Below are 57,671 nucleotides of genomic sequence, written 5' to 3' on the forward strand. Positions count from 1 at the left end.
GTCGGTACGGCCGGCGACGGCGGTGCCGAGCGGGATGTCCTCACCGGCGCCGTGCCGCGAGAGGAGCACCGACAGGGCCGCCTGGAGGACCATGAAGAGGCTGCACCCGCGGGCACGGGCGAGTTCGGCCAGGGCCCGGTGGGTGTCCGCGTCGACGGGGAAGGTGAACGCCTCGCCCCGGTGGGCGGTGACGGCGGGGCGCGGCCGGTCGTAGGGCAGGTCGAGCAGGTCGGGAGCGCCGGCGAGCGCGGCGCGCCAGAACTCCAGCTGGCGGGCGGCCTGGCTCGACGGGTCGTCCTCGTCGCCCAGCAGCGAACGCTGCCACAGCGTGTAGTCGGCGTACTGGACGCCGAGTTCCGTCCAGGACGGCTCCACGCCCTCGGTACGTGCCCGGTACGCCTCCCCCAGGTCGCGCGCGAGCGGGGCGAGCGACCAGCCGTCGCCGGCTATGTGGTGGACGACGAGCACGAGGACGTGGTCCTCGGCGGTCGACCGCACCAGCCGGGCCCGTACGGGGATGTCCGTGCTGACATCGAAAACGTGCGCCACTTCGGTGCCCAGGACCTCGTCGAGGCGGTCGGGGGCGGTGTCGCGGGGCGTCAGGTCGAGGTCGGCGCCGACGGCGTCCAGGATGACCTGGCGCGCCACGCCGTCGCTGTCGGGGAAGACGGTGCGCAGGCTCTCGTGGCGCTCGACCACATCCGACAGGGCGCTCTCCAGGGCTTCCACGTCGAGAGGGCCGCGCAGACGGAGCACGAGCGGCACGTTGTACGTGGGGCTGGGCCCCTCGAAACGGTTGAGGAACCACAGGCGTTGCTGTGCGTAGGACAGCGGCAGCGGATCGGGGCGGCTCGTGGCGCGCTCCAGAGGGCTCCTGGCCGCCTCGGCATCGTCCAGCGCGGCGGCGAGCGCCGCCGGCGTGGGGTGCTCGAAGAGGGCCTTGACCTGGAACTCCACACCGAGTGCGGGGCGTATGCGCGCGGTGAGGCGGGTGGCGAGCAGCGAGTGGCCGCCGAGGGCGAAGAAGTCGTCGTCGGCCCCCACCCCGTCGAGGCCGAGCAGGTCGGCGAAGAGTCCGCACAGGATCTCCTCGACGGCGGTGCGAGCGGCGCGCCCGCGGGCCGGAGCGTGGTGCTCGGGGGCGGGCAGCGCGTGCCGGTCCACCTTGCCGTTGAGGGTCAGCGGCAGCGCGTCGAGCAGGACGAAGACGGTGGGCACCATGTAGGCGGGCAGCGACCGGCCGACGGCGCGGGCGAGGTCGCCGGGGTCGGGGCGCGCACCGACGGCGGGCACCACGTAGGCGACCAGCCGCCGGTCGCCGGGGGTGTCCTCGCGCACGACGACGAAGGAGTCGGCGACGCCGTCGCAGCAGGCGAGCGCACCCTCGATCTCACCGGGTTCGATCCGGTAGCCGCGCAGTTTCACCTGCCCGTCGGCGCGGTTGACGTAGGCGATCTGGCCGTCGTGCGTCCACCGGACGAGGTCGCCGGTACGGTACATGCGTCCGCCCGCCGGATCGAACGGGTCGGCCACGAAGCGCGTGGCGGTGAGGCCCGGAAGGCCGGTGTACCCGCGTGCCACGCCTCGGCCCGCGAGGTACAGCTCGCCCACCACCCCAGGCGGTACCGGGCCCAGGGAACCGTCGAGGACGTACAGGCGCATGCCGTCCAGGGCTCGGCCGATGGGCGGCGGGCCGGACGGCAGGTCCGCCGACACGTCGTAGCGGGTGGCGAAGGTGGTGGTCTCCGTGGGTCCGTACACGTGGAGTACGCGCACACCGGGTGCGGTCCCGGCGACCCGCTGCATCGCGTCCGGTGAGGCCAGTTCCCCACCGGCGCACACGAGCCGGAGGCCGGCGAAGGCGCCGGGATCGGTCTCGGCGATCACGTTGAACAGCGCCGTCGTCAGGAACACCGCGGTCACGTGGTGCTCATGGACGGCGTCGCCGAGGACGCCGGCGTCCAGAACGCCGTCCGGTGCCACGACGATGCGGCCGCCGCGCAGGAGCGGGGCCCAGATCTCGAACGTGGAGGCGTCGAAGACGTACGCCGAGTGCATCAGGACCGCGTCGGCCGCGCCGCCGGCCCAGGCGGAGTCGGCTGCGAGCGCGACCACGTCGGCGTGCGTGACGCCGACGCCCTTGGGCAGGCCGGTCGAGCCGGAGGTGGACATCACGTAGGCGAGCGCGCCCGGGCCGGGCACCGCGGCCGGGTGGCCCGGCCGTGCGGGCGCGCCCCGCAGGACCCGGCCGAGCCGGTCCACGACCACGACCGGCAGCCGGCTGAGCGTCGCGGTGACCCAGGGGGTGGCGAAGGCGTCCTCGTCGACGACGAGGACCCGTACGGCCGCCACCCCGGCGACCTGGTCGAGCCGTTCCCCGGGCCAGCGCGCGTCCAGCGGGACGTAGGCGCCGGACGCGCGGACCGCTCCCAGGGACACCGACACCACGGCCGGCGACCGGGTGAGCAGCACGCCGACCCCGCATTCGGGGCCGGCGCCGAGGCCGGCCAGGGTGCGGGCGAGGTCGGCGGAGATCCCGTCGAGTTCGGCATACGTGAGGGTGGTGCCGCCGCCGGTCACGGCGACGGCGCCGGGTGTGCGGTGCACCTGGGCCGCGAAGAGGGCGGGCAGGGTGGCGTCCGCGGTGTCGGCGGGCAGGCCCGGGCCGGCCCCCCAGTGGGTGACGCGGGCGTGCTCCTCCGGGGCCATCAGGCCGTAGCCGGCCAGGGGCAGAGTGGGGTCGGCGGCCACCTGCTCCAGGAGGCGGACCAGGCGGACGGCGAGGGTGTCGACGGTGGTCCTGTCGAAGAGGGCGGTGGCGTACTCGATCCCTGCGGCGAGGCCGCCCCCGGCCCGCTCCTCGGTGAAGGCGAAGGTGAGGTCGAACTTGCTCAGGCCGTTGTGCACGAGCCGGTCCTGGACGGTGAGCCCCGGCAGGTCGGGGCTCACCGCTTCCTGGTTCTGCAGGACCAGCATGGTCTGGAACAGCGGGTGGTGGTTGCGCGCCCTGACGGGGTTGACGCTTTCGACGAGACGCTCGAAGGGCACGTCCTGGTGCGCGTACGCGGCCAGGTCGAACTCCCGCACGCGTACGAGCAGTTCCCGGAAGGTCGGGTTGCCTGACAGATCCGTGCGCAGGACGAGCGTGTTGACGAAGAACCCGACCAGGTCCTCGAGCGCCTCGTCCGGGCGGCCGGCGACGGGCGAGCCGAGCGGGATGTCGTCACCCGCGCCGTGCCGGTGCAGCAGGGTGGCCACCGCGGCCTGGAGCACCATGAACAGGCTGCTGCCCGACTCCGCGGCGAGACGCAGAAGACGGTGGTGGAGCCCGGCCGGCACGTCGAAGGTGTGGACGGCCCCCCTCGGGTCGGTCGTGACCGGGCGAGCGCGGTCCAGCGGCAGGTCGATCAGACCCGGCAGGCCCTGCAGAGCGGTGTGCCAGTGGTCGAGTTGCCGGCGCAGGAGGCTCTGCGGCGCGACGCCGTCCCCGAGGACCGCGTGCTGCCAGAGGGCGTAGTCGGCGTACTGGAGCGGGGTGCCGGCCGCCTGATGGGGTTCGTGGCCCGCCAGCCGGGCCCGGTAGGCGTCGCCGAGGTGACGGGCGAGCGGGGCGAGCGACCAGCCGTCGGCCGCGATGTGGTGCAGGACGAGCACCAGGACGTGGTGGCCGGGCGCGGCACGCAACAGCAGGGCGCGCAGCGGCGGGTCCGTGACGACGTCGAACGGCTCGCGCACGGCGGCCAGGACGGCGTCCTCCAGCTCGGCCGGCGCCGAGGTGACGACGGCCGGGCGGGGTGTGGCGACGCGCGCGGGAAGCACCATCTGGTGGGGGACGCCGTCCCGTTCGGGGAAGACGGTGCGCAGCGCCTCGTGGCGCTCCACGACGTCGAGCAGGGCGGTGCACAGGGCGTCGGTGTCCAGGGCGCCGTCGAGTTCGAGGACGAGCGGGATGTTGTAGGTCGAGCTGGGGCCTTCGAGCCGGTTCAGGAACCACAGGCGCTGCTGCGCGAAGGACAGGGGCAGCGGGTCGGGCCGTCGCTCCACGGGCACCACCGGTGGCCGGGTCCGGCCCGATGTGTCGAGGACGCGCGCCAGGCCGGCGACGGTCGGGTGCTCGAACAGGGTGCGTACGGCGATCTCGACGCCCAGGACGGTACGGACACGGCTGATGACGCGCATCGCGAGGAGCGAGTGCCCGCCGAGGTCGAAGAAGCTGTCGTGCGGGCCCACGAGGGACCGGTCCAGGACGTCGGCGAAGATACCGGCGAGCACGTCTTCCCGGAGGTCGCTCCCGCCGGGTCCGGCGGTGGTGTCGCCGTTGTCCTCGGGCGCGGGCAGGGCGCGCCGGTCCACCTTGCCGTTGGGCAGCAACGGCAGGCTGTCCAGGACGACGACGGCCCCTGGCACCATGTAGTGCGGCAGGCTCTCGGCGAGGCCGTCGCGCAGGACGGAGGGGCGCAGGGCCGGATCTCCCGTGACCGCGTAGGCGACGAGTGCGCGCCGGCCGGGTATGTCCTCGCGGATCACGGCGCAGGCGGCGGTGACGCCGGGCCCGGCCAGGAGGGCGGCCTCGATCTCGCCCAGCTCGATCCGGAAGCCGCGCAGTTTGACCTGGTCGTCGGCGCGGGTCACGTAGTCGAGCAGACCGCGCCCGTTCCACCGTACGAGGTCGCCCGTCCGGTACATACGGGCGCCGGTGGCGTCGAACGGGTCGGCCACGAATCGTGCGGCGGTCAGGCCCGGGCGGTCGAGGTAACCACGCGCGAGGTTGGGGCCCGACAGGTACAGCTCCCCGGTGACGCCGGGCGGAACGGGCCGCAGCCGGCCGTCTAGGACGTAGGCGCGCATCGAGTCGACGGGAAGGCCGATCGGCACGGTCTCGGACGGTGTGCGGGCGTCCGCGGGCGCCAGGGCCTCCGGACCGCCGGCGCGGTGGGCGGTCGCGTCGATGGTCGCCTCGGTCGGCCCGTAGAGGTTGTGGACCTCGGCCCGCCACTGTTCCGCGACGTCGTCGGCGAGGGTGCGCGGAAGTGGTTCGCCGCCGCACAGGACGGCGCGCAAGCCGGCGAGTGGCGCGGCTTGAGCCGCCTCGGCGAGGACGAGGGTCAGGTGCGAGGGCACGAACTGGGCGACGGTGACGCCGAATCGGCTCATCCAGGAGACGAGGGTCCGGGGTTCCCGGTTGGCGTCGTGCGGGAGCACACAGACTTCGGCGCCGTGCATCAGCGGGAGCCACAACTCCCACACGGAGGCGTCGAAGCTGGTGGAGGTGCGGGCGAGGACCCGGTCGCCCGGGGTGATGGCCAGGTGCCGCGCCATCCAGGCCATGTGGTTCGCCAGAGCCGCGTGCGGTACGACCACGCCCTTGGGGCGGCCGGTGGAGCCGGAGGTGTGGATGACGTAGGCGGGGTCGGCGGGGTGGGGTGCGTCCGGGAGGGGCCCGGTGAGCCGTGAGGGCCGGGCCGCCGGGCCGTCGAGGGCGAGCCAGGGGATGTCGCCGGCGGGCAGGCCCGCGTGGACGTCCGCGGTGGTGAGCAGAAGGACGGGTCTCGCGTCGTCGAGCATGTACCGGATGCGGGCGGGTGGATACTGCGGGTCCACCGGCAGGTAGGCGGCGCCCGACCGGAGGACGGCCAGCATCGCCACGACGGTGTCCACGGACGGCGGCACGGCGAGGGCCACCCGGTCCTCGCAGCCGGCGCCACGCTCGCGCAGGACGTGGGCGAGCGCGTCGGCGCGGGCGTCCAGCTCGGCGTAGGTGAGACTCGTGTGCTCGTCGCGCACGGCGACGGCGTCCGGTGTGCGCGCGGCCCACTCCCGAACCGCTTCTGGGGCGGTGCGGGCGGGCGGCGGAGACTCCGCCCCCTGTCCCAGGCGCAGGAGGACGTCCCGCTCGCCCGGCGCGAGGGGGTCGAGCTCGCCGACCGTACGGTCGGGGTCGGTCACGGCCAGGGTGAGGACGCGGGCGAAGCGGGCGCAGAGAGAGCGGGCGGTGGCGGCGTCGAAGAGATCGGTGGCGTATTCCAGGTAACCGCCGATGCCGCCGGCGCCGGAAGGGGTGACCGCGGACGCGCGCTCGGCAACTGCACTGTGGGCGGCGACTCCGGTGGTGGCCGGGGCTTCGGCTGCTCCGGTGGTGGCCGGGGCTTCGGCTGCTCCGGTGGTGGCCGGGGCTTCGGCTGCTCCGGTGACCTCGTCGACTCCGGTGAGCTCGGTGAGCGAGAACGTCAGGTCGAATTTGCTGACGCCCGTGTGCCGGGACCGGTCGCGGACGGTGACGCCGGGAAGGACCAGCCCCGCCTGCTCCTGGTTCTGGAGGACCAGCATGGTCTGGAAGAGCGGGTGGTGGTCACCGGACCGCTCAGGGTTCACCGCCTCCACGATCCGCTCGAAGGGAATGTCACCATGGCCGAAGGCGGCGAAATCGAACTCCGCGACCCTCTCCAGCAGTTCGCGGAAGCTCGGGTCTCCGGACAGGTCGGCGCGCAGGACGACGGTGTTGACGAAGAACCCGACCAGGTCGTCGAGTGCCTCGTCGGTGCGGCCGGCCACCGCGGCGCCCAGCGGGATGTCGGTCCCGGCACCATGGGCGTGCAGGGTCACGGCAAGGGCCGCCTGAAGCACCATGAAGGGGGTGCAGCCGGTGGCGCGGGCGAGCCGGACGAGCGCGGCGTGCGCGGGAGCGGGCAGTGCGAAGGGGACCGCGTCGCCCCGGTGGCTGGACACGGCCGGGCGGGGCCTGTCGAGTGGCAGGTCGAGAAGGTCGGGGGCGCCGCGCAGTGCCTCCTGCCAGAAGGCGAGCTGGCGTGCGGCCAGGCTGTCCGGGTCGTCGTCGTCGCCGAGCAGCCGGCGTTGCCAGAGGGTGTAGTCCGCGTACTGCACGCGCAGCGCGGGCCAGTCGGGCGTGCCCGTACCCGCGGTCCTGGCGCGATAGGCGGCGCCGAGGTCACGGCTGAGCGGCGCGAGGGACCAGCCGTCGGCGACGACGTGGTGGAGGACGAGGACCAGGACATGGCGGGCGGTGCCCAGGCGAAGCAGATGGGCACGGACGCCGGCCTGGCCGTCGAGGTCGAAGGGCACCGCGGAAAGGCGCCGCACCGCCCCCTCGGCCCAGGCGTCGGCGCTCTCCCCGGCCGGGGGCTGCTCGACGACGAGGGGGACGAGCTCCGCGGCGGCGGATGTGCCGATGACTTCCTGGCGGGCCACGCCGTCGTGCTCGGCGAAGACGGTGCGCAGGCTCTCGTGCCGGACGACCACGTCGGTCAGGGCACCGCGCAGGGCATCGGTGTCCAGGGCACCTTCGAGTTCGAGGACGAGCGGGATGGTGTACGTGTCACCGGGGCCGTCGGCACGGTTGAGGAACCAGAGGCGCTGCTGAGCGAAGGAAAGCGGGACCACTTCGGGCCGTTCCTGCGGGGAGAGGGCCGGCCGGGCCGTCCCGCTGGTACCGAGGGCGGCTGCGAGCGAGGCGACCGTGGGGTGTTCGAAGAGGGTGCGTATGCCGAGTTCGGCGCCCAGCGCGGCCCGCACCCGGCCCGTGAGGCGGGTGGCGAGCAGGGAGTGCCCGCCGAGGGAGAAGAAGTTGTCGTCGATGCCGACGGAGGCCACACCCAGGACGTCGGCGAAGAGGCCGGCCAGGACCTCTTCGTGGGCCGTGCGCGGGGCGCGGCCGGTGGTGGCGACGCCACGGGGGGCGGGCAGGGCCCGGCGGTCGACCTTGCCGTTCGCGTTCAGCGGCAGCGCGTCGAGGAGGACGAACACGGAAGGGACCATGTACGAGGGCAGCGTGCGTCCAGCGCGGCGGGCCAGCGCGAGCTCGTCCGGGCGGGTGCCCGGTGCCCCCACGACGTACGCCACGAGGCGCCGGTCACCCGGTATGTCCTCGCGGACCTGGACGCAGGCGGCGCGCACCCCCGGATCGGCGAGCAGGGTGTTCTCGATCTCGGAGGGCTCGATGCGGAACCCGCGGAGCTTGACCTGCCCGTCGGCGCGGCCGACGTACTCGATGTCGCCGCGCGCGCTCCAGCGCACGAGGTCGCCGGTCCGGTACATGCGGCCACCGCGCGTGTCGTACGGGTCGGCGACGAACCGGGTGGCGGTCAGCGCCGGGCGGCCCTGGTAGCCCCGGGCGACGCCGTGCCCGCTCACGTACAGCTCCCCCACGACACCGGGCGGCACAGGTCCGAGGGTGCCGTCGAGCACGTACAGGCGCATACCGTCGAGGGCCCGGCCGATGGGCGGGACGCCCGGGGTCGCCGGAGCGACCTCGTGGCGGGTGGCGAAGGTCGTGGTCTCGGTGGGTCCGTAGACGTTCAGGACGCGCGTGCCGGGGACGGCCGCCGTCACCTGTTGCATCAGGTCCGGAGCGGCGGCCTCACCACCGACGGCGACGAGGCGCAACCCGGCGAACGCCGCGAGGTCGGCCTCGGCCACGACGTTGAACAGAGCTGTCGTCAGGAACAGCGCGGTCACCCCGTGCCGCTCCACCATGTCTCTGAGGGCAGGCGCCTCCAGGACGCCACCGGGCGCGACGACCACTGAGCCGCCGTTGAGGAGCGGCACCCAGATCTCGAACGTCGAGGCGTCGAAGACGTAGGCCGAGTGCAGCAGCACCGCCTGACACGCACCGTCCGTCCAGGCGGTGTCGGCGGCCAGCGCCATGACGTCGGCGTGGGTGACACCGACGCCCTTGGGCAGACCTGTGGAGCCGGAGGTGAACATCACGTACGCGAGCCGGTCGGCACGGGTCACATCCGGCAGCGGTCTCGGCCGTGGTGGGGCGCCGCGTACGACAACGCCGTGACCGTCGACGACGATCACCGGCAGGATGGCGGCCGTCTCCTCGACCCAGGGACGGGTGGCGGTGGCCTCGTCGACCACCAGGGCGCGGACGCGAGCCACTTCGGCGACCCGGCCGAGCCGCTCGGCCGGCCAGGCCGCGTCCATCGGTACGTACGCGGCCCCCGCGCCGACTGCGCCGAGCGTGGCGGACACCAGGGCCGCCGAGCGGCCCACGAGGACACCGACGCCGTCCTCGGGGCCGATGCCCCAGCCGGCCAGGGCGACGGAGAGCTCGTCCGCCACCTGCGCCAGCCGCCGGTAGGAGAGCGTGTCGGCACCGTCCACCACCGCCGGTGCGTCGGGGGTCAGGCGGGCCTGCGTACCGAATGCTTCCGGCAGAGTCGAGGCTGTCCGCGTGGGCGGCAGGCCGGTGCCTCGCCCCTGGGCGAGCAGCTTCTCGGCGACGGTGCCGTCGAGAAGCGGAAGGTCACGGAGAGGTGTGTCGGCGTCCGCGGTGGCCAGAGCCGACAGGAAGGACACGAGCGCCTGCTGGAGCAGCCGCACGTCCTCGGGGTGGTAGAGCTCCGGGTTGGCGTCGAAGCCGATCAACGGCCCTTTGCCCTCGGCCCTTTCGGAGACGAAGAGCGACACGTCGTCGACCGGTCCGATGGACAGGACGCGCGAGGGGGCGGGGCTGCCGGCGAAGTCCAGGTCGTAGTCGTAGCCCATGATGTTGACGACCACGTCCGTCAGGCGTTCGGCACCGTCGGTCATGTTCAGCTCGCGGGCCAGCTGTTCGCGGGAGAAGCGACGGTGGCGCAGGGCGCCGCCCATCTCGGCGGCGGCGGCACGTATGAGGCCGCCGACCGTCATGTCGGCGGTGACGTGCAGGCGCAGCGGCAGGATGTTGGAGGTCATCCCGACGATGTGCCGCAGCCCGCCGTGACGGCCGTTGGAGGCGAGGCCCACGGTGATGTCCTGCGCGCCGGTGACACGGCCGACGTAGGCGGCGACCGCGCTCACGAGCACGGCGGACCACTTGGTGCGGTTGCCGGCGGCGAGCCTGCGCAGGTCGTCGAGGACGGTGACGGGCAGGGTCTCGCCTGTGTGCATCCGGACGTCCGCCCCGGCGGACGCGCCGGATGCGGCCGGTGCCGTCGTGTCGGTGCGCCGCCGGAGCAGCGCCGCGCCGCCCTGCGCGCGCGTGTCGTCCCCGGCACCGGTCGCCCCCCGCGTCCCCGCGCCCGCCAGGTCGGCGAACTTGCTGGTCCAATAGGCGCGGTCGGCCTCGTAGCGGTGCGAGCGGCGGTAGGTCTCCTCGTCGGCGACGAGGTCGCGCAACGGTGCGGGGGCCGGCTCGGCCGCGGCGGGGTTCTCGCCTCGTACGGCGCGCCCGTAGAGGTCGGCCACGGTGCGGCCGAAGACCGCGCCGCCGAGGCCGTCGACGGCGATGTGGTGGAAGCGGACGTACCAGTAGTGCAGCCGGGCACCGAGACGCAGCAGTGCGAAATGGTGGCGCGGGGCGTCGAGCCGGTCGACGGCGGACATGTCGTGGGCCATGTAGTGCTCGGCGGCGGCGACGGGGTCGTCGGTGCCGGACAGGTCGACCATGTGGAGCCGGTCGGGGTCGGCCGTGGGGCGGCGGATGACGTGCTGCCGTACTGTCTCGCCCTCGGTGACGAACTCCAGGTTGAGGCTGTCGCACAGGGCGGCGGCGCGGCCGACAGCCGCAGCGAATAATTCCTCGTCGAGGTCACCCAGGATCTCGAAGCATTCCCCGACGTTGTATTTCGGACTGTCCGGGTCGACCAGCTGTCCGTACCAGACGCCCTGCTGAGCAACGGTCAGTCCGAGGAATTCCTCGGGAACCGTGTCCGTCGGAAGCAAACGGTTTTCCTGCATGCCGGTCCACACCTTTGGGGAGAGTTTTCGGGGACGGTGAAGGAAGGCCGGGTGAAACCGACCGCGCCGGTGCGCCGATCTTCGACACCGGGCGCCGGCGTAAGCGGATGGGGAACATCGCGCATCCACGGCGCATGCGCGGCCGGAATCGCATACAGGCCGTGGCCACCTGACCGGGGACCACGTCGCCTCGCGCGTCGAGGGTGGCCGCGAGGCAGCCGTGGGTGTCTTGTGGGCCATACGAAAGCCACATGAGCAGGTGTGAGCGAGGTGCGGCAATCACTCGCTCACACCTGATCGATTCCGCTCAGACACTAGCGGAATCGATCAGACTGCAGTGGCCTGGACATTGCTCGACCTGGGAAGGTACCTCGACGGCCCAGCCGTCGGCCTATCCGGCGTCCGCCTCCATCGCCCGCACCAGACCGGCGGGGCGCATGTCGGTCCAGGCGCCTTCGATCACGTCCAGACATTGCTGACGCGACCCTTCCGGTCCGTCTGCGCGCCAGCCGACCGGAACGTCGACATGCGCGGGCCACAGCGAATACTGGCCCTCGTCGTTCACCAGCACCAGGAACTGTCCCGACTCGTCATCGAAAGGATTGGTCACGGCTGTCCCCCCACCTGTTCTCACACTTTCCACGAGATGTTCATCCGTTATGCCTGGGCGTACCGCCGGTCGTTTCGCGACACGCGGCCGAGCCCCCCCGGCCCTGTAATCAATCCAGGGCTGACTCGACTTCACGCCCTCATCACATTAGAGGACCCGAGGCAGGGAAGGCGCATATTCGCCAGGTTACTCGCAAGTACTCGATCAGCCGCCACCGGACACACCCGTCCGGTGAATATGCCAGCCGGTCGTCTACGGAAATATTCAGCCACCCGATGTCCTTATAGTGCGGGTAGAACTTGGTATGCACCGCGCACTTTCGGAAAAACCTCAGGCGTGCGCCCGCGCACTCCGGTTACACCCAAAGATCACACCGAGCCCCCATGCGCCGGTTGCGCGCCCCCCTCGCCCGTCGACCCGGCAACCCCCCCGGATCCGCATATGGCCGAACCGAGCCGTGCAATCGCCGACCGGTCTGACATGGTGGGCCGCGACCGCTTCGCACACCGACGCGCCGGTTGCCGGCCCCGCAGTGACGTGTACGGCCGGAGGCCGACCACGTCGCGGCCGGAGTTCTGCCGGACGAGGAACCACGGCCCGTCCGGTGTCGGTACGGGAGCCCAGGCCTCGTCGGTCTCGGTGAGGCGGGACTCGTCGAGGACCAGGGAGGGCGGCCGTTCTCGTCCGTCACGCCGTTCTCGTCGTTCCTGGGTGGGAGGCTCGCTCGGCTTGTACGGCCGCCACACACGGGATGCCGCATGCTCCCTGGCGTCCCGGGTAGACGAGCGCCTGTTCACGGACGTGTGCACGGGAGGGGCGAGTGAGGGTGGGAAAGATGAGGCTTCTGCGGTTCAGATTCCGCCGCACGCTGTGCGGGATGACAGCTTTGAACGTGGCGTCGGTCCACCAGCGCCTGCCCCGGATGGGCCGCGCCCACAGCGCAGCCGGCGGCCGGGCAGCCGGGGCCGGGCACGGTCTGCACCCGACGCAACGAGGCGCGTGACCGGGCAGGGCAGGGGGGGCGTCGCGTATCCGGTGCCCCGGCCACCGACGACTTCCGGCAGAGTGCCGGACCCTCCCTGACCTTTCGTCCGGCGCTGCGCCCTGCGGGGAACCACTCACCACCGAGCACGAAGCGGCGAAGCCACCCTTCCTCGTCCACCCCCGGCTGTCAGCCGTCAGCCCCGACCATCGACACGGCACGCCGGCTCCGGACGACGGCCTGGTCTTCCGCGGCCCTCCGGCACCGTCGGGAGTTCGATCCGCACGGGCGACCAACCGCTGCCCGGGCCGGGGACCGCAACTCGGCCGTCTGCGACAGGCATTGACAGGGTGACTGCCCGTACCTAACGTGTCGGCCCGTCATTACATCGATGTAAAGCACGCACGTGTGGTCCCCGTCCCGCAACGGCCTCAGGCCCGGAAGGAACCCTCATGCCCGCGCAAGCGCCCCCTCGCGCCACAAGACACATCGGCATCCTCGTCACCGCACTCCTCGGGCTGGTCATGGGCCTGCTTCCCACCGTCACAGCCCCGGCCGCGGCGGCACCGGCAGCCTCGCCGTCACCGGTGGCAGCAGCCGCGGCGGGCACGTTCCGCAATCCGCTCAACTCCGGCCCCGACCCGTTCATGACCCACTGGAACGGCAACTACTACCTCACCACCACCCAGGGCGACAGCATCAGGATGTGGCGCTCGCCCTCCCTCGGCACCCTCGCCACCGCCGATCCCGTCACCGTGTGGACCGACTCCGACCCCTCCCGGAACCGCAACGTCTGGGCACCTGAGTTCTACCGCTTCGGCGACCGCTGGTACCTCTACTACACGGCGGACGACGGGGTCGACGACCACCACCGTCTGTACGTCCTGGAATCGGACCGCGACGACCCCACCGGCCCCTACCACTTCAAGGCGAAGCTCACCCCGCCGAACCACGCCGCCGACTTCGCCATCGACGCCGGCATCCTCCAGCTGGGCGGCCGCCTCTACCTCGCCTACAGCGGGATCAACCAGTACCAGCACAACGGCCTCAACATCGCCCCCATGTCCGACCCGTACACGGTGTCCGGGAACGCCGTCGCCATCGACGCCGCCGGCGGGTGCCCGGAAGTGCGCGAAGGCCCGGAGTTCCTCTACCGCAACGGCCGTGTGTGGATGACGTACTCCGCCTGCGACACGGGCAGACCCGACTACCAGGTCCGGATGATGTCGCTGCCGACCGGAGCCGACCCCCTCCTACCGGGCAACTGGTACCAGCACCCCGGTGCGGTGTTCTCACGGGCCGACGACCGAGGCGTCTTCGGGCCCGGCCACCATGCCTTCTTCCGTTCCCCCGACGGCACCGAGGACTGGATCGTCTACCACGCCAAGACCACGTCCGCCTACACCTACGGCAACCGCACCACCCGGGCGCAGAAGTTCACCTGGCGTGCCGACGGCACCCCCGACCTCGGCCGCCCGCTCGCCCTCGGCGCCACCCAGGACCTGCCCTCCGGCGACCCCGGCTCCGGCAACTACTGGATCAACGACGACGGCCGCTCCGGCGGACCGGGAGGCGTGACCTACAGCGGCGCCTGGAACTCCGGCACAGGTTGCGCGACCCAGTGCTTCTGGAGCGACGACCACTGGAGCGACCGTGCCGGAGCCACCGCCACGTTCTCCTTCACCGGCACCCGCATCACGCTGCTGTCCGTCAAGGACACGGGCAACGGCTATGCGGCCGTCAGTGTGGACGGCGGTCCGGAGCAGACGGTGGACCTCCACGGCTCCATCCGCGTCGGGGAGGCCGTGCAGTACAGCAGCCCGCGTCTCGGATACGGCAACCACACACTCCGCGTCCGCGTGACCGGTCAGCACAACTCCCAGGCCACGGGGTCCTTCGTGAGCGTCGACCGTGCCGAGGTCTACGTCGACTAGGACAGGACCCCGGGGCCTGCCGTACGGCAGGCCCCGGGCGGGCACGGAACTCCAGCCGCTCGGACCGGGTGTCCGGGCGTAGGCTTCGTTCGGCACGGACAGGGGGCGGGAGACATGACGGCCGAGGCAGTACCGAGGTGGGGTTCGACCCTCGATTCCGTAGTGGTGTACGAGCAGGGTGCGGTCTGCCGCCGCCTCGCCCGGGGCAGCGTGCCGCCGGACGGCAGGGTGCGGGTCGTGGGACTGCCCCGCTCCCTGGATCCCGGCTCGTTGCGGGCCCGCGTACTGGACGCCCCCGGAGTGCGCGTCAGCGAGGCGCGGGTGGAGGTGGAGGCGGATCCGCTCGGTGGTTCCACGCCCGACGGGTTGCGGCGCGAGGTCGAGCGGCTGCGCGACGGGCACGCGGCGGTGACGGCTCGCAGGGACCACCTGCTCAGCCTGATCGAGGAGGTCAGGGCTCTGCGCCCCGTCCCGCCGGCCCGCAGGCGTGAGGACGCGCACCGTCGCACCCCGGTCGACGCGTGGCTGGAGCTCGCCGGCTTCGTGGACGAGCGGCTGGCAGGGCTGCACACCCGCCTCGGCGGGGTGGAGGAGGAGTTGCGCCACGCCGGGCGCGCGCTCGACATCGCCGTGGACGAACTCGCCCGCGCCTCCACCGACGCGCCGTCGGCGCACGGGGGAACCACCGTCTCGGCCCTGGTGACCGTCGACGCCTCCGGCCCCGGCGCCCCGGCGGAGACGGGTGCGCCGCATGAGACGGAACTTGAACTGGAATACGGGGTGCCTGGCGCCGTGTGGGTGCCGGCCTATCGTCTCGCCTACCGCCAGGGGGAGAGCAGCGGCCGTCTGGTGCTGCGCGCCTCGGTCGCCCAGCGTAGCGGCGAGGACTGGACCGGCGTGTCCATCGCCCTGGCCACGGCCGACCTGCGCCGCGGCACCGGCCTGCCGAAGCTGCGCTCGCTGCGGATCGGGCGCCGTCAGCCCGCCTCCGTGCCCACCGGCTGGCGTGAGCCCCCGGCGGGTCTCGCCGACCTGTTCGCCGGGTACGACGCGGCGGGCCCTCGCCCCGCCACGGCCTCCGCGCCGGCAGTTGCCGGACCCGGGCCCCTTCCACCCCCGCCGCCCGCACCGCAGGGGTACGGCGGGCCCCCCGCCGCGCTCCCCGCGCCGGGCGGGGCCTCCCCGGAGCCCTACACCGGCCACACGCCTGCCGCCGCCCAGCCGGCCCGCGCACGTACGGGGGGCGGGCGGCCTCTCGGTGACGGGCCGTTCGCGGCCCCCGCCCCCTCGGCACCTGCGGCTCCGGGCCGAGCCGCACCGGAGGCGGTGGCCGGCCCACCGGAGCCGGCGGCCGGTCCGCCGCAGCCGAGCAACTCCGAACTCGACTACTCCTCACTCGTCCTGTGCGGTCCCGACGAGCAGGGCGGTCGCAGAGGCCGACTGTTCCCCGGCTCCGCCTTCGACCCGGTCGCCGCCGAACACCGGCGCCGCGCCGAGTCGGTGGCCGCGCTGCCGCTGCCCGGGCACGCCGTACGCCCCCGTGAGTCGGCGGGCTCCTTCGACCACCGTTTCGATGCCGCTGCCCGCACCGACGTCCCCTCGGACGGCACCTGGCACACCGTCACCGTCGGCGAGATCCTGGTCGGCACGCACACCGAGTACCTGTGCACACCGTCCGTGGAACAGACCGTGTACGCGACGTCGGTACTCTCCAACGCCACCGGCCAGGCCCTCCTCGCCGGGCCGGTGGAGGTCACCGTCGACGGCGACTTCCTGCTGACCACCGCACTGCCCACACTCGCCCCGGGCGGTGTCTGCCGGGTCGGGCTCGGACCTGCCGAAGGCGTCCGGGTCACCCGCCGTACGCACCTGCGCGAGTCCACCTCGGGTCTCCGCAACAACACCGCCGTGCTCGACCACCGCGTCCACGTGGAGCTGGCCAACCGGCTGGCCGGACCTGTCACCCTCGAGGTCCGCGAACGGGTGCCCGTCACCTCCGATCCGGACGTCCGGATCGAGGAGCGGGCCGACTGGACGGCACCCGAGGACGGTCCCGGGCCCGATCGCCATGTCCCGGGCACCCGCGTCTGGCGGGTTTCCCTGCCCTCCGGTGGCACCACCGTGCTCGACGGCGGCTACGAGATCCGCATGCCGGCCGGCAAGGCCCTCGTCGGCGGCAACCGCAGGAGCTGACTCCCACCATGACCACGGCCCCGAACCCGATCCCCCTCCCCGTCACCGCCGTCACCTGCCTCGAGGACCGCGCCCACGTCGAGCGTGCCGCCGTACTCGACCTGGAGGCGGGGGTCCAGCGTCTGCGTCTCGGCCCGGTCAGTGCGCTGGCCGTCGACCGGACACTGCACGCCGAACTGACCGCCGAACACCCGGCGGCCGTACTCGACGTGCGGATCGTCCGGAGCTGGACGCCACGCGGCCCGCTCCCGCACACCGACGACTCGGCCCTGCGCCGGCGGATACACACCCTCGAAGGGGAGCGACTCACCCTCGAGCAGCGGCGGGACCGGCTGCACACCCGGCGCGACCTCCTCGGCCGCCTCGCCGCCGATTTCCTGAGGGACATCGGCGACGGTGCCGGTCACGGAGAGACCGACAGGGCGCGCTGGGCCCGTGAACTGGACCGGATCGACGACGAGCGCGCCTCGTGCGGCGATCAACTACGCACTGTGGAGACCCGGTTGGCTGCCCTCGTCGAGGAACTGCGGGAGGCCGGGCAGGTCCTGCAGGCATCGGAGGAGGAGCCCGCCGAGCTCGTCGGCCATGTCGAACTGACCGTGGAGACCGCGGTCGCCGGGCGAGTCGGCCTGCATCTGAGCCACCTCACCTCGTGTGCGCTGTGGCGGCCCGCCTACCGTGCCGTGCTCGACGGGGACCTCCTGACGCTGGAGACCGACGCGATGGTCTGGCAGCGCACCGGAGAGGACTGGCCGGACGTACGGCTGACGCTGTCGACGGCGCGCTCGGCGCTCGCCACCGACCCGCCGCACCTGAGCGAGGACCGGCTGACGCTCACGGACCGCTCCGCCGCGGAACGCCGTACGGTCGACGTCGAGTTGCGAGAGGAGGAGGTCGGGAGCCTCGGCCCGGCCCCCGTCCTCGGTCTGCCGGGCGTGGACGACGGCGGAGAGGCGCGGGTACTGCGGTCCCCTGCGCGGGTCTCCGTACCCGGTGACGGCCGCGCGCACCGCGTCCCGCTGTCCACGTTCACCACGGTCGCGCGCAGTGAGTACGCCTGCTCGCCCGAACTGTCTCCCCTGGTCACCAGGGTGGTGCGGGGCGACAATCTGGCCGGCCACGCATTGCTCGCCGGGCCCGTGGACCTGATCCGCGACAGTGGCTTCGGCGGCCGTGGCACGCTGGACTTCACTGCCCCCGGCGCCTGCGTCGAGCTCGCTTTCGGCAGCTGTGACGACCACAGGGTGGTACGTCGTGCCGAGGAGTCCCGCGACTCCTCCGGGCTCACGCAGCGGACCCTCGTCACCCGCACGATCCACCTGCACCTGTCCCGGTTCAGTGCGCCCGCGGAGCAGGACGACCGGGTGGTCGTCCTGCGGGAACGGCTCCCGGTCTCCGAAGTCTCCTCGGTGGAGGTACGTCTGCGGCGGGAGTCCTGCCTGCCCGCTCCCGATGCGGTCGACGAGGAAGGCATCGTCCGCTGGGACGTCACGCTTCCGCCCGACGGCCACCGCACGGTCACCCTCGTCTACGAGCTGTCGGCGAGCGCCAAAGTGACCGGCCTCTGAATTCCACGGTCCGCCGTGACGAACCGCGGGGGCCGGTCCGACCTGTGCGGCTCAACGACCGCATACGGGACCGAGGTGCGGGCCGAGGGCGGGAGAGCGCTCTACCGGTTCGCTGGGGACCCGATAGGGTGCGGAGCATGACCAGACAACCGCCGACCCTGGAGGACGTCGCACGGGAGGCGGGTGTCTCGCGCGCCACCGTCTCCCGCGTCATCAATGGCATCCGGAACGTCGACCCCGCCATCCAGGAGGTGGTGCGCAACGCGATCGAGCGAACGGGCTACACCCCCAACAGCGCCGCACGCTCGCTGGTGACCCGACGGGCCGAGACCATCGCCCTGGTCGTCTCCGGCGCGGGCGACAACGACTCCGAGAGCGAACGGACCGCCTTCGCGACCCGCGTGTTCGCGGACCCCTTCTTCGGACGGGTGGTCGACGGTGTCATCACGTTCCTGCGCCCGCGATCGATGCATCCCGTCCTCATGTTCGCGGAGTCGGAGGCGGCCCGGCGGGAGGTGCTGGCCTATCTGCGGCAGGGCCGGGCGGACGGTGCGCTGATCTTCTCCACACACGCCGAGGATCCGCTGCCGGCGCTCCTGGCGGCGGAGAGCCTGCACTGCGTGTTGTTCGCACGACCCGCCACGGCCGCCCCGGTCAGTTATGTCGACCTCGCCCACCAGGACGGTGGGCGACTGGCCGCCGAGCACCTGCTGGCCCGCGGCTGCCGGCGCATCGCCACCGTCACCGGACCGCTGGATCTGCCCGCCGCCCAGGACCGGCTCACCGGCTTCCGCGACGCCATGGCGCGGCACGGTCACCCGTACGTCCCTATCGCCGAGGGCGGCTTCACGCTCGACAGCGGGGCGGCAGCCACGGCCCGCCTGCTGACCGAACACCCCCGCATCGACGGGGTGTTCGCAGCCAATGACCTGATGGCGCAGGGCGCATGCCAGGTACTGCGGGAACAGGGCAGGCGGATACCGCAGGACGTGGCGGTCGTCGGTTTCGACGACTCCGTCACCGCAAGCGCATGCCGGCCGCGGCTGACCACGATCCGCCAGCCGATGGAGGACATGGCGGCCACGATGGCGCGCATCCTCCAGGAACACATCGAGGGGGCCCGCACCGAGCCCACCTCGGTGATCTTCGAGCCGCAGCTGGTGGTGCGCGAGTCGGCGTAGGCGCCGCCCCGTGGAAGTGGCTCGCCGCGAGTCCGGCGGCAGAGCCGACGGGGCCCGCACCGCGCGCCGTCGGGGCGCGCGGAACGGGCCGATGAGCGGATGGCAGGCAGGGCAGGTCAGGGCAGCCGGTAGTCGGCGCCCAGAGCCGCGCCCTCCCCGGGGTGGTTCTGGTCGTACCCACGGGCGTCGCACTGCAGGCCCCCGACGATGCAGTGGCCGACGAGTGCCTGGAGCGTCGGCTCGTTCCAGGCGTTGAAGAAGTCGTAGTGGAACGAGTACCCGCGTCCGCTGGCCAGCCTGACCTGCGACATGTCACCGTCCACGGGCCACGCCATCTTGAACTCGATCATGGGAAGCGCCACAGGGTGACTCGTCGGGCAGACGTTGTTGTTGGTGCCCGGCTTCACGAGGGGGTAGGCCATGTGACTCTGGTGGGTCGGCGTGTCGAGGTACCGTCCGTCCCAGCAACTCGGCGCCTGCATGCGCAGGTTGAGCTGGGATCCGGTCGGGCAGTTCTGCGGGAAGTCGACGTTCTTGAAGCTCTCCCCGCACTCCCAGCCCTCCACCCAGCCCGGATGGTTACGGAAGTCCTGGGCGCTCTGCATGGGGTTGGCGACGACGAAGCGCAGGCCCTTGGGGAAGGGCCGCACGCTGGTGTAGTCGGTGACACCGGCCTTGTAGTAGATGACCTGCGGACCGCTCGGCAGGATCTTCTTGTCACCCTTGTAGAGGGAGGGCATCCAGTACGCCGAGGAGTCACCGGGCGCCTTGCACGTGGTGTTGCCGCCGTACAGCGAGGAACTGGTGCTGCTCGCGTTCGTCGCCGTGTTGCCCATGAACGTGTGGTCGTGGGACATGCCGGACTGCGCCGGGTAGACGATCGGGTCGTCGGGCGCGGTGTGGGTCACCGCACAGTTCGCCTGGAACTCGTGGAAGTAGCGGGGCGCCGGCTCCCGGTCGGACGGCTGCACGCCCGTGACGGGCGGGTTCGCCGGAATGTAGCCGTCACCGTCCACGTCGTCGCCGGAGGGCATCAGTGACGCGGCCATGGTGTGCCCGGCGTGCGCGACGCTCGCCGTGACGGTGGCCGAGCCCGGGTCGGCGGCAGCGGTGATCGTGCCGACGCCGAAGACCGTGGTGACGAACGCCGTACAGATGAGTAAGGCGGAGAAGCTTTCTGGAGCGCTGTTTCATGTGAGACCTCGTCGAAGGAGTGGGGGCCTGCCCCGCCGCCGGGTGATACGGCGGGGACATATGGGAGAGCGCTCTCCCGCTGCGCGTGCGGAGCCCCCACGGCGAAGGGCTCCGCACTCCGATCAGTTCCGGCCATCACCCCGGAGGGGTGAGTGGCACCGAGGCACCGAGGCACCGACCGGAGTGCTGCACTGCGGGCGGCCCTCCCAGCCGCACGTAGCGGCACGACAGACGGGAGAGCGCTCTCCAGTGAGAGTGGCGCGTAGTCGTGAGCCTGTCAATGCTTCCGGAGACGCCTGCGGGCATCTCCTCCCACGGACGGCGGCGTCGCCGGGGTCCCCACGCGGTCACGGTGCCCGACGACACGGCACCCGACGACCACAGCCCCTGTCACAGGCAGCGCGGCCTGTGACAGGGGCTGGGCTCCACGGGCTGCTGTCAGGCGTGGACCTGACGGTGCGCACGGATGATGTCGGCGTACCGGTGACCGCTGCTCTTGATGGTGCGTGTCTGCGTCGGGTAGTCGACGTGGACGAGGCCGAAACGCTTGTCGTAGCCGTAGGCCCACTCGAAGTTGTCCAGCAACGACCATGCGTAGTAGCCCGCCAGGGGCACCCCCTTGCGCACGGCGCGGGCACACGCTGCCAGGTGCTGCTCCAGGTAGCGGGTCCGCTCGGGGTCGTCCACGGCGCCGTCGGGGCCTACGGTGTCGGGGAAGGCGGAGCCGTTCTCGGTGACGTAGAGGCGGCGTACGCCGTAGTCCTCCGTCAGCCGCATGAGCAGCGTTTCCAGGCCGCCGGCGTCGATCTGCCAGTCCATGCCCGTGCGCCGGACGTCGGGCAGGCGGACCTCCCGTGCCTGCGGGGTGGGACCTTCGGGGTCGTCGGCGACGGTGACCGGGAAGTAGTAGTTGAGGCCGTGCCAGTCCAGGGGGGTGGCCATGGTCTCCAGGTCGCCCGCACGCTCGGGCAGTTCGACTCCGTACAGCTCGCGCATGTCCGCGGGGAAGCCGCGGCCGTATACGGGGTCGAGCCACCAGCGGTTGGTGTGGCCGTCCATCCGGACGGCTGCAGCGAGGTCCTCGGGGCTGGAGGAGGCCGCCTCCACCGTGGAGTGGTTGGTCACGAGGCCGACCTGGGCTCCGGGAACGGCTGCGCGGATCGCCTGCGTGGCCAGTCCGTGGCCGAGCAGCAGATGGTAGGAGGCCCGGACCGCCGCGGTGAGGTCGGTCAGGCCGGGGGCCATCCGGCCCTCCAGGTGCCCGATCCATCCGGAGCACAGTGGTTCGTTCAGGGTGGCCCACCGGGTGACCCGGTCTCCCAGGCGTTCGGCGACGACGGCCGCGTACGCGGCGAGGTGTTCGGCCGTGTCACGCACCGTCCACCCGCCCCGGTCCTGCAGGGCCTGGGGCAGATCCCAGTGGTAGAGGGTGATGTTGGGGGTGATGCCCGCGTCCAGGAGACCGTCCACCAGCCGGTCGTAGAAGTCGAGCCCCGGGCCGTTGGCCGGCCCGTCGCCGCCCGGCACAATGCGTGGCCAGGCCGTCGACATGCGGTACGAGTCGGCGCCCAGCCGCTTCATCAGTGAGATGTCCTCCGGCCACCGGTGGTAGTGGTCGCAGGCCTCGTCGCCGTGGTCGCCGTTCTCCACCTTCCCCGGGGTGTGGGAGAAGGTGTCCCAGATCGAAGGGGATCGGCCGTCCTCGGTGACGCCGCCCTCGATCTGGTACGCGGCCGTGGCCGTTCCCCAGACGAAGTCAGGGGGAAAGGCGGCGAGGTCTATCGATTCGGACACAAGGTACCTCACAGGACTCGAGCAGGTGGGAAAGGTCAAGCGGTCGGTGGGCGCGGCTACTTGACGGCGCCGGCGGTGAGACCGGTGACGAGGTAGCGCTGGAGGAGCAGGAACCCGGCGACGACGGGCAGGCTCACCACGAGGGAGGCCGCCATGATCTGGTTCCAGTACACGTCGTTCTGCGTGGAGTAGCCCTGCAGGCCGACGGCGAGGGTGCGGGTGGTGTCGTTGGTCATGACGGAGGCGAAGAGGACCTCGCCCCAGGCCGTCATGAACGCGTACACGGCGACGGCGACGATGCCGGGGATCGCCGCGGGCACGATGACCCGGAACAGCGCGCCGAGCGGGCCGCAGCCGTCCACCTTGGCCGCCTCGTCCAGGTCCCTGGGCACCGAGTCGAAGTATCCGATCAGCATCCAGATGGAGAAGGGGAGGGAGAAGGTGAGGTACGTGAGGATGAGGCCGCCCCGCGACCCGAACAGCGCGATACCGGTGGCGTTGCCGATGTTCACGTAGATGAGGAAGAGCGGCAGGAGGAACAGGATGCCGGGGAACATCTGCGTCGAGAGGACGGTCACCGTGAACACGCGCTTGCCGCGGAAGTTGTAGCGGCTGACGGCATAGGCCGCGAACACCGCGATCACCACGGAGCAGACGGTCGCCGTCCCGGCGACGACCAGCGAGTTCATGAAGTAGTCGGCGAGAGGGACCGTGTCCCAGATGTCGAAGTAGGGACTGATCGTCAGGCCCGAGGGGATCCACTGGAACTTGCCGGACACGTCCTCCAGCGGCTTGAGGGAGCTGGTGACCATGACGAACACCGGCAGGACGACGAAGACGGTGAGAAGCGTCAGGAAGATCCGCCGCACCCACAGGAACGACTGTGGGGGCGCCATCGGGGAGCGGGCTTCGCGCTGGGCTGTCCTAGGCATCGGTGGCCTTCTTTCCTCGGGACGTGAACAGGAGGTAGAGGCCGGTCACGACGAGCAGGAACAGGAGCAGCAGTACCGACATCGCCGACCCCGTGCCGAAGTTCCAGGTCTGGAACGAGGACTGGTAGATGTGGAGGGAGATCAGGTCCGCCGACTCCGGTGCCGCCTTGCCGAACAGGACGAAGGGGGTGTTGAAGTCGTTGAAGGTCCACAGGAACAGCACGAGTACGAGGACCTGGTTGACGGGGCGCAGCGACGGCAGGGTGATGCGGCGTATCTGCTGCCAGACCCCGGCGCCGTCCAGGGCCGCCGCTTCGTAGATGTCCCGGGGGATGTTCTGGAGGCCGGCCATCATGATGAGGAAGGCGAAGGGCCAGCCCTTCCACACCGAGACGACCAGCAGCGTGACGAAGGCGTTGTCGCCGATGAGCCAGAACGGCGGGCTGTCGGTGAGGCCAAGCTGGTCGTGGATGACGTGGTTGATGATGCCGTTGTCGCGCTGGAACATGAACGCCCAGGTGATGACGGCAGCGTAGACGGGAAGGGCGTACGGCACGAGGAAGAGCGTGCGCAGGAAGCCTCTGCCGCGGAAGTTCTCCTGCATGAAGACCGCGGCGGCGGTGCCGATGAACCAGCACAGCCCCACCGACAGCGCGGTGAACAGGCAGGTGGTCAGGAACGACCGCACCAGCGCCTCGCCCACCGGGGCGTCGAAGTCGATCGAGACGGCGTAGTTGTCGAAACCGGCCCACGGCGCGGTGGCCCAGTCCCGGATGTAGAACTGGGTGAGCTGCCGGAAGCTGACGACGATGCCGATGATCATCGGCACCAGGTGGACCAGCAGCTCGAGGAGCAGGGCGGGGAGCAGCAGCAGGTACGGCAGGCCGATCTTGCGCAGCCGCCCGGAGCGGCGTCTGCGCGGCGCCGCTCCGGGGTTGTTCTTCTCTGCTGTCCGCTCGCCGGGGACGGGGGCGGCGGTTGTGGTCATGGTGGTGTCCGTGCTCACTTCTTGGGCATCTGCTGCTGGGCCTTTTCGAGCTTCGCCTTGACCGATGCGGTCGTCACCGCGCGGCCGGCGGCCGCGTCGGCGAAGAGCTCCTTGACCGCCGTGCCGACGACGGTCTCGAACTGCGACTCCTCGGGGACCTGGGGCAGGGCGGCGGCACTGGTGGCGAGGGTCTCCCGCAGGGGAGAGAGCGCGAAGGTGTTGAACGCGGCGTCCTCCTGCGCGGCCTTGACCGGCGGGATGGAGCCGTATTCCTTGTTCAGGACCGTCTGCTCCGCGTCGCTGGTCATGAACTTCACGAACTTCTTGGCGCCGTCGATGTTCTTGGTGTTGTTGAAGACGGCCAGGTTGATGCCGGCGACCATCGAGTTCGTGCCCTTGCCCTCGCCGGGCTCCCCCGACTGGACCGGGGCGGGCACCACGTCCCACTCGTCCTTGTTCATGCCCTGGGCCTCGAAGGTGGCGGCGGCGGTCTGCCACAGCACCATGGCCGTCTTGTCCTTGGCGAAGTCGCTCAGGGACTGGTTCTGCGCGTACTCGGCGTTGCCGGGCGCGATGATCTTGTCCTTGGCCATGAGGTCGACGTACTGCTTGACGGCGGCCACCGCCCCGTCGGACGTGAAGTCCGCCTTGCCGTCGGCGGTGAAGAAGTCGGCTCCGTGCTGCTTCGCGAGGACGAAGACCTGGTGGATGTTGTTGGAGAGGTTCGAACCTTCCGCGCCGAGTCCCCACTTGCCGTCCTTGGACAGCTTCTTGCCGGCCTCGGTCACCTCGTCCCACGTCGTGGGGGGCTTCTTGATGCCGGCGTCGGCGAACATCTTCTTGTTGTAGTAGAGCGCGTAGGCCATGGAGTACAGCGGCACGGCGGCCGGGTCCTTGCCCTGCACGCCGGTCGAGCCGAGTGCGGACTCGACGAAGCGGTCCTTGCCGCCTATCGCCTCGAAGTTCTTCTCGTCCCAGGGCAGCAGCGCGCCGGTGGCCTGCAGCGAGGCGCTCCAGGTGTTCCCGATGTTCAGGACGTCCGGCCCCTGACCGGAGGTGGTGGCGGTGAGGATGCGGTTCAGCAGGTCACCCCAGGGCACCACCTCGAGCTTGACCTTGATGCCCGTCTCCTTCTCGAACTTGTCGAGTTCGGGCTGCAGGACCTTCTTGTCGACCTCGAGGCTGGCGCCCTGGTTGGAGGCCCAGTACGTGAGCGTCTTCGGCTGCTCGTTGGATCCACCCGACCCGGACGACCCACCGCCGCAGGCAGCCGCGGTGAGAACGAGCGAGAGGGTGACGGCACCGACGGCCGCGGCTCGGATTCTGCGCATGACTCCAGGGGCCTTTCAGAAGTGGCGGATGTCCGCCGCGGGCCGGGTCGGAGCGGAGCTCCACATTTGGACCCTCAAACCCACACGGCTTAATTTAGGATGTGAGTTAAACCGCAAGTGAAGGTCGCGTCAAGGGGTGCCGCGGCGGTATGTTGCAGAGGTGAGCTTCAAGAAGAGGGGGCAGGGTGAAAGTACGCAGCGGTCGGACGGTGCGTGACCTGCGGCGCGAGAACCGCACCGCCGTATTGCAACGTTTGTATTTCGATGGCCCGTTGAGCCGTTTTTCGCTCGGACCGCTGACCGGGCTGAGCTCCGGCTCCGTGAGCAACGTGGTGGCCGAACTGGTCGCCGAGGGCCTGGTCGAGGAGGCCGGCAGCGTCGACTCCGCCGGCGGGCGCCCGCGCACCCTTCTGCGTATCCGGCCCCAGAGCCGTTACATGATCGGTGTCGACATCGGCGAGACCCGGGTGAGGGTCGAACTCTTCGACCTCGCCCTCACCGAGCTCGCACGGGTCGAGAAACCCCTGTCGCCCGACGGGCCCCGGCGCGTCGACCGCTACGACGTGGGAGTCGTGGTGGGGCATCTGCGCGCGGGCATCACCGAGGTCCTGGATCGCGCGGGGATCGCGGCCGACCGGCTCCTCGGGGTCGGCGTCGGCGTACCCGGCATCGTCTCCAGGACGCCGGAGGACGGCGCCGTGGTGCACGGCCAGACCATCGGCTGGGACGCCGTGCCGCTGGAGCGCCTGCTGCGTGAGTCGGTGCCGCTCCCAGGGAACGTCCCGTACTACATCGACAACGGCGCCAAGACGCTCGGTCAGGCCGAGATGTGGTTCGGCGCGGGGCGCGGGGCGCAGAGCGCCGTGGTCGTCCTCTTCGGTTCCGGTGTGGGCGCCTGCGTGGTCACCGACGACATGAGCCCGGGCCGGGCCGTCGAGTGGGGGCACCTGACCGTGCGGGTGCGCGGCCGGCGCTGCCGCTGCGGCGCGCTCGGCTGCCTCGAGGCGTACGCGGGCGCGGAGGCGCTTCTGGAGCGCTGGCGGGAGGCGGGCGGGCAACCGCTCGCCGACGCCGACGAGGAGACCGCGCTCACGGCCATGCTCGCCGCGGCGTACCCGGCCGGGCAGGACGACGGGGCCGGGCCGGAGTCCGACGCCACCGCCCTGGCCGTCCTGGAGGAGACCGCGGAGTACCTCGGGGCGGGCTTCTCCGACCTGATCAACCTCTTTCAGCCGGAGCGCATCCTCGTCGGTGGCTGGGCGGGGCTCCAGCTCGGCACCCGCTTCCTGGACTCGGTGCGGGCCCACGCCACTTCGTACGCCCTCGCGTACCCGGCCGCGCACGTACGCATCGACCTCGGCACCCTGGGGCCGGACGCCGTCACCGTGGGGGCTGCCGCCCTGCCGCTCGCGGACTTCTTCGAGCGCGGCGGCCGGCAGGAGGAGGCCGGTCCGCAGGAACAGGTCCCGGCGTGGCAGACGACTCTGCAGGACCGGGCCGCGCACGGGTGAGGTGACGCACGGGACCTGTGCGCTGCTCCCGCCCGTGGCCGCCCGGCCGTCATCCCGCGGGCGGCAGCGGCGGTCCGGCGCACCCGGCGCACCCGGCGCACCCGGCCACGGAACCCGAGGGCTTCGGGTGGGCGTTCCACCGGTCCCGGGAGGCCGGTGGAACATGATGCCGTCACGCCCTGTCCACCATGATCTTCCTCTCCCACCGCAGGTCGCCGGCGGACCGGCCCACCGTGACCCGGTACGGCCCGGCCTCGGTGCACCACCTTCGCTCGTCCTCGCCCCAGTGCCTCAGCGCTCGGGCGGGCACCTCCACCTCGGCCGTCACGGTACGGCCCGCTTCGGCGTGCACGGCGGCGTAGCCGGCGAACCAGCGCACGGGCCGCTCCACCGCTGATCCCGGCCGGGCCAGATAGACCTGGACGACCTCACGCCCCGGCCGCCGGCCGGTGTTGCGCATCCTGACGCGTACGGTGAACCCGTCGCCCGCCGTGACGTCCGGCGGGACATCGACGGCCTCGTACTCCCAGGTCGTGTAGCCGAGGCCGTGGCCGAACCAGTAGGCGGGTTCACGGCCGGTGCGCAGCCACGCCCGGTGGCCGATGTGCAGGCCCTCGGCGTATTCGAGACGGCCCCGGGAAGGGCTTGTGCGGGTGACAGGGGCGTCCGCCAGGGACGCAGCCCACGTGGTGGGCAGCCGACCGCCCGGCTCGACGAGACCGAACAGGACGTCGGCGAGCGCCCCTCCGCCTTCCTGGCCGGGGAACCAGGTGAGAAGCAGTGCCGCCACCTCGTCCCGCCACGGGAGTTCGACCGGTCCTCCGCTGTTGACCACGGCGACGGTGCGCGGATTGGCGGCGGCCACTGCCCGGACGAGCGCGTCCTGGTGTCCGTCCAGGGACAGTCCGGTCCGGTCGTACCCCTCGCTCTCGCTGTGCGCGCTGGTGCCCACGACGACGATCGCGGCGTCCGCACCCCGCGCGGCTTCCACGGCGGCGGCGAGCGACTCCGCCACCCCGGGCACCGGCGGCGCGGCAGCGACGACGGTGGCCCGTCCGCTCCCGGGGACCAGTTCACGCCGCGCCACCAGGTGGACGGGTTGCTTGGAACGGAGCAGGACTCGTGTGCTGTGTACCGGTGGATTGACGTGGACGACGGCGGGGTCGTGCGTCGTGCAGGGGTACTCCCCCTCCAGCACGGTCCGTCCGTCGACGGTGAGGGACATCCGGCCGAAGCCCCCGATACCGAAGGTCCACTCCCCCGTGCCGGGCGGCCGTATCAGGGCGCTGATCTCCACCGTGCGGGCTCCCGGTACCAGGTCGGGCTCGAGTTGCCGGCCCGAGAACCGGTGTTCCGCGGAGAGCTCCCCGCCGTGCTCGTCCAGAAGGCGCAGCAGCACACCGAGCGCGCCCGACCTCGGGTTGCTGCACCAGTCGGTGGTGAGCGGCGCCGGAGGGACCTCCAGGGCGGGGCCGGCGGCGTACACCACCCGGGCATGGCCGCGCAGGCGCGTGCGTATCCCGGACAGTGGGGTCACCTCGTCGGACGGGAAGACACCCGCGCTGCCGCCGCCCTGGGTACGCGGCGCCGCCGCGTGGACACCGATGACCGCGACCGAGGACAGCTCGCTGGGGTCCAGTGGGAGCACCCCGGTGTTGCGCAGCAGGACGGAACCGGCGGCTGCGGCACGGCGCAGCAGTGCCCGCGTGTCACGTGACCCCGTCGCCGGGGTCCGGGGTGGCCGGCGGGAGCCGAGCGCCCCGACGCGGTCGGCGAGTGTCAGCAGCCGCCGGACCTTCTCGTCGACGTCCTCCTCGCGGACCGCACCGTCCCGCACCGCGCGGATCAGGGACCGGCCCCATGGGCTCTCCGGCCCCGGCATGGCCAGGTCCAGGGCGGCGCGCCCGGGTTCCTCGGTGGAGCGCAGCGCCGCCCAGTCGGTCACGACGACCCCGTCGAAGCCCCACTCCCCCTTCAGGGGCTCCGCGAGGAGCTCGTTGGCCGTCATCGTCACACCGTTCACGGCGTTGTAGCCCGCCATGACGAGCCACACACCCGCCTCGACGGCTGCCTCGAACGGGGCCAGGTACACCTCCCGCAGTACGCGCTCGGACACCCGCACGTCGACCGTCAGCCGATCGGTCTCCGAGTCGTTGGCGACATAGTGCTTGGCCGTTGCCGCCACGCCTTGGGACTGGATGCCCCGGATCATCGCCGCGCCTGTGCGTCCCGCCAGTTCCGGGTCCTCCGAGAAGCACTCGAAGTGGCGGCCGCCCAGCGGGCTGCGATGGAGGTTGAGGGTGGGAGCCAGCACCACGTCGACGCCCTTGCGGGCGGCCTCGGCGGCCAGCAGGCCGCCCAGTTCCTCCACGATGTCCGTGTCCCACAGGGCCCCGAGCGCGGTGGCGGAGGGCAGCAGTGCCGAGGCGCGCCGCTCGTCCCAGGCCTCGCCCCGAACGCCGGCCGGCCCGTCCGATGCCACCATCGCCCGGAGCCCGATGGCCGGCTCCTCCCGGGTGCGCCAGGTCGTCGCCCCCGTGAGGAGGCTTATCTTCTGCGCGAGGCTGAGCTCCGCAAGGAGCTGTTCGAGCGTTTCGTCGGGCATGGCCCGTCCCTTTCCCGGCCTCCCGACCGCGTGGGAGAGAACTCTCCGTCTCGTGCGGTCGGGACGCCCTTCGCTTCGATCTCCTCCGGGAACGCGCCTACGTACGAGGGCAGGGCCCGGCCGTCCCGTGGCGGCGACGGCCGGGCCCTGCCGGAAGTACGGCACGCTTCACCGAGGTCAGCTGTAGACGCCGAACTCGTGCAGCGAGTAGCCCCAGGCCGTGCCCCGGGCTGTCAGCCGGAGACGTACGTGACGGGCGGTCGCGGGGGCGTCGATCGTGTCGATGTCCCCATTGCCCGCCGAAGTGGTGTGTATCGTACGCCAGTTGGCGCCGTCGTCGGAGACCTGGACCTCGTAGGACTTGGCATAGGCCGGGTCCCAGACCAGCTGGATCCTGCGGAACGCGGTCGGCGCCCCGAGGTCGACCTGGATCCACTGGGGGTCGCTCCAGTCGCTGGCCCAGCGTGTCTCCGTCTTCCCGTCCGTAGCGAGGGCGGCCGGGCACGGGCAGTCGCCGTAGGACGCCTGGGAGGAGGAGGCGGTGGTGGGCCTGTTCAGCGCCACGTTGGTGCCGTCGACGGGGGGTGCGACGACCTTGACCGACTTCGTGTCGATGCCGGCGTTGCCGTGGCCGTCCTCGGCCTGGATGTACACCTTCCACACGCCGAGCTTCTCGGGTGCGGTGACGGCGAAGGTGCCGTTACCGGTGGACCGCCACTGGGCCTCGACGAGACGCTTGTCGCCGCTGGCGTAGTTGCCGCTGAGGAAGATCTTGTACGTCACCGGGTCGCCGTTCGGGTCCCGCACGTCGGCGCGGACCGTGAACTCCTTGCCGGCGGGGGCCGCGGAAGCCGGAGTGACACCCATGTTCGTGATGACGGGTGGCGTGTTGTCCCCGCTCGTGGAACCGGCGTACGCCTTCTTCACCGCGTAGTAGGACAGGCGCTTCAGCCCGTCGGGCACCAGGTTGAACCAGACGCCGCCGAAGTCGTGCTCCAGCCCGTAGTGGAAGAGCGTGGCACCGAGCGCCACACCCTGGTGTCCGGTGACGCAACCCCACGCCCTGGTGTAGCCGTCGGCCTTCTGCACGTCGGTGGGCTCGTCGGGTACGCCGTTGGCGTCGTCCGGCACCTCCCACTCACCGGCCGGTCCGCCCTCGGTGATGATGTAGGGCTTGGTGTAGCCGCCCTGCTCCCAGGCGCCGCGCACATTGCAGATGTCGCCGTAGGAGTTCATCGAGTACAGGTCGAGGTCGGGGGCGTTGCGCTTGTAGTAGGGCCACGCGCCTGTCCACGCGTCGGTGGAGGTGACCGGATGGTCCGGGTCGATGGAGTGGATCTTCTTGGCGACGTCGTTGACGAAGGAGGTGTAGGCGTTGCGCTGGTTCTCCAGCTCGGTGCCGCTGTAACAGTTCTGGAGGCCGAGCACCGATTCGTTGCCGACGTTCCACATCAGGACACCGGGGTGGCTCTTGTAGACGTCGACCCACTTGGCGAACTCGGTGAGCGACGAGCTCTTGTAGGCGCTGTCGGTGACGTAGTTGACGCAGCCACCACTGCCGGGGCCGCCGCCGGGCTGGAGCCAGAAGCCGCTGACGACCCGGATGCCGTTGGCAGCCGCCTCGTCGAGCAGGGGCTTGCTGGAGCCGTCGGTGCCCCAGGTCCGGATGGTGTTCACGCCCATCGACTTCAGGTCGGGCATGTACCGGCCCGCGTCGGCGACGGACGGGCCCCAGGTGAGCCCCTTGACCTGGTAGGGCTTGCCGCCGACGGTGAGCTGCCAGTTGCCCTGCGAACCGGTCACGGCGACCGCGCCGCCGGAGGCCGGCGGCGGGCCGTCGCCGTCGCCGTAGACCTGGAACTCCCAGAGCGAGTAGCCGTAGCCACCGGTGCGTGCGGTCCCGAGCATCCGGACGTACCGGCCGGCGCCGGACACGGCGACGTCGTCCGTGCCGCCGTCGCTGCCGGTGACGGTCTTCAGGGCGCGCCAGTCGGTGCCGTTGTCGGAGGCCTGCAGTTCGTAGTTCTTGGCGTGCGCCGCCTCCCAGGTGAGGACGACACGGCTCAGGTTCTGCCTGCTGCCCAGGTCGACCTGGATCCACTGCGGGTCGCTCCACTGGCTGGCCCAGCGGGTTCCGGTGAGATTGCCGTCCACCGCCGCGGACGCCGCGTACGCCTCGCCCTCCTGGGAGGAGGCCGTGGCGGTCCTGCCCTGCGACAGCAGGGTTTCGGCCGCCTGGGCCGGAGGGGAGGCGGTCAGGGTGAGTGACGACGCGAACAGCGCGCCGAGGGCGAGGAGGGGCACGCCGACGCGGCGGCGTGCCGTCGTGGGGTGCGAGAGGAGTTGCAACACATCTGCTCCTGGCGGGTCGGGGTGCCGGGCGGCGTGGGACGCGTGCGGAGGTGCTGGAGCGACCCGGCGTGTGGGGAGGGACGGACCGCCCGTCCGGCGGGCGGGGCGTCCGGTTCCGTGCATGTGCCTGGTACGCCCCTCCGGGCCGGGTCGCGGGGAAGTGCCACGGCCCGGAGGGCGTTGAGTCCGGTCCGCTCCGGTCGGCCGGGGCGGACCGGGGGATCAGGGGTAGGACACCACGGTCGACGGAACGGTCGACGTGCCGGAGGTGGGTGATCCGGTGTCGTTGATGACGTGGTTGTAGTGACCGTTGCCGCCGAGGGAGACGACGAGCAGGCTGTGGAACCTGACGCCCGGTTTCACCGGTGCCTTGAAGCCGTGGTCCTGGCGGATGGCCGGATCGACGTTGTAGTTGGAGTAGCTGCCCATGCCCCAGCCCTCATGGGTGTCGACGGAGTCGTCGACCCGGTAGGCGGCGTACCCCTTGGTGTCACCGTTCTGGATGGCGGCCTGGTTGGGGGCGTCGTACGCCTTCTCGTTCTGGTAGAAGATCGTCTTTCCCCTCTCCCCGAACCACTCCACGTCGTACTTGTTGAAGTGCTCGACGAACAGACCGGTCGCCAGTACGTCGTCGCCGTTGACCCGCACGCCGTAGTCGGCCCGGTTGGTCTCCCAGCCCACGCCCTCGCCGTGGTCGGCGCGCCACACCCAGGTGTGGTCGATGATCACGTCGTCGCTGTTGACGAGGATGCTGGTCGTTGCCTTCCCGGGGCCGGCGCCGCCGACGCGGACGTAGACGTCCTGGACGGTGGTGGGGTTGGCGGCGTGGTCGGCGCCGGCGCCCTGCCCACCGATCTCCAGCAGAGTCGGGGAGTTGACCGGTCCCGCGTCGACGAGGAAGCCGGCGAGCTTGACACCGTCGACGTCTGCCACCTTCATGGCGGTCACGCCGTTGTCAGGGATGATGGTGGCGAGGCCGAGGCCCAGCACGACGGTGTCGGCCCGGTTCACGTTGATCGTCCGGTCGACGTGGTAGATGCCGGGGGTGAAGAGCAGGTTGAGCCCCTGTTCCAGGGCGGCGTTGATCGTCGTGGCGGTGGCGCCCGGCTTGACCACGTAGAACTTGCTCAGCGGGATGGACGTACCCTGCGGGGTGCCGCCGGCCCATGTGGTGCCGCGGGCGTTGGTCCGCTTGGCCGGCACGAAGACCTTGAACTCGTTGCCGTCCATGTGGAGGAAGGGCTTCTCGCGCGAGACGGGAGTGGTGTCGAGCGTGGTGTACCGGGGCTCGGGGAAGCTGTTCGCGGGAGCGCCCTCGACGCCCGAGAAGGTCATGTTCCACACACCGTTGGTCCAGCCGCCGATGCTGCTGTCGCGGGTGTACCACTGCTGCTGCGAGTACGGGCCGACCTGGCCGTCGATCTTGCTGTCGGCGATGTAGCCGCCACTGGCCCAGCCGTACCCGTTCGGTGCGAGGTTGAGGGCGCCCTTGACGTGCATCCGGCGGAACGAGGCCGCCTGCGAGACGGCCCAGCGGTTGGTGCCGCTGACCGGGTTGACGGCGAGGTTCTCGGCCGAACGCCAGAAGTTCTGGGTGGCGTTGCCGTTGAACCAGCCCGCGTCGACGGTCACGTCACCGTTGAAGGTGGTGTCGTCGGGCTTCAGGCCGAGACCCGCGATGGAGGTGTAGAAGCCGATCTGGGCGTTGATGTTGTCGTACGTGCCCGGCTTGAAGAAGAAGGCATGGCGGCCACTGCCGAACTGCGCCGACTCCTGCTCGCTGAAGACCTGGTCCAGTTTCGCCTGGATGCCGGGTGTGGAGGGGTCGAAGACGTGCACGTTCGGGCCGAGGTCTCCCCCGCCGGGGACGACCGGTCCCGTGCCGCCGCCGTCCGTGCTGCCGAAGACCTTGAACTCCCAGAGGGAGTAGCCGTATCCGGTGGCCCGGGCGGTCCCGAGCATGCGGACGTAGCGGGCGGTTCCCGAGACGCCGACCGTCTCGGTGCCGCCGGCTCCTGTGGTCGTGGAATAGGCGGTCGACCAGTCGGTGCCGTTGGACGACAGCTCGATGCGGTAGGTCTTCGCGTAGGCGGCCTCCCAGCTCAGCTCGACCCGGTCGAGGGCGGCCGGAGCACCGAGGTCGACCCTCAGCCACTGGGGGTCGGCGGCCGCGCTCGACCAGCGGGTGCCCGGATCACCGTCGACAGCGCTGCCGGCGGGCGTGCCGTAGTGCTCCTGGCTGGAGGCGGTCGCCTGCTTGCCCTGTGACAGCAGCACGGGCGCCGCTTCGGCCTCCGTAGCGGGTGTGAGAGCGAGCAGGGCGGCAGCCAGTGCGGTGACGACCGCGCCGACGAGTCCCTTGCGGGCAGCTCTGGGCGGCGGTGCGGCTATGAGGGGTATGCCAACTGCGGGCATCAGGGGGCTCCTTGGAAACGAACTGACGGGAGAGCGCTCTCCGGAACCCTGCCGCGCCGCGCCCGCGCGGTCAAGAACCCTGACGCTACTTTTCTTTCGCCTTCCATTAAGAGGAAGTCGGTCCAGGACACCGCCGCCGCCCGAGGCACGGCCCCGGCAGTCGAGCACGGTGGTCTGCCCTCGGGGCGCGAATGCGTCCAGAGCGGGTACGTCCGGAGGTGACGGGCCCGTCACCGCGGCGAGGTCGGCGCCGGCCGGGCACGCCCCGCCGAGAGCCGGTGCAGGCACACTCGGCCGAGATCCGGAGTGCGCCACGCTCTCTCGGTGATCCGTGGGCGGGGTTGTGTGCGGGAGGGCGGGCCGGCCGCCGCGTACAGGTGCATCGGGCCCGCGGGGTCGGCATGAATCACGGGAACCCCTTCGCAGGACACTGCGTACAGATGAACGAGTGATCACTTGATGGGGTTTTCAGGCCGCATCGTGGGCGGCCGTTGGGCACGCTGCTCCTGGCAGGCCGGGTGCGTGAGCGCCGGCTCGGAGGAGAGGGGTGGGGGTAGTGCATGTGCCACAGGATGCTCATATGGACCAGGACGGTGGGGGACGGCCGATGCTGGTGCTGGCCGGGCTGGTCGATCTCGCGCTGGACAGCTGCGGGTCGGCCCTGAAGGCAGCCGGCGCCCTGCTGGGCCGCTCCGACGTCGGCGAGCTGGCGAAGCAGGGGCAGCAGGACCTGCAGGCCCGTGGCCGGCTGGCCGTCGACCGCCTGGGAGTGGGTGGCGAGGCGCACATGGAGGTGCTGGCACGAGCGGCGCGCTCCCGGACCGCGGGCGAACCCGGTGCATGAGCGGTGGGGCCAGGGGGCGCTGAAGTCCCGTGTGGACCAGGAGCTGGAACGGTTCGTCAGGACGGAGATCGATGCACTGCTCGCGGTGGACGAGGCCCTGGCACCCCTCGGGGATGTCCTGACAGCGGTGACCGCACACGGTAAGCGGCTGCGCTCGTCCTTCTGCTACTGGGGATGGCGGGCCGCGGGGCAGCCGGACAGCGACGCGATGGTCCGGGCGGCGGCGAGCATGGAGCTGGTCCACGCCGCCGCTGTCGTGCACGACGACATCATCGACGAGAGCGGTCTTCGGCACGGCCTGCCGACCGCCCATGTGGCCTTGCGCAAGGTGTTCCCGGAGAAGCCACGCCGTACGGCGCGGGCGCGTTCGCTGGCCATGCTGGCCGGGGACCTGCTCATGGCGTGGGCCGGGCAGTTGTTCGCCACCTGCGGTCTGCCCGCCGCCTACCTGGCGCAGGCCCGCGGCCTGTGGGGGGTGCTGGCCCGGGAACTGATCGCCGGAGAGGCGCTGGAGATACTGCACACCGCGGCCGAACCCGATGTGCGCCGGTCGCTGAAGGTGATCCGGTACAAGACGGCCAAGTACACCGTCGAGCATCCGCTGCACATCGGTGCCGCTCTGGCGGGCGCCGACACGCGCGTGCGAGAGGTGTTCAGCGCCTACGGGCTTCCGCTGGGCGAGGCGTTCCAGCTGCGTGACGACCTGATGGGCCTGTTCGGTGAGCCGGCGACCACGGGCAAGGCGAACACCGATGACCTCACCGGGGCGCGGCCCACCGCACTGATGGCCCTCGCCCAGCAGGCGGCCACCCCGACCGAACGAGCCGAGCTGGCCGGCCTGCTCGGGCGCGGCGGTCTCACCTCCGGGCAGTTGGAGCGGGTGCGCGCCGTGGTGGAGCGCACCGGCGCCCGGCGGCGGATCGAGGACATGATCGCCGAGCGGGTCGCCCTCGCCACCGGGGCACTGCACGGTGCCGGTCTTCCGGAGGACGCCCGCCGGGCGATGACTCACCTGGCCACGGCCTCGACCGCCCGCCAGAACTGAGCGCCTGGCCGCGCCCCGACCGGCGTCCTGCCGGGACGGCCGGCTCCGTCACCCCCTCCTGTCCGTCGCCCCTCCCGTCCGAACAAGCGGAAACAGGTGCCCATGCCCTACACCGAAGAGTCGATGAACGCCTTGCGCCAGACCGGTGACGAGCTGGCTGACGCCACGGTCGCCACCCTGTTCGAGCGCGGCGAGGTGGGGAAGTTCAACGCGCTGATGCGCCACGTCTCGACCGCGGGGCAGGAGCTGCCGCAGGGCCTGCCGGAGGTGGCGCGCGAATACCTGCACGTGACCGCTACGCCACCCGCGTGGGTGGACTGGGAGGAGATGGAGAAGGCCCGGCTGTTCTTCATCGACAACAACGTGCACATCTCCACCGCGCTGTCGTTCGCCTCGATGCCCGCCTGCTACGTCGTCCCGCACGTCGCGAGGCTGCTGTCGGCGACGCATTCGCTGCGGTACCCGTCCAAGCGCATGGCGGAGACCGGGCAGTTCACGGTCTACCTCATGCAGCCGGACGCCTTCGAGGCCGGGAGCCGCTTCATCCCCGCCGCCCAGAAGGTACGGCTGCTGCACGCCTCTGTCCGGCATCACCTCGGGCGCGAGGGGCTCTGGGACGTGGCGGGTCTCGGGACGCCGATCTGTCAGGAGGACATGATCGGGGGGCAGATGATGTTCTCGATCCAGGTCCTGGACGCACTGCACCGGCTGGGCATCCACATGAGCGTCGACGGAGCGGAGTCGTACTACTACGCCTGGCGCGTGGTGGGCGCCATGCTCGGCGTCGACCAGCGGCACGTACCCAAGGACCTCGCCGAAGCACGCCGCTTCTCCGACCTCTACATGACCCGCCACATGGGGCCCAGTGCGGAGGGCGCCGATCTCACCCGGCAGCTGATCGACCTGTACGAGGAGGTCGTGCCCGGCACGTTCTTCGATCCGGTCGTCTCCGCCCTGATCCGTCACCTGGTCGGCGACACCTGTGCCGACTGGCTGGATGTGCCCCGTACGTCATGGGACACGGTCGTCAAGGTGGCTCCCGTACTCCTGAACGTCCTGGAGACGATCGAGGACCGCTCGCCGCTGGGGGCCTGGGGCCTGGACCGTCTGGGCCACCTCACCACCCTGTTCGAGCTCTCCTCCCTCACCCGGGGCCGGGTCATGCACTATGCCGTCCCGGAACAGCTCAAGAAGGACTACGGCGTCTCGTCCGGCGTACCGCGCACACGGCGCTGGACTCCCCCTCCTCCGGCCGTCCCCCTCTGACGCGGGAGACGGCGGCGCCGCCACGGGCCGCGGGCCGCCACTCGGGGTGGCGGCCCGCGGCCCGTGCACGGCCGAGGTCAGCCGTTGGGCAGGATGACGGCGCGACCGTTGACCTTCCCGGCGTGCAGCCGTTCATAGGCGAGCGGGGCCTCGTCCAGGGAGTACGTCTCGACGTGGACGTCGACGGAACCGGCGTGGGCGAGTTCGATCACCTCGGCGAGTTCCCGGCGCGTGCCCCAGTACGGCGCGGTGACCGACGTGGCGAACGGCAGGACGCCGAAGCCGACCGGGAGCAGGCCGCCGCCGATGCCGACGATGGTGACGTCGCTGTCGACGGAGGCGGCCGCACCGGCTGTCTTCACGGTCGGCTCGGCACCGACGAAGTCGAACACGACCTCGGCGCCGATACCGCCGGTGAGCTCGCGGACCCTGGCGGCCGCGTTCTCGTCGGAGAGCACCGCCTCGTGAGCGCCCACGGCCCGGGCAAGGGCGAGCTTCTCCTCGGAGACGTCGAGCGCGATGACGCGGACCGCCGTCATGGCCCGGAGCAGCTGGATGGCCACGTGACCGAGGCCGCCGGCGCCGATGACCACGGCGGTGGCCCCGGGCCGGAGCTTCGGCAGCGAACGCTTGATCGCGTGGTACGGCGTGAGGCCGGCGTCGGTGAGGGACACGGTCTTGACCGGGTCGAGGTCGCCGATCGGCGTCAGGTGACGGGCGTTGTCGACGATCATGTACTCGGCCATGGCACCCGGGCTGCCGAGCCCCGGGGGGTTGATGCCGAGATCGGCTGCGCGCAGGCAGTAGTTCTCCCGGCCTTCGGCGCAGTTCACGCAGGTGCCGCAGCCCCAGGGTCCGTAGACGGCGACCGAGTCCCCCACCGAGACACCCTGGGCGCCCTCGCCGAGCGCCGCGACGGTTCCGACGCCCTCGTGGCCGAGCGTGAGCGGCAACTGGTAGGGGAAGCCCTCGGCGGGCCAGCTCATCACCGCGATGTCGGAATGGCAGACGCCGGCGGCGCTGACCTGGAGGAGGACCTGCCCCGGTCCCGGTTCGGGCTCGGGTATCTCGACGACCTCGGGCGCGGCGCCGACGGTGCGGTACTGGACGGCTTTCATGACTCTCCTTCGTTCTCCTTGCTTCCTTTGTCGGCCCCGTGGTGGCCGGCCGCCACCCGGCGGCTCAGGAGGCGGAGTAACCGCCGTCCACCAGGTGGTAGCTGCCGTGGATGAAGGAGGCCCGGTCGGAGAGCAGGAAGGCGGTGAGTTCGGCGACCTCCTCCGACGTTCCCAGGCGGCCCGCCGGATGCAGGGAGATGAGGTGGTCGCGGGCCGGGGCGTCGGTGTCGCGGAGCAGTGGGGTGTCGATGAAGCCGGGGCCGACCGCGTTGATGCGGATGTTCCTGTCCGCGTACTCGAGTGCGGCGGTCTTGGTGAGGCCGACGACGCCGTGCTTGGCGGCGACGTACGCCGGGGAGCCCGCGAAGCCGTTCGTCCCGAGGATCGAGGACATGTTGACGACGGCGCCGCCTCCTGCGGCGAGGATGGCCGGGAGTTCGAAGCGCAGGGAGTAGAAGACACCGCTGAGGTTGGTGGCGACGACCTTGTCCCAGTCCTCGATGCCGTACTCCCCCGTGGGTCGTGAGGGGCCGCCGATGCCGGCGTTGTTCACGGCGAGGTGCAGGGCGCCGAACGTGTCGACCGTGTACCGCACACCGGCTTCGACGGAAACGGGGTCGGTGACGTCGAGGGCGACGGCGGCTGCCCGGGCGCCGGTGGCCTCCAGCTCGGCCACGGCCTCGTGGGCGCTCGCCTCGTTGTGGTCGGCGACGACGACGGTCGCGCCGCCCGCGGCCAGACGCCGCGAGAGGGCCAGACCGATGCCGGACGCACCGCCGGTGACGAGGGCGATCCGGCCGGCGAACTCCGCCTCGGGGGCGGTGGGGAGGTTGGTGCTCATGATGATGCGCTTCCTTGGATGGTGCTGTGGGGCGCCGGCCCGTCCTGCCGGGAATCCAGCAGGTCTGCGGAGAGGGCGTCGAAGGCGTGTACGACGAGTTCGGGCAGGGCTGCGGGGCGGCCGCCCCGTACCCATGCCGCCTGGGCGGCGAGCAGCGCTCCGGCCCCGGCGGCCACGGCCACGGCGGGTCGGAGGTCCTCCCGCGGGTCGACGCGGAGTCGTTCCGCGAGGATCGCGACCGACTCCTCCTGTGCGTCGACACGGATGTGGTGGTAGGCCGCGTACAGGGTCGGCTCCTCCTCGGCCATGACGAGCAGGTCGAAGATGCGCGGCCGTAGGTGCCACGGCTCGGCCTCGCGGTCGTCGAGCCAGTCGAGGACGGCCCGGCGATAGGCGACGAGCGGCGGCTCGGCGGGGGGCCGGGAGCGGAGCGCCCGGTTGATCCTGTCACCGTCGCCACGGACCGCGTCGAGGGCGGCGGCCTCCTTGCTGGGGAAGTGGCGGCTGAAGGTACGCCGGTCGACGTCGGCCGCCTGCGCGATCTCCTCGACGGTCACCTCACGCAGCCCGCGGTCGAGCACCAGCTCGAACGCGGCTTGCGCCAGCGCGTCGCGGGTCCTGCGCGCCTTGCGGCTGCGTCGCTCGGGGCCGTTCCCTGCCGAATCCATAGTTGTAGCGTACACCTTTGAATGTCCCGGCGGGACTCGTGTCCCACTGGGACACCACCGGGCACGCCGACGGCGGGGCACCCCGGCGCACGAGTCCACCGGGGCGCCCCGACGCCGCTGTTCATGCAGAGGCCGGACCGCCGTCAGTACTCACTGTCGATCCCGGTGACCACGGCGGCCCCCAGCGGCGCGTCGGCCTCCGCCACACCGCTCTCCCGCAGCGCGGCCGTGGCCAGGCGCACCGCCTCGGCCTCGGCGCCGGCCCGGTCGTCGGCGTCGACCTCCAGCCGGAGGGAGAAGGTGTTGCCGTCCTGCACCGTCAGGATGTCCAGATCCTCGGTCTCCCCGAGCTCGGTGTTCTGCGGATCCTGTGGACGCAGCCTGCGTTCCACCTCCGAGCGCGTCGTGTCGGTGACGCCGTGGACGAACGTGCCGGGGACGGTGATGACGAACGTGGTCACGGGAACTCCTCGCGTCTGCGGCCCTCGCCGTGCCGGCCGGGCTCCGGATGTCAGGGGCTGCTCCCGGAAGGGCCTACGCCTGTCTCGTACCCCACTCACGGAACCTGTTGCCCTGTTCGGCCGGTCGAATCGAAAAGACGCGGCCGGCGGGACCGGTGAGAGGCGGTGCGGGGTGTCCCGGACGGAATATGGCAGCGTGGAACCGCGGCGCCCCGGGCCGCCGTGCCCGAAGCCGGGCGCGCAGTTCCGAGAAGAGGAGAGAGAACATGTCGCAGCCGCCGCTTCCCGACGCCGCGATCGCCATGCTGGAGAAGGCCAACCCGGCCGTCATCGCCACCCTCCGGGCGGACGGGCAGCCGGTGTCCACAGCCACGTGGTACCTCTGGGACGAGGGCCGGGTCCTGGTCAACATGGACGAGGGCCGCAAACGGCTCGACCATGTGCGCGGCGACGCCCGTGTCACGCTGACCGTGCTCGACGACGCCGACTGGTACACCCACGTGACCCTGATCGGACGCGTCGTCGAGATGCGCGACGACGCGGGCCTCGCCGACATCGACCGGCTGTCACGTCACTACCTGGGCCGGCCGTACGCGCAACGTGACCGCGCCCGGGTCAGCGCGTGGATCGAGATCGACCGCTGGCACGGCTGGGGCGGCTTCCGGGACAGCAGTCAGGCCGGCGGCTGATCCGCGCCTTCGTCACTCCCCCACCGGAGGGCCGGCGCCCTCAGGAGCCAGGCATGCGTGACCGGGACGGCAAGGACTGCAACCATCGCCTTTCCTGATGTGTCTCATCAAGTACCACATCTTCCCCGTACACCGAGAAATGGGGACATCATGCTCCACCACTCACGGCTCGCGGCCGCTGCCGCGGGTGTTGTCCTCGCCGCGGCGACCGGAGCGGCCGCGCCGGCATCCGCCGCGCCGGGCGCCCCGCCCGCCGCGGCGACCGCCCTGGTCACCGACGCCCGCTGGGGAAGCCACTGCTCCTTCGACCGGATCGTGATCGATGTCCGTGGCAAGCTGCCGCCGGTCACCGTACGGACGGTCGGCACGCTCCGCTACGACGGCCCGGGGACCCACGTCCCGCTCGCCGGGAAGCACTTCCTGGAGATCCGGCTCTCCCCCGCCGCCGCGCACGACGACGGCGGGAAATCCGTGTACAGGGGCCCGCGCCTCGCGCGGACCCACCTGCCCGCTCTCCGGGGGCTGGCTCTCACGGGCGACTTCGAAGGAGCCGTCACGCTCGGCGCCGCCTTCCGCACCGAGCCCGCCTACAGCACCCACAGGCTGCACGCGCCCGAACGCTTCGTCGTCGACGTCCGCCACCCCTCGACCTGCGGCAGGTGAGACGCGGCGGAGGAGTCAGCGGGCCGGCAGCGCCCGCAGAGCCGCGGTGACCTCGGCCCGCGACCACCGCACGATCTCATGCGGGAAGCCACGTGGTGCGCGCTGGGCCGGGCGGCGCTCGCCGTGGGTGACCGTCGGGTGACGGAGCGGGCCGAGGCCGAACTGTAGCCTGTCGAGGATGAGTTGGCCGGCGAGGGTAGTGGACTGGTCTCCTGCGGGCTCGTGTCGGACCACCTGGGCGCCCTCGCTGAGGGGCTGGGGGCGGGCTGACGGCGTGGGCACACCCGGGAACGAGTCACCACGCCCCGGCCGGGCCTTCCCACAGGAAGGTGCCCGGCCGGGAGACGCGCTCAGGCGTTGGGGTCGAAGCCGATGCCCGCGGGCAGGGCCTTCGCCAGGTGGGCGCGGAAGGTGCTGTCCTTGATGCCGAGCACGGCGCTGCCGAAGTCGGCCTGGGTCAGCTTGTCGCGCAGGCCCGCGGGGTAGCCGTTCCAGCCGACCAGGGCGGGGAACTGCCACGCGTGGTCGTGGTTCTCCGGCGGCTCGTCGTTGGAGTTCGCGGGGCGGAAGCAGTGGGTGCTCAGCCCGTCCTTGTGGTAGACGACCTTGGGGTGCGTCCCGTCCCACCGGATGGTGTCGCGGCCGTGGACGTCGAAGTCGCCGTGGGCGGAGGTGGACACGTACCGCGCCTCGTTGTTCTGGACCCACACGACCACGTGCTCCCAGTCATGCCTGTGGCCGCCGAGCCCGCTGCCGGCCACGGCCTGGTCCTTCTCGAAGTAGAGGCCGTACACGATCGCGCACCAGCCGTTGTTGCACGTATGACGGGAATAGCTGTTGGTGTTGTCGAGGTCCCACGCGTCACGGCAACTGCCGTTGACCGCGCCGGTGGTGTTGAGGCCCGGGGCTGTCGTCCCGTCCGGGCCGATGGCCGGAGTGGGGTAGCAGCCGTCCGTGTCGTAGTCGAAGGCGGGCTGGAACGTCCGCTCGATCACCTCCGCCTGCGCGGGCAGCGCGGTCGGCGGAGCGGCGAGAGCGCTGCCGGCGGAAGTCATGACCAGCGCGAAGGCACCGGCGGCGGCGAGCGAGATCCTGCGGACGGACGGGCTGCTGAGCATCGGGGTCCTCCCGGTCGGCGCGTGTGGGGGCACGCGATCAGGCTTGGCATGCCCAACTCAACAGCGTCGAACCCTCGCACCGCGCGTGGTCCCGGCCGGGCCCGGCCGGGCGTCGCCGTCCGCCCTGCCGGGCAGCACGAAGACCGTGACGGGAAGCCCTTATTCGGCGAGGTGGCCGGTAGCGGGATCCACCTGTCCCAGGAACTCCGGGGCAGCGTCCTCGAGTTCCGCGTCCTCCAACCGGGCGGTTCCGTGCACTGCGGCCGTGAAGCCGTATCGGGCGTTCGGACCCGAATCCCAGGTGAAGTCGTACACCCCGGGGCTGCCGGCTCGGCGGGTCACGGTGAACCTCTCACCGTTCACGGTCAACTCCACGCCGCTCGCCTCCACATGTTTGGACGTCCCACGCGACAATGCCCTGTCCCGCACCCGGCGCACCAACCGGACGGCATTCTCGCCTCAGGAGTGCGGCGCGCCACGGCGCCCGTGCCGCCGTCAGCGCGCGACGGCGGTGGCCGCGCCCGTGGCGCCGGTCCGGGCGGCGGTGCCCGGACGCAGCGTCCACGGCACCGGGTCGGTGTTCGTCAGCCAGGTGTCGACGATGAGACGTCGCACGATGAGGACACGCAGTTCACGGCGCTGCTTGCCCCAGCCCATGCCGAGACAGAGCTGTTTGACGGACGGTCCGTGGCCGTGCGACGCACGGAAGGCCGCCGCGAACTGCGCGGCGCGCGGCCCTTCGCCGGGGTGACCGGCCTCCCACGCGGCGTAGGCGGCGCGCATCTTCTCGTCGGCCTGAACGGGCACGGCCACGCGCATGAAGGCCTCCGCCACCTTCTCCGTGGGCAGCGCACACTGCGGGCAGTGCTCCACGGCCTCGGCGTGCCGGCGCAGTGCGACACTCGCCCGGGCCTTCCACCCCTCCCACGTCAGCTGCGGTGCCGCCTCGTCCACACGCGGCGGCGCCGGGGGCGGGGGCCGCATTCCCGACAGGTGCCGCACCGGTTCCGCGAGACGGTACCGGTGGGCGTCAAGGTCGAGCAGGAAACCCTTGGCCAGCAGTTCGGGCAACGCGGCCCTGCACCAGGCGGGCAGCTCGTCGGGGATCGGGCCGTACGCGTCGGAGGGACCGTGGGCGGCCAGGAAGAGGGCGCCCAGCCGCGCCTCGGACGACGCCTTCCTGACCGGCTTGGCCGCCAGGGTGCGGATGACCCACCCCGACACACGCGACCGCATCAGCTTGCCGAACGGCAGCCGGCGGTCCGGCCCGGCCGCGAGATCCGGCACGACGATGGGGACGGGGACATCCGGACTGCCGCCGAAGAGGGCGTCCTGCCCCTGCCACCCCAGGACCGCCACGGCCGCGACAGCGCCTTCCGCGTCGGCCAGGCGCAGCGAACGCAGGTCCTGCGCGGTGAGGTTGCCGATACCGCTGCGGGCGGCACGGATGGAGACCACTGTCGCGAGAAGTTGTGCGTCGGCCGTCATGAGCGGCAGCGAACCCACGTAGCCGAGGAGGCGGCGGGCGGCCTCTCCCTGCTGGTGCGTCAGCAGGAACGGCCGCGGGTCGCTCACCACGGCGGGCGTCGCCGGGGCAGGACGTGAACTGGAGGAGGAGTTGGGCACGTCACGTACAACGTACCGACAGGGCCGAGGTCACCACTCGTACGTATGTACGATACGAATCTGTCCGCGCACCCGGCTGCGGGCCGGCTCCTCGCACGGTGCTCCTGGACGGGCAGCACATCGGTGGCGGACCGCGATGCGGTCCGCCACCGATGTGTGAGGCCGGGAGGTGATCAGTTCTCGTCCACTTCTTCCTTGGTGATGGTGCCGTTCGCCGCGTCCACGTCGAAGTCGGTCTTCGTCCAGTCGCTGCCGACCACCTCGACCTGCCAGACCAGGACCTGACTGTCGTTCTCGTCGAGGTCGAGTGAGGTGACCGTGCCCTTCTTCTTGCCCATGGCGACCTTGGCAGCCTGCTCCGGCGTCTGCTTGGCGTTGGCGATCCAGCCGGCCATCTGCTGCTTCTCGGCGGCGCTCTGCCCGGCGACCGGTGCGGACTCGAGCACGTCACCGGACACCGCGTCGATGGTCACCCTGTGCGCGGTGCCGTCCTCCTTGACGACCTCGGCGACCCACTTCGCACCGGCGGAGCTGCCACTCGGGCTCGGGCTGCCGCTCGTGGTGCCGGGGCTCGCACTCTTGCTGCCGCCGGGGCTGGGGCTCTCGCTCCCGCTCGCACTGGCGCTCGCGCTCGCGTCGCTGTCGTCGTCCAGATCCTTGAGGTCGAGCTCGGTCAGCTTCCCACCGGACACCTCACCCACGGCGGTCGTGGCGGCCTTGTCGTAGGTGACCTTGACGGTGGAGAGCAACTCCTTGCGCTTCGTCTGGTCCTCGGTCAGCTGTGCCGTGCTGGACGGGCTTGCCGTCTGGTTCGGCATGACCTTCGCAGCTTCCGAGGTCGCAGCGGCCGTCTTGTCACCGCTGTCCTGCCCGCAGCCGGTCACAAGGGCGGAGGCAAGCACGGCGCACAGGGCGCCGGCGACGCGGAGCCGGCGGGTGCGCGGGGAAACGTTCTTGTTGCGTCGGGGCTGAAATCTCATACCGCATGCCTAGCCGCGTCGGCGCGCAGTCATGTTGCCCGACCAGCGGCTGTCACCCGATCGACGGCGCCATCCCCCCGTTCGCCGTCGCGGTTCCGCCGCGGCCCGCCCGGTGATCGTCCTGAACACCCGGGCCGGGCCGCCCGGCCCCGCACGGCGAAGGACGCCGGTCCGTGCGGACCGGCGTCCTTCCTGACCGGGCGGCGTCAGGCGGTGAGCTGCACCTCGGACGGGACCGCCTTCGAGCCGACCGATCCGGCGGACGGGACGGCGCGCAACTGCGCTTCCGCGGCCCTCAGGGCGTCCGGGACCGTGCGGGTGCCGGTGGTGACGCAGAGGGTGTAGGAGACATCCTCGAGATGACGGCTGCTCTCGGAGGTTCCGAGCCGTGCATGGGCGCTTCGCAGTGACTCGTAGCGCTTGACGAGATTCCGCAGCGTTGCGGGATTGGCCATCAGCACGGCAGTTCCTCTCCACAGGGCGGCCGGGAGCCAAGGCCCCGCACCGACGATGTCCGATCGCGCCGGCGGTCCGCCTGGCGTCACGGGCGCGGCCGTGCGAATCGTCAGCACGTTTCCGGTCCCTTGCAGATGATGGTCGCCCCGCCCCACGGAATCCGCATCCGGAATCACGGACGGTCACGCGTCCGCTCTCCCGGAGCTCCGGTTGCTCCATCTGCGCCATGTGCGCCCTGCGCCCGGGTGCGAAACAATGGACGGTGTCGGGCGGCCGGCCGCTGCCGGCGCCCCGGTCAGGAGGCGGTCATGGAGTACCCGGAGACGTACGAGCTGATATTCCAGGCGACGGGCGCGGCGGACGACGTGGTGGTCGTCCACCTCACGGCCCGGTCCGGTGCGGGGGGTTACCCGATCTACGAGGACGAGACCGGAATCGTGCGGGCGGAGATCAGCGAGCGGGGCGAGGTGCGGATGCAGGCGAGCGGGGGGCACCAGGCCCTGCGGGTGCCGCTGCTCGCACGGCCGCTGAGCCACGGAGCAACCCCACCCGCCGGCTGAGAGCACCGAGCGCCGCTCCCGTTCTCCTCCGGCGCCCGCCCGTTCCTGCCCACTCGATGCCCGAATGTGTTTACATTTCCGACGCTGAACCGTAGTCTGCCGCTGAAACCACAGACTCGGGCATGAAACGGATACGTAACCACATGTACGCACCGGAGCGGCAGCAGGAGATTCTGCGCCTCGCAGGCGAGAGCGGCCGCGTCGACGTCCTCTCCCTGGCCGAGCAGTTCCAGGTGACCGCCGAGACCGTCCGGCGCGATCTCAAGGCTCTCGACAGGGCGGGACTTCTGCGCAGGGTCCACGGTGGCGCGATCCCGGCCGGGCGGCTCGGATTCGAGCCGGATCTCGCGGAGCGGGACGTCGTGGCCGCCGACGAGAAGGACCGCATAGCGGCCGCCGCGCTGGGGGAACTGCCTGCCCGGGGAAACATCATCATCGATGCCGGGACGACGACCGCCAGACTGGCCGGTGTCGTCCCGATCGACTGCGGTCTGACCGTCGTGACCCACGCGCTGCCCGTGGCAGCGCGCCTCTGCGACCACCCGGGCATCTCCCTGCACCTGGTCGGCGGGCGGGTCCGCCACCGCACCCGCGCCGCCGTCGACGCCTGGGCCCTGCGCGCGTACGGCGAGCTCAACGCCGATGTCGTCTTCCTCGCGACGAACGGCTTCTCGCCCGACGGCGGCCTGACCACCCCGGACCTGGCCGAGGCGGCGGTCAAGCGTGCGGTGATCGCCGCGGCCCGCAGGGTGGTGCTCCTCGCCGATTCCGGCAAGGCGGGCCAGGAGCACTTCGCCCGCTTCGGCGACCTCTCCCACGTCGACCTGCTCATCACCGATACGGGGCTCAGCCCCGAGGACGCCCGGGCCATCGAAGGCCTGGGCACGGAAGTAGTACGCGCATGATTCTCACCGTCACCCCCAATCCGAGCCTGGACCGGACGTACGAGCTGCCGGGACTCGTCCGGGGCGCCGTCCTGCGGGCCACGTCGGACCGCGTCGACCCCGGTGGCAAGGGCGTCAACGTCTCCCGCGCCGTCGCCGCCGCCGGTCACCGCACGGTCGCCGTCGCACCGCTGGGAGGCCCCGAAGGGGCGTTGCTGGCCCGGCTGCTGGGCGAGCACGGCATCGAGGCCGCCGGGGTGCCGATCGCCGGCAGCACCCGGATCAACATCACCCTCGTCGAGCCCGACGGCACACTCACCAAGGTCAACGCGGCCGGACCCGAGATCGGGCCCGCCGAGGCCGACGCCCTGCTGGACCGGGTGCGGGCGCGGTCGGTGGGCGCGGACTGGATCGCCTGCTGCGGCAGTCTGCCGCGCGGGCTGCCTCCGCAGTGGTACGCCGAGCTGGTGTCCCGCAGCCACCGCGCCGGAACCCGGATCGCCCTGGACACCTCGGGCCCGGCGCTGGTCGCCGCGCTGCCGGAACGCCCGGACGTGATCAAGCCGAACGCCGAGGAACTGGCCGAGGCCGTCGGCCGCCCGCTCGCGACGGTCGGTGACGCCGTCAAGGCGGCGCAGGAACTGTGCGAGCGGGGGGCACGGTCCGTACTGGCCAGTCTGGGTGCCACCGGGCAACTGCTGGTGGAGGAGTCCGGAGCGTACTTCGCCTCGGCGCGGGTGGACGCGGTCCGCAGCGACGTCGGCGCGGGGGACGCCTCCCTCGCCGGCTTCCTCACCGCCGGCGGGAGGGGCCGGGCGGCCCTCACCTCGGCTGTGGCCCACGGCGCCGCCGCGGTCCAGCTCGCCGGAAGCGTCATGCCGACACCGGCCGGCCTCGATCTCTCCGCGGTCGTCACGACCGCCGACGTCCCCCTGGACCTCGCCCTTGGACAGCCGGCGCCATGACCGCCCCGGCCTCCTACCGCAGTTCGACGCCCCGTTTCCCCGATCCGTCCCCCCGATCCGTCCCAGGACGGTCCACGAGCAAGGAGCCCCGCGATGAGTGAGCTGATCACCGCGGAACTGGTCGACCTCGATCTGTCCGCCGAGACGAAGAGCGCAGCGAGCCGTTCACTGGCCGGACGGATGGTCGCGGCCGGCCGCGTCACCGACCTCGACGGCTTTCTCGCCGACGTGGCGGCCCGTGAGGCACAGATGCCGACCGGCCTGGACGGTGGCATCGGCATTCCGCACTGCAGGAGCGCGCACGTCACCGCACCGACGCTGGCCTTCGGCCGCAGCACGCGCGGCATCGACTTCGGAGCCCCTGACGGGCCCGCCGACCTGGTCTTCCTGATAGCCGCGCCGGCCGGTGCGGACGACGACCACCTCACCATGCTGTCGAGCCTGGCGCGGCGGCTGATGGACCCCGCTTTCACGGCAGCGCTGCGGGCGGAGAGTGACCCGGCCGCCGCCGCGGCCCTGGTCGGCGGCGAAGAGCCCCCCGTGCCGGCGGAGCCCGAGGAGGCTTCCGGGGCTCCTGAAGCCGCCCAGGAGCCGTTCCGGATCGTGGCCGTGACGTCCTGCCCCACCGGCATCGCGCACACCTACATGGCCGCCGAGTCGCTGGAGGCGGCCGCCCGCGCCGAAGGGGTCCTCCTCAGCGTCGAGACCCAGGGCTCGGCCGGGTTCGAGCGGCTGGACCCGGCCGTCATCGCCGCCGCGGACGCGGTCATCTGGGCACACGACGTCGAGGTGCGGGAGAAGGCGCGGTTCGACGGCAAACCGGTCGTGGACGTCGGTGTGAAGGCAGGGATCAACCGTCCCGCGGAGCTCATGGCCGAGGCCCGCGTCAAGGCCCGGCGCGGCGAGATCAGCCGGCTCTCCGCGGACCGCGACGGCGCGGACGACGGCGCGGGCGGCGGCGGCTCGGCGCATTTCGGTGTCCGGCTGCGGACGTACCTGATGTCCGGTGTCAGCTACATGGTGCCGTTCGTCGCGGCCGGAGGGCTCCTCATCGCCCTGTCGTTCGCCATCGGCGGCTACGAGATAGCGAGCGCCAGGTCGGTCGCCGAGCACTTCGCCTGGAGCGAGGCGGACAGCTGGGCGGCCCTGCTCAACCAGATCGGCACGGCCGCCTTCGGCTTCCTCGTCCCGGTACTGGCCGGATACATCGCCTACGGGATGGCGGACAGGCCGGCGCTCGTCCCCGGTTTCGTCGGCGGAGCCATCGCGCTCACCATCGACGCGGGCTTCCTCGGCGGCCTGGTCGCCGGGCTGCTGGCCGGGGCGGTGGTGATGGCCATCCAGCGGGTGAAGGTGCATCCCACCCTGCGCGGCATCATGCCGGTGCTGGTGATCCCCCTGCTCGCCTCCGTCGCCGTCGGCTTCCTGATGTTCATCGTGGTCGGAAAGCCGATCGCCTCGCTGCAGAGCGCCCTGACCGACTGGCTGAACGGGCTGTCGGGCTCCAACGCGGTCGTGCTCGGCGTCGTCCTCGGCCTGATGATGTGCTTCGACATGGGCGGACCGCTGAACAAGGTGGCGTACGCCTTCGCGGTCGGCGGCCTGGCCGACCCGACGCCCGGCAGCCTCAAGGTGATGGCTGCCGTCATGGCCGCGGGCATGGTGCCGCCGCTGGCGATGGCTCTGGCGACGACGGTGCGGCGCAGGCTGTTCAGCCGGACCGAACGCGAGAACGGCCGGGCCGCCTGGGTCCTGGGCGCCTCGTTCATCAGTGAGGGCGCCATCCCGTTCGCGGCGGCCGACCCTCTGCGGGTCATTCCGTCCGTGATGGCCGGCGGGGCGGTCACCGGCGCGCTGTCCATGGCCTTCGGCTGCACGCTCCGCGCCCCGCACGGCGGCGTCTTCGTCGTCCCGCTGATCGGTGAACCGTTCCTGTACCTGCTCGCGGTCGCCGCCGGCACGGCGGTGGCCACCGGCCTGGTGATCACCCTCAAGGGCCTGAGGCGAAGCCCGCAGGCCGCCGACGCGCCGGCCGAGGAGCCGAAAGTCCCCTCACCGTCTGAGCCTCGCGGAAGAATCCGTGAGTCCGCCCCCGCCCCACAGGAGTGAACCCATGTACCAGCGCACCGTGTCCGTAGGCTCCCCCAGCGGGCTGCACGCCCGTCCGGCCTCCCTGTTCGTCCGCGCGGCCGCGCGCCAGCCGGTCCGCGTGACCGTGGCCCGCGACGGCCGCGACCCGGTCGACGCGCGCAGCATGCTGTCGGTGCTCGCGCTGGCGGCGCAGCACGGCGACTCCCTGGTGCTGTCCGCCGTGGGCGAGGGAGCGCAGGAGGCGGTGGAAGAGCTGGCCGCCCTGCTCGCCCAGGACCTGGACGCGACGGTGTGAGCGTTGAGCAGTGGGACCCTGCGGCCGAGGGCGTCCTGCGGCTGCCCTCGGGGCGGCTGGTCCGTGGACGGGGTCTGCGGCGCCCGCTGCCCGAGGGCCTCACGCCGACCTTCGCGGTGCACCTGCTCGGGAGGCGACCGCCCCCGGTCGCCTGGGAGTCGCGGTGGCTGCGCTGGCCGGACTTCCGGCTTCCCGCCGACCGGCCCGCGGCCCGGGGCGTGCTCGGGGAGGCCTGGAACCGGGCCGCCGGGGAGCGGGTGGAGGTCGCCTGCGCAGGGGGCCGGGGGCGGACCGGTACGGCCCTGGCGTGCCTGGCCGTGCTGGACGGTGTCCCGGCGGACGAGGCGGTCGGCTTCGTCCGCCGGCACTACCATCCCGGCGCCGTCGAGACTCCCTGGCAGCGACGGTACGTCCGGCAATTCGCCCGACCATGACGGCTACGGCCCGTCCGCGCGGTGACGTCACGGCGTGCGGACGGCCGAGCACGGCGACGGCCGAGAAGACGGCGACGGCTCTGTGCCGTGGCCGGCCGCCGGTCCGGGAGGCCTGGCGTCATTCCACCGTGTGGGGGGTGGGGACGGTTGCTCCGCCCCCCGCGCGTACCGCCTCGACGACCCTCTGGTGGAAGGAGCGGCTGGCTTCCTCGGAGGGACACGGCACCGGACTGCCTGCCAGCGTGAACCAGTCGGAGGCACCGCTGAACTGCACGGCCACCTCGGCCTGCCCCTCGGACCATGTCGTGTGTACGGTCAGATCCCCGTTCACGACGCCTACCTCTTCGGTGCGCACTCCGCCTGATCCCGCGAAGACACCGCAGGTAGTCCACGATGCCCAGTTCATGACGCGTCGCCTTTCGGAACGATGACGAGCCTGTCGAGCGGACTGATTCGAGTATGGCACCGCACCCCCGCACTCGCACATATGTACCCGCGAGTACCCGTTCGGTGACACCGCGGTGTGGCGGGCGCCGGCCGGACGGCGGTCAGGGGTGCATCGACGCGCCCTTGAGGATCTTGTCCACCGCGTTGCGCGGCCCGTACACGGCGAGTCCCACCAGGTCCATCCCCTCCCGCCCCACCGCCCGGACGGCCGCCCGGTTGGCCTTGTCGTGTCCGGTCGCGAAGAGGTCGGAGGTGAACACGGCCATGGCCACGCCCCGGCCGACCGCCCGGGTGTGCGCGGTCGTCAGCAGTTCCTTCGGCCCTGCGAAGACGAGCACGGGCTGACGGAACATCGGCAGGTAGGGGGTGTCGTCGGCGTCGGCGTACGGTTCGCCGATCACCTCCGGTACGTGCGTGCCGAGGCCGCTGACCAGGAAGGCGGTCACGTTGAGCCGCTGCCAGGTCTCGAGGTCGTCACGGAGCAGAACAGCGATCTTGGTGTCGAAGCGCACGGGCGTGTCGTCGTCGGTCATGGGAGAAGCCTGCCAAGCCGTCCGTCGCGCGTCTTGTACGAACTTTGCATGCCTCACCGGCGCGGACCGCTCTTGTAGTCTTCCCCCATGGGTGCACGTCCGGACATCACCGCATGGCGTCCACCGGTCGAGGGAATCGACGAGGTCTTCCACGCGTTCTTCGCCGATCACGCCTACCCCATGCACACGCACGACGCGTGGACGTTGCTGATCGTCGACCAGGGTCTGGTCCGCTACGATCTCGACCGCCACGAGCACGGTGCGCCGAGTTCGGTGGTCACGCTCCTGCCTCCGCACGTTCCGCACAACGGTGACGCGGCGACTCCCGAGGGCTTTCGCAAGCGTGTCCTGTACCTCGACACCCGCCAGATCGACGCCGCCCTCATCGGGCGCGCCGTGGACCGCCCGGTGCTGCACGACCAGCGGCTGCGGCACCGCGTCCACCAGCTCCACCGGACGCTGGAGCGGCGTGGTGACGAACTGGAGGCCCAGAGCCGGCTGGCCCTCGTCTCCGAACGCCTGGCGCGGCACCTGCGCGACCAGCTGGACGTGCCTCCACCGGTGCACGACCGCCGGGTCGCCCGGGAACTGCGGGAGCTGCTCGACCAGCGGTTCGTGCAAGGGCTGACGCTGCGCGAGGCGGCGGACCGGCTGCACGTCCACCAGACCCATCTGGTGCGGGCCTTCAGCCGAGAATTCGGCATGGCTCCGCACCAGTACCTGACGGGCCGTCGGGTCGACCTGGCCCGGCGCCTGTTGCTCGGGGGCATGCGGGCGCCCGACGTCGCGTCGGCGGCCGGTTTCTACGACCAGTCGCACTTCTCCCGGCACTTCAAGCGTGTGGTCGGAACGAGCCCGGGCCACTACGCGCGCACAGCCAAGGACGTCACCGGCTACCGGCGCTCCAGCGAGCCGCGGACGAACGCCGCCTGACCCGCGTGCTGCAGGTCGTCGGCGATGACGCTGATCAGCCGGACCCCGAGCGTCACGGGCGGCGACCACGCCTCGTCCACGATCCGGTCCAGCGCGCGGCCGTCGAGCCCTCCGATGAAACCGATGCTCTGCTCGTGCACGGCGTCGTAGTAACCGAGGAGGAGTTCGGCCGAGGACACCTGCACGGACGCCACCTCCTCACTGCTGTGCCCGTAACCGGTCGAGCCTTCCGCGAGCGGCAGTTCGAAGCGGGAGGCCCAGTCCTGCGCGAACCAGACCTGCTCGGTTCCCGCGGCATCGGAGACGTGGTCGTCCTGGACACGCGAGAGGTGCCACACGAGCCACGCGATCGTGTTCGCGCCGTCGTCGACCCTGGCGTTGAGTGCGTCAGGCGAGAGCCCTTCGACGGCCGCGTGCACTGCTTCCTGGATGCGGTCGAACGCTTCGGTGAGCAAGCCTGCACTGTTCATACGACCACCATCGCCGGTCCGTGGGCCGGGCTCCGGCTGCGACACGACGCCGAGCCGGTTCCCCGGCCGGCGTCACCCGTGCAGGGCGTGCAGCCACGTCGTCAGCAAACCGTTGACCTCGTCGGCGCGTTCCTGCTGGATCCAGTGCCCGCCGCCCTCGAGGATGTGCGAGGAGACCAGTCCCGGGAGCGTCGTCGGGTAGGCGGCGATCGCGTCGGCCAGCCAGGCGGTGGAGGCGTCGAGGGAGCCGCCGATGAAGAGCGCGGGTGCGGTGAGCCGTGCGCCGTCCCAGGCGGCCAGGTCCTCCCAGTCGCGGTCGACGTTGCGATAGCGGTTGAGGCCGCCGGTCAGGCCGGTCCTCCCGAACTCGGCGCCGTACACGTCGAGGTCCGCCTCGGAGAGCCAGGAGGGCAGCGGCCCGCGCACGAACCGGTCGCGCATGCGCGCGCCCGCGGGCACGAAGAAGGGCGAGCCGGCTCCGGGGGGTGCCATCGTGTCGGCGGAGAGCGAGGTGTAGAACCCCGCGAGCCAGCCGCGCATGTCCGGCGCGATCTCCGCCTCGGCGCGGCCCGGTTCCTGGAAGTAGCTGATGTAGAACTCCTCACCTCCGCCGATACGGGCGAAGGCATCCGTGGGCCGGACCGGGTTCCACGGGGTGTACGGGACGCTGAGCAGGGCCGCGGCGGTGAACATGTCAGGGCGCAGCAGGGCGCTGTTGGCAGCGATGGGCGAGCCCCAGTCATGACCGACGACCGTCGCCGTCTCATGGCCGAGCGCGTGGACGACGCCGACGTTGTCGGCGACGTGGGCGGTCATGCGGTAGGCGTCCACGTTCCCGGGGACGCAGGAGCGCCCGTAGCCGCGTACGTCGACGGCGACCGCCCGGTAGCCCGCGGCGGCGAGCGCCGGCAACTGGTGGCGCCAGGAGTACGAGGTCTCGGGGAAGCCGTGGATCAGCAGGACGAGGGGGCCCGCGCCCTGTTCGAGGAGGTGGATGCGGCCACCCGGCACGTCCACCAGGCGGCTCACCGCCCCCGGGACGGTCGCGGAGGGCTCGGGTGCGGAGGCGGCGGGTACGGGGTGCGGCATGGCTTCTCCTCGGTCCTGGGAACGTCCGGCGTCACGATCTTTTCGACGTGACCGCCCTGCGGACAAGGGAACTTGCCATTTCGGCAAACCGCCGGTCTCAGACGAGCAGATGCAGAAGGTGTGCGCAGGCCGACGCCTCGTCCGGGTGCCGGGCCAGGACCTCGTACCTGCCGCGTTCGTAGGCTCCGGTCTCCCACACCCCCTCCGGCGACCTGCGCAGGAACAGGAAGTCGGGGGGCGTGGGGACCGGTTCGTGCACGCCCTGGATGCGGTAGTAGCCCTCGGCCACTCCTGCCGCGTCGAGCGCGGTCCGCAGTCCGTGGCGTTCCATCGCGGCGCTTACGCGCCCACGCGCTCGAGATAGGCGTGGTCCAGCAGCCACTTGACGTTGAGCCGCTCCCCCGCGCCGGGGTCGAGGAACACCGCGTCGAGCTTGATCTGCTGCCCGCCGCCCGACTGCTCGAACCACGGCGCGATGCTGCCCTGCCACGCCCAGAACGACTTGGTGACCTTGTAGACGCGGTAGTCGCACGGCACGGCCGCGTCCCGGGTGTTGAGGTTCTGCGGGGGCAGGGCGCGCTCCGCGTACGCGTCGCCCGCCGGTGCCAGGTAGCCGCCGTACTCGGAACCGAAACGGTCCAGCCGCTGTCCCGGGCGCAGCTTGGCGGGCTCCTTGTCGATCTCGCCGTTGACCTCGGCGAAGCCGTCGTCGGGCGGGTACTTCCAGTTCCCGGTGTCCGTGGGGCCCTCCCAGTACTTCTTCAGGAAGGCGGCCGGCGACAGCGCACCCGTGCGCTTGTACCCCTTGAGCAGCGGGCCGACGGGAGCCTGGGTCGTGCGGGGCAGCCACTTGGGGCCCAGCCGCGCGTCGTCGAGGAACTCGCCGGTGCACGGGTCGTGGCCGGCGGCCACCGTGGACGGCAGGTGCTCCTGGCGCGGAGCCGCGCTCGCGGCGGGGGCTGTCACCAACCCGGCGGCGATGCCGATCGCGGCAAGTGCGGTGCGGTTACGGTTCATTCACAAGTCCCCTCGGTCACCGATGGCTGCTCGGAGCAGCTGACGTAGGGTAACCGCTCGACTGCGAGGAGTCGTCGCGCCATGCCGCCGGAAACCCGCCCGGGCAGGCCGGGCGGGTTGCGTGCGGGCGCGGGTGGACTCAGCCCGCGGACGGCTCCGGGAGGAGTCCGTCGGCTGCGAGACCCGCGAGGACGGCCGCACCGAGGGCCTGGACGGCGGACATCGGGCGGACCATCACGGTGAACTCGGCGATGCGCCCCTCCTCGTCGAACTGGAGGAGGTCGATCCCGTGGATCTCCTTGCCGTTCACCGACGCCTTGAACAACAGGATGTCGGAGCGCGCCGGGGTGTCTTCGGCGCTGGTCAGGGCCTCGCCTTCGAACTGTCCGACGTAGCGGAAGTCCTCGAACGTGCGCAGGAGTACGCCGAAGAGGCCGAGCACCATCGGCCTGCCCTCGAACGGCGTGAACTTCACCGGGCTGAAGAGGCGGATGTCCTCGGTGAACAGGTCTGCCAGCGCAGCGAGATCACGCTTCTCGACGGCGCTCCTGAAGCGTTCGGTGATTTCGGCAGCGGTCATGGTCATCACTCCCCGGGGTCCGTGCGGCCGACGTCGCGGCCGGGCACGCCCGCGAGTATGGCGCAGCCCCGCGGTCCCATGACCGCGGGGGCACCGCACCCCTCAGGTGCGCGGACCCACGTAGTGCACGGTGACCTTCTCGAAGCCCAGCGATTCGAGGAGTCCCCGGAGCATGGCGGTGGTGTTCCTCTCCGCCCGCAGGGTCAGGCCGCTCTCCTCGGCCGCTTCCCCTATGTGCTCGGCGGCGAGCTTGTTGACGGCCTGCTCGCTGCCGGGGTTGTCGGAGAAGAGGTCACCGAGCCGGTCAAGCAGGCCCCGCTGCTTGGACACGGCGTACGAGCGGTCCGGGTCCAGGGCCGGCTTGCCCAGCACCGCGTGAGGCAGGCGCAGTTCGGCCGTCGTGCGCTTCTCGTCGACGACGACCCCGTTCGCGGCCACCTTGCCGAGGTCGACGGAGGCCTGGACCGTGCCCGCGCCCACGTACAGCGTCCGGGTGCCGCGAACGGCGTCGGGGAGGTACTTCGCGTCCTTCTCCAGGTCGACGACGACCTGGAAGTTGCCGGAGGCCGCCTCGTACGCGCTCATGTCCTGGATCGACTTGAGCACGGCGGGACCTGAGCGGTCCGTGGTCTCCTCGGCGAAGAGGCCGCCCAGGCCCGGCAGGAGGCTCAGCCTGCTGCCCAGGAGCAGCAGGACCAGCCCCGCGACGCACACGCCTGCGAACGGCAGGCATCCTCGCGCACGGGAGCGGGAACGGGAGGGCGAGCGGGGCGTGCTGCCGCCGTCGGGGTCCCCCGCACTGTCTGTCCTTACGTCAGTGGACGTCATACCCTGCGTGTGACCCCGCTCGCCGGATTCAGTCCGGTGGGTATCCCGATTACGCCAGATCATGTACGGGCGGGGCGGGACCGGGCCGCTGCGCCCTCTCTTCCGGCGAGTTGCTCGCCGGCCGTCGTTCGCCCTTCCGCGGAAGCCGGCACGACGTGGGGCAGGAGCCGGCCGGAGTTCTCGCGCCTGCGGCGGCTTGGGTCCCGCGGCGGCGAAGGACCGGCGGCCGCCGGTCGCTTCCCGAGCTCTCCGCGTCATCGGTGCCGGTGCCCGCCGACCGGCGCTTCGAGCGAGGCGACGGCCCCGTCCGGGCATTCGCCGGGTGGATCGCACGCATCCGGAGAATCGATTTCCCTCACCGCCGGCTCCGGGCCAAGGTGGTTCCGTTCGTTCTTCGAAAGGTGAGACCCCTGTGGACACTGCTCTGCCCCTCCCCCGGCGTACCCGTGTCGGCATAGTCGGAGCCGGACCGGCGGGTCTGCTCCTGGCCCGGCTGC

Annotated in this window: 46 protein-coding genes (2 of these 46 only partly in view); 19 read left to right on the plus strand and 27 right to left on the minus strand. The window is 71.6% G+C overall.

Going from position 1 to position 57,671, the window contains the following annotated elements:
• Both QFZ58_RS01645 and QFZ58_RS01650 read right to left on the minus strand, forming a co-directional pair.
• A protein-coding gene (locus tag QFZ58_RS01645; RefSeq protein WP_307123065.1) for a non-ribosomal peptide synthetase crosses the window boundary here: on the minus strand, window positions 1-10,683 show its 5' portion. It extends 3,885 nt beyond the left edge of the window; the window shows 10,683 of its 14,568 coding nt (coding positions 1-10,683); the start codon lies at window positions 10,681-10,683; its stop codon lies off the left edge, out of view.
• 391 nt (window positions 10,684-11,074) lie between these two features.
• A complete protein-coding gene (locus tag QFZ58_RS01650; RefSeq protein ID WP_307123066.1) occupies window positions 11,075-11,293 on the minus strand; it encodes an MbtH family protein in 219 nt (72 codons plus the stop codon).
• Window positions 11,294-12,170: 877 nt separating this feature from the next.
• Between QFZ58_RS01650 and QFZ58_RS01655 the strand changes: the two genes are divergently transcribed.
• The 5 genes from QFZ58_RS01655 to QFZ58_RS01675 all read left to right on the plus strand — a co-directional run bounded on the left by QFZ58_RS01655 (window position 12,171) and on the right by QFZ58_RS01675 (window position 19,151).
• A complete protein-coding gene (locus tag QFZ58_RS01655) occupies window positions 12,171-12,296 on the plus strand; it encodes a hypothetical protein (protein WP_307123067.1) in 126 nt (41 codons plus the stop codon).
• A 431-nt stretch (window positions 12,297-12,727) separates the two neighbouring features.
• Window positions 12,728-14,209, plus strand: coding sequence for a family 43 glycosylhydrolase (locus QFZ58_RS01660; RefSeq protein ID WP_307123068.1), 1,482 nt, complete (start codon window positions 12,728-12,730; stop codon window positions 14,207-14,209).
• 114 nt (window positions 14,210-14,323) lie between these two features.
• Window positions 14,324-16,402: a DUF4139 domain-containing protein gene (locus QFZ58_RS01665; RefSeq protein ID WP_307123069.1), complete on the plus strand. Its 2,079-nt coding sequence runs from the start codon at window positions 14,324-14,326 to the stop codon at window positions 16,400-16,402.
• An 8-nt stretch (window positions 16,403-16,410) separates the two neighbouring features.
• Window positions 16,411-17,970 (plus strand): mucoidy inhibitor MuiA family protein, encoded by a 1,560-nt coding sequence (locus tag QFZ58_RS01670; RefSeq protein WP_307123070.1) that lies wholly within the window; start codon window positions 16,411-16,413, stop codon window positions 17,968-17,970.
• Between the two features lie 137 nt (window positions 17,971-18,107).
• Window positions 18,108-19,151, plus strand: a complete 1,044-nt coding sequence (locus QFZ58_RS01675) for a LacI family DNA-binding transcriptional regulator (RefSeq protein WP_307123071.1) — start codon at window positions 18,108-18,110, stop codon at window positions 19,149-19,151.
• A gap of 116 nt (window positions 19,152-19,267) precedes the next feature.
• Here the strand turns inward: QFZ58_RS01675 and QFZ58_RS01680 are convergent, their stop codons facing one another.
• From QFZ58_RS01680 to QFZ58_RS01700, 5 genes are all read right to left on the minus strand, one after another.
• Window positions 19,268-20,308: a DUF1996 domain-containing protein gene (locus QFZ58_RS01680; protein ID WP_307128743.1), complete on the minus strand. Its 1,041-nt coding sequence runs from the start codon at window positions 20,306-20,308 to the stop codon at window positions 19,268-19,270.
• 475 nt (window positions 20,309-20,783) lie between these two features.
• Window positions 20,784-22,139: a GH1 family beta-glucosidase gene (locus QFZ58_RS01685; RefSeq protein ID WP_307123072.1), complete on the minus strand. Its 1,356-nt coding sequence runs from the start codon at window positions 22,137-22,139 to the stop codon at window positions 20,784-20,786.
• A 56-nt stretch (window positions 22,140-22,195) separates the two neighbouring features.
• Complete coding sequence (locus QFZ58_RS01690) at window positions 22,196-23,035, minus strand: carbohydrate ABC transporter permease (RefSeq protein WP_307128744.1); 840 nt, start codon at window positions 23,033-23,035, stop codon at window positions 22,196-22,198.
• A 28-nt stretch (window positions 23,036-23,063) separates the two neighbouring features.
• Complete coding sequence (locus QFZ58_RS01695; protein WP_307123073.1) at window positions 23,064-24,059, minus strand: carbohydrate ABC transporter permease; 996 nt, start codon at window positions 24,057-24,059, stop codon at window positions 23,064-23,066.
• Between the two features lie 14 nt (window positions 24,060-24,073).
• The gene (locus tag QFZ58_RS01700; RefSeq protein ID WP_307123074.1) at window positions 24,074-25,390 is read right to left on the minus strand and encodes a sugar ABC transporter substrate-binding protein; all 1,317 of its coding nucleotides are present in this window, start codon (window positions 25,388-25,390) and stop codon (window positions 24,074-24,076) included.
• Window positions 25,391-25,575: 185 nt separating this feature from the next.
• Here QFZ58_RS01700 and QFZ58_RS01705 point away from each other — a divergent pair, with 185 nt between their 5' ends.
• Window positions 25,576-26,901 carry an ROK family protein gene (locus QFZ58_RS01705; protein WP_307123075.1) on the plus strand — a complete coding sequence of 442 codons (1,326 nt, stop codon included), beginning with the start codon at window positions 25,576-25,578 and terminating at the stop codon, window positions 26,899-26,901.
• A gap of 172 nt (window positions 26,902-27,073) precedes the next feature.
• Here the strand turns inward: QFZ58_RS01705 and QFZ58_RS01710 are convergent, their stop codons facing one another.
• From QFZ58_RS01710 to QFZ58_RS01720, 3 genes are all read right to left on the minus strand, one after another.
• On the minus strand, window positions 27,074-29,506 hold the full coding sequence (locus tag QFZ58_RS01710) for a glycoside hydrolase family 3 protein (protein ID WP_307123076.1): 2,433 nt from the start codon (window positions 29,504-29,506) through the stop codon (window positions 27,074-27,076).
• A 177-nt stretch (window positions 29,507-29,683) separates the two neighbouring features.
• Window positions 29,684-31,855 (minus strand): discoidin domain-containing protein, encoded by a 2,172-nt coding sequence (locus QFZ58_RS01715; RefSeq protein WP_307128745.1) that lies wholly within the window; start codon window positions 31,853-31,855, stop codon window positions 29,684-29,686.
• A 225-nt stretch (window positions 31,856-32,080) separates the two neighbouring features.
• On the minus strand, window positions 32,081-34,273 hold the full coding sequence (locus QFZ58_RS01720) for a discoidin domain-containing protein (RefSeq protein WP_307123077.1): 2,193 nt from the start codon (window positions 34,271-34,273) through the stop codon (window positions 32,081-32,083).
• Window positions 34,274-34,853: 580 nt separating this feature from the next.
• Between QFZ58_RS01720 and QFZ58_RS01725 the strand changes: the two genes are divergently transcribed.
• From QFZ58_RS01725 to QFZ58_RS01735, 3 genes are all read left to right on the plus strand, one after another.
• A complete protein-coding gene (locus tag QFZ58_RS01725) occupies window positions 34,854-35,117 on the plus strand; it encodes a polyprenyl synthetase (RefSeq protein ID WP_307123078.1) in 264 nt (87 codons plus the stop codon).
• The gene (locus QFZ58_RS01730) at window positions 35,110-36,162 is read left to right on the plus strand and encodes a polyprenyl synthetase family protein (RefSeq protein ID WP_307123079.1); all 1,053 of its coding nucleotides are present in this window, start codon (window positions 35,110-35,112) and stop codon (window positions 36,160-36,162) included. Before QFZ58_RS01725 ends, QFZ58_RS01730 begins: the two co-directional genes overlap by 8 nt.
• A 102-nt stretch (window positions 36,163-36,264) precedes the next feature.
• On the plus strand, window positions 36,265-37,428 hold the full coding sequence (locus tag QFZ58_RS01735) for an oxygenase MpaB family protein (RefSeq protein ID WP_307123080.1): 1,164 nt from the start codon (window positions 36,265-36,267) through the stop codon (window positions 37,426-37,428).
• 77 nt (window positions 37,429-37,505) lie between these two features.
• Here QFZ58_RS01735 and QFZ58_RS01740 read toward each other — a convergent pair whose 3' ends face one another.
• The 4 genes from QFZ58_RS01740 to QFZ58_RS01755 all read right to left on the minus strand — a co-directional run bounded on the left by QFZ58_RS01740 (window position 37,506) and on the right by QFZ58_RS01755 (window position 40,516).
• Window positions 37,506-38,546 carry an NAD(P)-dependent alcohol dehydrogenase gene (locus tag QFZ58_RS01740; protein WP_307123081.1) on the minus strand — a complete coding sequence of 347 codons (1,041 nt, stop codon included), beginning with the start codon at window positions 38,544-38,546 and terminating at the stop codon, window positions 37,506-37,508.
• 64 nt (window positions 38,547-38,610) lie between these two features.
• Window positions 38,611-39,387, minus strand: coding sequence for an SDR family NAD(P)-dependent oxidoreductase (locus QFZ58_RS01745; RefSeq protein ID WP_307123082.1), 777 nt, complete (start codon window positions 39,385-39,387; stop codon window positions 38,611-38,613).
• The gene (locus tag QFZ58_RS01750; RefSeq protein ID WP_307123083.1) at window positions 39,384-40,055 is read right to left on the minus strand and encodes a TetR/AcrR family transcriptional regulator; all 672 of its coding nucleotides are present in this window, start codon (window positions 40,053-40,055) and stop codon (window positions 39,384-39,386) included. Before QFZ58_RS01750 ends, QFZ58_RS01745 begins: the two co-directional genes overlap by 4 nt.
• A gap of 143 nt (window positions 40,056-40,198) precedes the next feature.
• Complete coding sequence (locus QFZ58_RS01755) at window positions 40,199-40,516, minus strand: hypothetical protein (protein ID WP_307123084.1); 318 nt, start codon at window positions 40,514-40,516, stop codon at window positions 40,199-40,201.
• Window positions 40,517-40,782: 266 nt separating this feature from the next.
• On the opposite strand from QFZ58_RS01755, the gene QFZ58_RS01760 reads away from it, so the two are divergent.
• Together QFZ58_RS01760 and QFZ58_RS01765 are read left to right on the plus strand one after the other, a co-directional pair.
• Window positions 40,783-41,205: a PPOX class F420-dependent oxidoreductase gene (locus QFZ58_RS01760; RefSeq protein WP_307123085.1), complete on the plus strand. Its 423-nt coding sequence runs from the start codon at window positions 40,783-40,785 to the stop codon at window positions 41,203-41,205.
• A 150-nt stretch (window positions 41,206-41,355) separates the two neighbouring features.
• Window positions 41,356-41,868: a hypothetical protein gene (locus QFZ58_RS01765; RefSeq protein WP_307123086.1), complete on the plus strand. Its 513-nt coding sequence runs from the start codon at window positions 41,356-41,358 to the stop codon at window positions 41,866-41,868.
• A gap of 350 nt (window positions 41,869-42,218) precedes the next feature.
• Here QFZ58_RS01765 and QFZ58_RS01770 read toward each other — a convergent pair whose 3' ends face one another.
• From QFZ58_RS01770 to QFZ58_RS01790, 5 genes are all read right to left on the minus strand, one after another.
• Window positions 42,219-42,986, minus strand: a complete 768-nt coding sequence (locus QFZ58_RS01770) for an NPP1 family protein (protein ID WP_307123087.1) — start codon at window positions 42,984-42,986, stop codon at window positions 42,219-42,221.
• Window positions 42,987-43,145: 159 nt separating this feature from the next.
• Window positions 43,146-43,361 (minus strand): hypothetical protein, encoded by a 216-nt coding sequence (locus QFZ58_RS01775; protein WP_307123088.1) that lies wholly within the window; start codon window positions 43,359-43,361, stop codon window positions 43,146-43,148.
• A 120-nt stretch (window positions 43,362-43,481) separates the two neighbouring features.
• The gene (locus tag QFZ58_RS01780) at window positions 43,482-44,561 is read right to left on the minus strand and encodes a hypothetical protein (protein ID WP_307123089.1); all 1,080 of its coding nucleotides are present in this window, start codon (window positions 44,559-44,561) and stop codon (window positions 43,482-43,484) included.
• Window positions 44,562-44,785: 224 nt separating this feature from the next.
• Complete coding sequence (locus QFZ58_RS01785) at window positions 44,786-45,592, minus strand: PepSY domain-containing protein (RefSeq protein ID WP_307123090.1); 807 nt, start codon at window positions 45,590-45,592, stop codon at window positions 44,786-44,788.
• A 206-nt stretch (window positions 45,593-45,798) separates the two neighbouring features.
• On the minus strand, window positions 45,799-46,053 hold the full coding sequence (locus QFZ58_RS01790; protein WP_307123091.1) for a DUF5133 domain-containing protein: 255 nt from the start codon (window positions 46,051-46,053) through the stop codon (window positions 45,799-45,801).
• Between the two features lie 303 nt (window positions 46,054-46,356).
• On the opposite strand from QFZ58_RS01790, the gene QFZ58_RS01795 reads away from it, so the two are divergent.
• The 6 genes from QFZ58_RS01795 (at window position 46,357) to QFZ58_RS01820 (ending at window position 51,277) form a co-directional block, all read left to right on the plus strand.
• Entirely contained in the window at window positions 46,357-46,608 is a 252-nt protein-coding gene (locus QFZ58_RS01795) for a DUF6296 family protein (protein WP_307123092.1), read from the plus strand.
• Between the two features lie 143 nt (window positions 46,609-46,751).
• Window positions 46,752-47,513, plus strand: coding sequence for a DeoR/GlpR family DNA-binding transcription regulator (locus tag QFZ58_RS01800; protein WP_307128746.1), 762 nt, complete (start codon window positions 46,752-46,754; stop codon window positions 47,511-47,513).
• Window positions 47,510-48,457 carry a 1-phosphofructokinase gene (pfkB, locus tag QFZ58_RS01805; protein ID WP_307123093.1) on the plus strand — a complete coding sequence of 316 codons (948 nt, stop codon included), beginning with the start codon at window positions 47,510-47,512 and terminating at the stop codon, window positions 48,455-48,457. Before QFZ58_RS01800 ends, pfkB begins: the two co-directional genes overlap by 4 nt.
• Window positions 48,458-48,550: 93 nt before the next feature.
• Window positions 48,551-50,566 carry a fructose-specific PTS transporter subunit EIIC gene (locus QFZ58_RS01810; protein WP_307123094.1) on the plus strand — a complete coding sequence of 672 codons (2,016 nt, stop codon included), beginning with the start codon at window positions 48,551-48,553 and terminating at the stop codon, window positions 50,564-50,566.
• Window positions 50,567-50,570: 4 nt separating this feature from the next.
• Window positions 50,571-50,843: an HPr family phosphocarrier protein gene (locus QFZ58_RS01815; RefSeq protein ID WP_307123095.1), complete on the plus strand. Its 273-nt coding sequence runs from the start codon at window positions 50,571-50,573 to the stop codon at window positions 50,841-50,843.
• Window positions 50,840-51,277 carry a protein phosphatase gene (locus tag QFZ58_RS01820; RefSeq protein ID WP_307123096.1) on the plus strand — a complete coding sequence of 146 codons (438 nt, stop codon included), beginning with the start codon at window positions 50,840-50,842 and terminating at the stop codon, window positions 51,275-51,277. The genes QFZ58_RS01815 and QFZ58_RS01820 overlap by 4 nt, the downstream gene beginning before the upstream one ends.
• Before the next feature lie 118 nt (window positions 51,278-51,395).
• Here the strand turns inward: QFZ58_RS01820 and QFZ58_RS01825 are convergent, their stop codons facing one another.
• On the minus strand, window positions 51,396-51,683 hold the full coding sequence (locus QFZ58_RS01825) for a hypothetical protein (protein WP_307123097.1): 288 nt from the start codon (window positions 51,681-51,683) through the stop codon (window positions 51,396-51,398).
• A gap of 142 nt (window positions 51,684-51,825) precedes the next feature.
• A complete protein-coding gene (locus QFZ58_RS01830; RefSeq protein WP_307123098.1) occupies window positions 51,826-52,257 on the minus strand; it encodes a DUF2000 domain-containing protein in 432 nt (143 codons plus the stop codon).
• Window positions 52,258-52,344: 87 nt separating this feature from the next.
• Between QFZ58_RS01830 and QFZ58_RS01835 the strand changes: the two genes are divergently transcribed.
• On the plus strand, window positions 52,345-53,190 hold the full coding sequence (locus QFZ58_RS01835) for an AraC family transcriptional regulator (RefSeq protein ID WP_307123099.1): 846 nt from the start codon (window positions 52,345-52,347) through the stop codon (window positions 53,188-53,190).
• Here the strand turns inward: QFZ58_RS01835 and QFZ58_RS01840 are convergent.
• From QFZ58_RS01840 to QFZ58_RS01865, 6 genes are all read right to left on the minus strand, one after another.
• Window positions 53,151-53,660 (minus strand): DUF664 domain-containing protein, encoded by a 510-nt coding sequence (locus tag QFZ58_RS01840; protein ID WP_307123100.1) that lies wholly within the window; start codon window positions 53,658-53,660, stop codon window positions 53,151-53,153. The genes QFZ58_RS01835 and QFZ58_RS01840 overlap by 40 nt on opposite strands.
• A gap of 72 nt (window positions 53,661-53,732) precedes the next feature.
• Window positions 53,733-54,749 carry an alpha/beta fold hydrolase gene (locus QFZ58_RS01845; RefSeq protein ID WP_307123101.1) on the minus strand — a complete coding sequence of 339 codons (1,017 nt, stop codon included), beginning with the start codon at window positions 54,747-54,749 and terminating at the stop codon, window positions 53,733-53,735.
• A gap of 97 nt (window positions 54,750-54,846) precedes the next feature.
• Entirely contained in the window at window positions 54,847-55,080 is a 234-nt protein-coding gene (locus QFZ58_RS01850) for a hypothetical protein (RefSeq protein WP_307123102.1), read from the minus strand.
• 8 nt (window positions 55,081-55,088) lie between these two features.
• Window positions 55,089-55,766: a TNT domain-containing protein gene (locus QFZ58_RS01855; protein ID WP_307123103.1), complete on the minus strand. Its 678-nt coding sequence runs from the start codon at window positions 55,764-55,766 to the stop codon at window positions 55,089-55,091.
• Between the two features lie 139 nt (window positions 55,767-55,905).
• Window positions 55,906-56,346 (minus strand): nuclear transport factor 2 family protein, encoded by a 441-nt coding sequence (locus QFZ58_RS01860; RefSeq protein WP_373428504.1) that lies wholly within the window; start codon window positions 56,344-56,346, stop codon window positions 55,906-55,908.
• A 102-nt stretch (window positions 56,347-56,448) separates the two neighbouring features.
• Window positions 56,449-57,174 carry a DUF4230 domain-containing protein gene (locus QFZ58_RS01865; RefSeq protein WP_307123105.1) on the minus strand — a complete coding sequence of 242 codons (726 nt, stop codon included), beginning with the start codon at window positions 57,172-57,174 and terminating at the stop codon, window positions 56,449-56,451.
• Window positions 57,175-57,586: 412 nt separating this feature from the next.
• On the opposite strand from QFZ58_RS01865, the gene QFZ58_RS01870 reads away from it, so the two are divergent.
• On the plus strand, window positions 57,587-57,671 hold the beginning of the coding sequence (locus tag QFZ58_RS01870) for a 4-hydroxybenzoate 3-monooxygenase (RefSeq protein ID WP_307123106.1). Its footprint extends 1,115 nt past the window's final position; 85 of the gene's 1,200 nt are visible here — the first part of the coding sequence; the start codon lies at window positions 57,587-57,589; its stop codon lies off the right edge, out of view.

It is taken from the genome of Streptomyces sp. B1I3 (genome assembly GCF_030816615.1).
Lineage (GTDB): Bacteria > Actinomycetota > Actinomycetes > Streptomycetales > Streptomycetaceae > Streptomyces.

Coding starts and splice junctions, on each gene's coding strand:
- QFZ58_RS01865 (WP_307123105.1), bottom strand. CDS start 57,174: ATGACGTCCACTGACGTAAGGACAGACAGTGCGGGGGACCCCGACGGC.
- QFZ58_RS01825 (WP_307123097.1), bottom strand. CDS start 51,683: ATGAACTGGGCATCGTGGACTACCTGCGGTGTCTTCGCGGGATCAGGC.
- QFZ58_RS01665 (WP_307123069.1), top strand. CDS start 14,324: ATGACGGCCGAGGCAGTACCGAGGTGGGGTTCGACCCTCGATTCCGTA.
- QFZ58_RS01835 (WP_307123099.1), top strand. CDS start 52,345: ATGGGTGCACGTCCGGACATCACCGCATGGCGTCCACCGGTCGAGGGA.
- QFZ58_RS01660 (WP_307123068.1), top strand. CDS start 12,728: ATGCCCGCGCAAGCGCCCCCTCGCGCCACAAGACACATCGGCATCCTC.
- QFZ58_RS01815 (WP_307123095.1), top strand. CDS start 50,571: ATGTACCAGCGCACCGTGTCCGTAGGCTCCCCCAGCGGGCTGCACGCC.
- QFZ58_RS01750 (WP_307123083.1), bottom strand. CDS start 40,055: ATGGATTCGGCAGGGAACGGCCCCGAGCGACGCAGCCGCAAGGCGCGC.
- QFZ58_RS01795 (WP_307123092.1), top strand. CDS start 46,357: ATGGAGTACCCGGAGACGTACGAGCTGATATTCCAGGCGACGGGCGCG.
- QFZ58_RS01675 (WP_307123071.1), top strand. CDS start 18,108: ATGACCAGACAACCGCCGACCCTGGAGGACGTCGCACGGGAGGCGGGT.
- QFZ58_RS01770 (WP_307123087.1), bottom strand. CDS start 42,986: ATGCTCAGCAGCCCGTCCGTCCGCAGGATCTCGCTCGCCGCCGCCGGT.
- QFZ58_RS01720 (WP_307123077.1), bottom strand. CDS start 34,273: ATGCCCGCAGTTGGCATACCCCTCATAGCCGCACCGCCGCCCAGAGCT.
- QFZ58_RS01785 (WP_307123090.1), bottom strand. CDS start 45,592: ATGAGATTTCAGCCCCGACGCAACAAGAACGTTTCCCCGCGCACCCGC.
- QFZ58_RS01655 (WP_307123067.1), top strand. CDS start 12,171: ATGACAGCTTTGAACGTGGCGTCGGTCCACCAGCGCCTGCCCCGGATG.
- QFZ58_RS01845 (WP_307123101.1), bottom strand. CDS start 54,749: ATGCCGCACCCCGTACCCGCCGCCTCCGCACCCGAGCCCTCCGCGACC.
- QFZ58_RS01840 (WP_307123100.1), bottom strand. CDS start 53,660: ATGAACAGTGCAGGCTTGCTCACCGAAGCGTTCGACCGCATCCAGGAA.
- QFZ58_RS01700 (WP_307123074.1), bottom strand. CDS start 25,390: ATGCGCAGAATCCGAGCCGCGGCCGTCGGTGCCGTCACCCTCTCGCTC.
- QFZ58_RS01810 (WP_307123094.1), top strand. CDS start 48,551: ATGAGTGAGCTGATCACCGCGGAACTGGTCGACCTCGATCTGTCCGCC.
- QFZ58_RS01745 (WP_307123082.1), bottom strand. CDS start 39,387: ATGAGCACCAACCTCCCCACCGCCCCCGAGGCGGAGTTCGCCGGCCGG.
- QFZ58_RS01670 (WP_307123070.1), top strand. CDS start 16,411: ATGACCACGGCCCCGAACCCGATCCCCCTCCCCGTCACCGCCGTCACC.
- QFZ58_RS01740 (WP_307123081.1), bottom strand. CDS start 38,546: ATGAAAGCCGTCCAGTACCGCACCGTCGGCGCCGCGCCCGAGGTCGTC.
- QFZ58_RS01695 (WP_307123073.1), bottom strand. CDS start 24,059: ATGACCACAACCGCCGCCCCCGTCCCCGGCGAGCGGACAGCAGAGAAG.
- QFZ58_RS01850 (WP_307123102.1), bottom strand. CDS start 55,080: ATGGAACGCCACGGACTGCGGACCGCGCTCGACGCGGCAGGAGTGGCC.
- QFZ58_RS01830 (WP_307123098.1), bottom strand. CDS start 52,257: ATGACCGACGACGACACGCCCGTGCGCTTCGACACCAAGATCGCTGTT.
- QFZ58_RS01765 (WP_307123086.1), top strand. CDS start 41,356: ATGCTCCACCACTCACGGCTCGCGGCCGCTGCCGCGGGTGTTGTCCTC.
- QFZ58_RS01725 (WP_307123078.1), top strand. CDS start 34,854: ATGGACCAGGACGGTGGGGGACGGCCGATGCTGGTGCTGGCCGGGCTG.
- QFZ58_RS01735 (WP_307123080.1), top strand. CDS start 36,265: ATGCCCTACACCGAAGAGTCGATGAACGCCTTGCGCCAGACCGGTGAC.
- QFZ58_RS01710 (WP_307123076.1), bottom strand. CDS start 29,506: ATGCCCGACGAAACGCTCGAACAGCTCCTTGCGGAGCTCAGCCTCGCG.
- QFZ58_RS01690 (WP_307128744.1), bottom strand. CDS start 23,035: ATGGCGCCCCCACAGTCGTTCCTGTGGGTGCGGCGGATCTTCCTGACG.
- QFZ58_RS01860 (WP_373428504.1), bottom strand. CDS start 56,346: ATGACCGCTGCCGAAATCACCGAACGCTTCAGGAGCGCCGTCGAGAAG.
- pfkB (WP_307123093.1), top strand. CDS start 47,510: ATGATTCTCACCGTCACCCCCAATCCGAGCCTGGACCGGACGTACGAG.
- QFZ58_RS01760 (WP_307123085.1), top strand. CDS start 40,783: ATGTCGCAGCCGCCGCTTCCCGACGCCGCGATCGCCATGCTGGAGAAG.
- QFZ58_RS01855 (WP_307123103.1), bottom strand. CDS start 55,766: ATGAACCGTAACCGCACCGCACTTGCCGCGATCGGCATCGCCGCCGGG.
- QFZ58_RS01800 (WP_307128746.1), top strand. CDS start 46,752: ATGTACGCACCGGAGCGGCAGCAGGAGATTCTGCGCCTCGCAGGCGAG.